Origin of the sequence: Streptomyces sp. NPDC015144, from assembly GCF_043079735.1 — a bacterium.
In the GTDB taxonomy this organism is placed as follows: Bacteria; Actinomycetota; Actinomycetes; order Streptomycetales; family Streptomycetaceae; genus Streptomyces.
On sequence record NZ_JBIBUU010000004.1, the window covers coordinates 340,907 to 398,577 of the forward strand.

The 57,671-nt window shown below is 72.6% G+C and carries 46 protein-coding genes (2 of these 46 running past the window's edge); 26 read left to right on the plus strand and 20 right to left on the minus strand.

What is annotated here, in order from left to right; genetic code table 11:
* Positions 1-161, minus strand: the 5' end (the start) of a protein-coding gene (locus ACF08W_RS10425) for a ribose-5-phosphate isomerase (RefSeq protein ID WP_352275330.1). It extends 328 nt beyond the left edge of the window; 161 of the gene's 489 nt are visible here — the first part of the coding sequence; the start codon lies at positions 159-161; the stop codon falls past the left edge of the window.
* 132 nt (positions 162-293) lie between these two features.
* Positions 294-890, minus strand: coding sequence for a biotin transporter BioY (locus tag ACF08W_RS10430; RefSeq protein ID WP_392279020.1), 597 nt, complete (start codon positions 888-890; stop codon positions 294-296).
* 482 nt (positions 891-1,372) lie between these two features.
* Between ACF08W_RS10430 and ACF08W_RS10435 the strand changes: the two genes are divergently transcribed.
* On the plus strand, positions 1,373-2,854 hold the full coding sequence (locus ACF08W_RS10435) for an amino acid permease (RefSeq protein WP_392279021.1): 1,482 nt from the start codon (positions 1,373-1,375) through the stop codon (positions 2,852-2,854).
* A gap of 9 nt (positions 2,855-2,863) precedes the next feature.
* Here the strand turns inward: ACF08W_RS10435 and ACF08W_RS10440 are convergent, their stop codons facing one another.
* Both ACF08W_RS10440 and ACF08W_RS10445 read right to left on the minus strand, forming a co-directional pair.
* Positions 2,864-3,481 carry a histidine phosphatase family protein gene (locus tag ACF08W_RS10440; protein WP_392279022.1) on the minus strand — a complete coding sequence of 206 codons (618 nt, stop codon included), beginning with the start codon at positions 3,479-3,481 and terminating at the stop codon, positions 2,864-2,866.
* 38 nt (positions 3,482-3,519) lie between these two features.
* Positions 3,520-4,941 carry an FGGY-family carbohydrate kinase gene (locus ACF08W_RS10445; protein ID WP_392279023.1) on the minus strand — a complete coding sequence of 474 codons (1,422 nt, stop codon included), beginning with the start codon at positions 4,939-4,941 and terminating at the stop codon, positions 3,520-3,522.
* A gap of 161 nt (positions 4,942-5,102) precedes the next feature.
* On the opposite strand from ACF08W_RS10445, the gene ACF08W_RS10450 reads away from it, so the two are divergent.
* The 8 genes from ACF08W_RS10450 to ACF08W_RS10485 all read left to right on the plus strand — a co-directional run bounded on the left by ACF08W_RS10450 (position 5,103) and on the right by ACF08W_RS10485 (position 14,002).
* On the plus strand, positions 5,103-6,539 hold the full coding sequence (locus ACF08W_RS10450) for an extracellular solute-binding protein (RefSeq protein WP_392279024.1): 1,437 nt from the start codon (positions 5,103-5,105) through the stop codon (positions 6,537-6,539).
* A 5-nt stretch (positions 6,540-6,544) separates the two neighbouring features.
* Entirely contained in the window at positions 6,545-7,498 is a 954-nt protein-coding gene (locus ACF08W_RS10455) for a carbohydrate ABC transporter permease (protein ID WP_392279025.1), read from the plus strand.
* A 58-nt stretch (positions 7,499-7,556) separates the two neighbouring features.
* Positions 7,557-8,387 (plus strand): carbohydrate ABC transporter permease, encoded by an 831-nt coding sequence (locus ACF08W_RS10460; RefSeq protein WP_352275343.1) that lies wholly within the window; start codon positions 7,557-7,559, stop codon positions 8,385-8,387.
* A complete protein-coding gene (locus ACF08W_RS10465; RefSeq protein ID WP_392279026.1) occupies positions 8,384-9,493 on the plus strand; it encodes an ABC transporter ATP-binding protein in 1,110 nt (369 codons plus the stop codon). Before ACF08W_RS10460 ends, ACF08W_RS10465 begins: the two co-directional genes overlap by 4 nt.
* Before the next feature lie 41 nt (positions 9,494-9,534).
* Positions 9,535-10,308 (plus strand): DeoR/GlpR family DNA-binding transcription regulator, encoded by a 774-nt coding sequence (locus ACF08W_RS10470; protein WP_392279067.1) that lies wholly within the window; start codon positions 9,535-9,537, stop codon positions 10,306-10,308.
* 144 nt (positions 10,309-10,452) lie between these two features.
* Positions 10,453-11,526 carry an ABC transporter ATP-binding protein gene (locus ACF08W_RS10475; RefSeq protein ID WP_392279027.1) on the plus strand — a complete coding sequence of 358 codons (1,074 nt, stop codon included), beginning with the start codon at positions 10,453-10,455 and terminating at the stop codon, positions 11,524-11,526.
* Positions 11,526-12,572 carry an NAD(P)-dependent oxidoreductase gene (locus tag ACF08W_RS10480; protein ID WP_352275349.1) on the plus strand — a complete coding sequence of 349 codons (1,047 nt, stop codon included), beginning with the start codon at positions 11,526-11,528 and terminating at the stop codon, positions 12,570-12,572. The genes ACF08W_RS10475 and ACF08W_RS10480 overlap by 1 nt, the downstream gene beginning before the upstream one ends.
* Before the next feature lie 14 nt (positions 12,573-12,586).
* Positions 12,587-14,002, plus strand: a complete 1,416-nt coding sequence (locus tag ACF08W_RS10485; protein WP_392279028.1) for an FGGY family carbohydrate kinase — start codon at positions 12,587-12,589, stop codon at positions 14,000-14,002.
* A 46-nt stretch (positions 14,003-14,048) separates the two neighbouring features.
* Here ACF08W_RS10485 and ACF08W_RS10490 read toward each other — a convergent pair whose 3' ends face one another.
* The 4 genes from ACF08W_RS10490 to ACF08W_RS10505 all read right to left on the minus strand — a co-directional run bounded on the left by ACF08W_RS10490 (position 14,049) and on the right by ACF08W_RS10505 (position 18,756).
* Positions 14,049-15,002, minus strand: coding sequence for an ATP-dependent DNA ligase (locus ACF08W_RS10490; protein WP_392279029.1), 954 nt, complete (start codon positions 15,000-15,002; stop codon positions 14,049-14,051).
* A gap of 26 nt (positions 15,003-15,028) precedes the next feature.
* Positions 15,029-15,985 (minus strand): Ku protein, encoded by a 957-nt coding sequence (locus tag ACF08W_RS10495; protein ID WP_352275352.1) that lies wholly within the window; start codon positions 15,983-15,985, stop codon positions 15,029-15,031.
* Positions 15,986-16,247: 262 nt separating this feature from the next.
* Positions 16,248-17,138, minus strand: a complete 891-nt coding sequence (locus ACF08W_RS10500; protein WP_392279030.1) for a hypothetical protein — start codon at positions 17,136-17,138, stop codon at positions 16,248-16,250.
* Between the two features lie 334 nt (positions 17,139-17,472).
* Positions 17,473-18,756, minus strand: coding sequence for a hypothetical protein (locus ACF08W_RS10505; protein WP_392279031.1), 1,284 nt, complete (start codon positions 18,754-18,756; stop codon positions 17,473-17,475).
* Between the two features lie 196 nt (positions 18,757-18,952).
* On the opposite strand from ACF08W_RS10505, the gene ACF08W_RS10510 reads away from it, so the two are divergent.
* Entirely contained in the window at positions 18,953-19,594 is a 642-nt protein-coding gene (locus tag ACF08W_RS10510) for a superoxide dismutase (RefSeq protein WP_352275355.1), read from the plus strand.
* A 123-nt stretch (positions 19,595-19,717) separates the two neighbouring features.
* Here ACF08W_RS10510 and ACF08W_RS10515 read toward each other — a convergent pair whose 3' ends face one another.
* From ACF08W_RS10515 to ACF08W_RS10525, 3 genes are all read right to left on the minus strand, one after another.
* The gene (locus ACF08W_RS10515; RefSeq protein WP_392279032.1) at positions 19,718-20,596 is read right to left on the minus strand and encodes an alpha/beta fold hydrolase; all 879 of its coding nucleotides are present in this window, start codon (positions 20,594-20,596) and stop codon (positions 19,718-19,720) included.
* Positions 20,597-20,677: 81 nt separating this feature from the next.
* The gene (locus ACF08W_RS10520; protein ID WP_392279033.1) at positions 20,678-21,469 is read right to left on the minus strand and encodes a hypothetical protein; all 792 of its coding nucleotides are present in this window, start codon (positions 21,467-21,469) and stop codon (positions 20,678-20,680) included.
* A gap of 101 nt (positions 21,470-21,570) precedes the next feature.
* Positions 21,571-22,239, minus strand: coding sequence for an O-methyltransferase (locus tag ACF08W_RS10525; protein ID WP_385204127.1), 669 nt, complete (start codon positions 22,237-22,239; stop codon positions 21,571-21,573).
* Positions 22,240-22,315: 76 nt separating this feature from the next.
* Between ACF08W_RS10525 and ACF08W_RS10530 the strand changes: the two genes are divergently transcribed.
* Both ACF08W_RS10530 and ACF08W_RS10535 read left to right on the plus strand, forming a co-directional pair.
* Positions 22,316-22,969, plus strand: a complete 654-nt coding sequence (locus tag ACF08W_RS10530; RefSeq protein WP_352275360.1) for a CatB-related O-acetyltransferase — start codon at positions 22,316-22,318, stop codon at positions 22,967-22,969.
* On the plus strand, positions 22,966-23,802 hold the full coding sequence (locus ACF08W_RS10535) for an MOSC domain-containing protein (protein WP_392279034.1): 837 nt from the start codon (positions 22,966-22,968) through the stop codon (positions 23,800-23,802). Before ACF08W_RS10530 ends, ACF08W_RS10535 begins: the two co-directional genes overlap by 4 nt.
* 28 nt (positions 23,803-23,830) lie before the next feature.
* Here ACF08W_RS10535 and ACF08W_RS10540 read toward each other — a convergent pair whose 3' ends face one another.
* Together ACF08W_RS10540 and ACF08W_RS10545 are read right to left on the minus strand one after the other, a co-directional pair.
* Entirely contained in the window at positions 23,831-24,790 is a 960-nt protein-coding gene (locus ACF08W_RS10540) for an aminoglycoside phosphotransferase family protein (protein ID WP_385204118.1), read from the minus strand.
* 75 nt (positions 24,791-24,865) lie between these two features.
* A complete protein-coding gene (locus ACF08W_RS10545; RefSeq protein WP_392279068.1) occupies positions 24,866-25,843 on the minus strand; it encodes an ArsR/SmtB family transcription factor in 978 nt (325 codons plus the stop codon).
* 103 nt (positions 25,844-25,946) lie between these two features.
* Here ACF08W_RS10545 and ACF08W_RS10550 point away from each other — a divergent pair, with 103 nt between their 5' ends.
* On the plus strand, positions 25,947-27,164 hold the full coding sequence (locus tag ACF08W_RS10550; RefSeq protein WP_392279035.1) for an MFS transporter: 1,218 nt from the start codon (positions 25,947-25,949) through the stop codon (positions 27,162-27,164).
* 76 nt (positions 27,165-27,240) lie between these two features.
* On the opposite strand, the gene ACF08W_RS10555 is transcribed toward ACF08W_RS10550, so the two are convergent.
* Positions 27,241-27,894, minus strand: a complete 654-nt coding sequence (locus ACF08W_RS10555) for a disulfide bond formation protein DsbA (protein ID WP_385204112.1) — start codon at positions 27,892-27,894, stop codon at positions 27,241-27,243.
* Between the two features lie 178 nt (positions 27,895-28,072).
* Here ACF08W_RS10555 and pepN (ACF08W_RS10560) point away from each other — a divergent pair, with 178 nt between their 5' ends.
* The 5 genes from pepN (ACF08W_RS10560) to pepN (ACF08W_RS10580) all read left to right on the plus strand — a co-directional run bounded on the left by pepN (ACF08W_RS10560) (position 28,073) and on the right by pepN (ACF08W_RS10580) (position 40,315).
* Entirely contained in the window at positions 28,073-30,670 is a 2,598-nt protein-coding gene (gene pepN / locus ACF08W_RS10560; RefSeq protein ID WP_385204109.1) for an aminopeptidase N, read from the plus strand.
* A 173-nt stretch (positions 30,671-30,843) separates the two neighbouring features.
* Positions 30,844-32,751 (plus strand): serine/threonine-protein kinase, encoded by a 1,908-nt coding sequence (locus ACF08W_RS10565; RefSeq protein ID WP_392279036.1) that lies wholly within the window; start codon positions 30,844-30,846, stop codon positions 32,749-32,751.
* 250 nt (positions 32,752-33,001) lie between these two features.
* The gene (locus ACF08W_RS10570) at positions 33,002-36,313 is read left to right on the plus strand and encodes a S8 family serine peptidase (RefSeq protein WP_392279037.1); all 3,312 of its coding nucleotides are present in this window, start codon (positions 33,002-33,004) and stop codon (positions 36,311-36,313) included.
* Positions 36,314-36,513: 200 nt separating this feature from the next.
* Positions 36,514-37,542, plus strand: a complete 1,029-nt coding sequence (locus tag ACF08W_RS10575; protein ID WP_352275371.1) for an aspartate-semialdehyde dehydrogenase — start codon at positions 36,514-36,516, stop codon at positions 37,540-37,542.
* Positions 37,543-37,738: 196 nt separating this feature from the next.
* Positions 37,739-40,315 (plus strand): aminopeptidase N, encoded by a 2,577-nt coding sequence (gene pepN / locus ACF08W_RS10580; protein WP_385204083.1) that lies wholly within the window; start codon positions 37,739-37,741, stop codon positions 40,313-40,315.
* 158 nt (positions 40,316-40,473) lie between these two features.
* Here pepN (ACF08W_RS10580) and alc read toward each other — a convergent pair whose 3' ends face one another.
* From alc to ACF08W_RS10605, 5 genes are all read right to left on the minus strand, one after another.
* Positions 40,474-41,613: an allantoicase gene (alc, locus tag ACF08W_RS10585; protein WP_385204080.1), complete on the minus strand. Its 1,140-nt coding sequence runs from the start codon at positions 41,611-41,613 to the stop codon at positions 40,474-40,476.
* A 55-nt stretch (positions 41,614-41,668) separates the two neighbouring features.
* Entirely contained in the window at positions 41,669-42,592 is a 924-nt protein-coding gene (locus tag ACF08W_RS10590) for a LysR family transcriptional regulator (protein WP_392279038.1), read from the minus strand.
* A gap of 145 nt (positions 42,593-42,737) precedes the next feature.
* A complete protein-coding gene (locus ACF08W_RS10595) occupies positions 42,738-42,968 on the minus strand; it encodes a hypothetical protein (protein WP_352275378.1) in 231 nt (76 codons plus the stop codon).
* A 67-nt stretch (positions 42,969-43,035) separates the two neighbouring features.
* On the minus strand, positions 43,036-45,192 hold the full coding sequence (malQ, locus tag ACF08W_RS10600; protein WP_392279039.1) for a 4-alpha-glucanotransferase: 2,157 nt from the start codon (positions 45,190-45,192) through the stop codon (positions 43,036-43,038).
* Positions 45,193-45,438, minus strand: a complete 246-nt coding sequence (locus ACF08W_RS10605; RefSeq protein ID WP_352275381.1) for a hypothetical protein — start codon at positions 45,436-45,438, stop codon at positions 45,193-45,195.
* Positions 45,439-45,969: 531 nt separating this feature from the next.
* Here ACF08W_RS10605 and ACF08W_RS10610 point away from each other — a divergent pair.
* On the plus strand, positions 45,970-48,975 hold the full coding sequence (locus tag ACF08W_RS10610) for a beta-N-acetylglucosaminidase domain-containing protein (RefSeq protein ID WP_392279040.1): 3,006 nt from the start codon (positions 45,970-45,972) through the stop codon (positions 48,973-48,975).
* A 46-nt stretch (positions 48,976-49,021) separates the two neighbouring features.
* Here the strand turns inward: ACF08W_RS10610 and ACF08W_RS10615 are convergent, their stop codons facing one another.
* Positions 49,022-49,558 (minus strand): HNH endonuclease, encoded by a 537-nt coding sequence (locus ACF08W_RS10615; RefSeq protein WP_352275384.1) that lies wholly within the window; start codon positions 49,556-49,558, stop codon positions 49,022-49,024.
* Between the two features lie 321 nt (positions 49,559-49,879).
* On the opposite strand from ACF08W_RS10615, the gene ACF08W_RS10620 reads away from it, so the two are divergent.
* The 7 genes from ACF08W_RS10620 to ACF08W_RS10650 form a co-directional block, all read left to right on the plus strand.
* On the plus strand, positions 49,880-50,950 hold the full coding sequence (locus ACF08W_RS10620; protein ID WP_385204065.1) for a mechanosensitive ion channel family protein: 1,071 nt from the start codon (positions 49,880-49,882) through the stop codon (positions 50,948-50,950).
* Positions 50,951-51,107: 157 nt separating this feature from the next.
* Positions 51,108-52,334, plus strand: coding sequence for an ROK family transcriptional regulator (locus ACF08W_RS10625; RefSeq protein ID WP_392279041.1), 1,227 nt, complete (start codon positions 51,108-51,110; stop codon positions 52,332-52,334).
* Between the two features lie 60 nt (positions 52,335-52,394).
* Positions 52,395-53,732, plus strand: coding sequence for an ABC transporter substrate-binding protein (locus ACF08W_RS10630; protein WP_352275388.1), 1,338 nt, complete (start codon positions 52,395-52,397; stop codon positions 53,730-53,732).
* 7 nt (positions 53,733-53,739) lie between these two features.
* Entirely contained in the window at positions 53,740-54,681 is a 942-nt protein-coding gene (locus ACF08W_RS10635; RefSeq protein WP_392279042.1) for a carbohydrate ABC transporter permease, read from the plus strand.
* 1 nt (position 54,682) lies between these two features.
* Positions 54,683-55,585 carry a carbohydrate ABC transporter permease gene (locus ACF08W_RS10640; RefSeq protein WP_392279043.1) on the plus strand — a complete coding sequence of 301 codons (903 nt, stop codon included), beginning with the start codon at positions 54,683-54,685 and terminating at the stop codon, positions 55,583-55,585.
* 2 nt (positions 55,586-55,587) lie between these two features.
* Positions 55,588-56,853 carry a 6-phospho-beta-glucosidase gene (locus ACF08W_RS10645; protein WP_392279044.1) on the plus strand — a complete coding sequence of 422 codons (1,266 nt, stop codon included), beginning with the start codon at positions 55,588-55,590 and terminating at the stop codon, positions 56,851-56,853.
* Positions 56,844-57,671: the 5' portion of an N-acetylglucosamine kinase gene (locus ACF08W_RS10650; protein WP_385204047.1), read on the plus strand. Its footprint extends 147 nt past the window's final position; 828 of the gene's 975 nt are visible here — the first part of the coding sequence; its start codon is at positions 56,844-56,846; its stop codon lies beyond the right edge, outside the window. Before ACF08W_RS10645 ends, ACF08W_RS10650 begins: the two co-directional genes overlap by 10 nt.

Genomic DNA, 57,671 nt, shown 5'->3' on the forward strand with positions numbered 1-57,671 from the left:
GTCCGCTCGGCGGCACGGAGGCAGAACGGCGGGTAGTCGTCCTGGGCGTCGTAGATGTGGGGTCCGCAGTCGACGGCCTCGTGGCCCTGGGCCGTGAGCCACTCGACGAGGTGGTTCTTGAGTTCATAGCCGGCATGGTCCGAGCCGAGGTACACGCGCATGCATCCGAGTGTGGCACGTGCGGCGCGCACCGGCCGCCATCGGGGTCCGGGACCGGACCCGTACGGACGGCGAGGGCCCGCCGTCCGCGTTCGTCCACGCGGTCCGGCGGGCCCTCGTACGGGCGGGGGGCGTCAGCCCCGGCGGCCGGCCAGCTTCCAGGCGGCGGGCAGCGCGCCCATGGCGAGCGCGGCCTTCAGCGCGTCACCGATGAGGAACGGCACCAGGCCGGCCGCGATCGCGGCGCTCGCCGACATGCCGGTGGCGAGGGCCAGGTAGGGGACGCCGACCGCGTAGATGATCGCGGAGCCCAGCACCATCGTGCCCGCGGTGCGCAGCACGGAGCGGTCGCCGCCCCGGCGGGCGAGGCCGCCGACCACGGCGGCGGCGAGCAGCATGCCGAGGACGTAGCCGAAGGAGGGGAAGCCCATGCCGGAGTTGCCCTCGGAGAACCACGGCATGCCCGCCATGCCGACCAGCGCGTAGACCGCGAGGGAGAGGAAGCCGCGGCGGGCGCCGAGCGCGGTGCCGACCAGGAGCGCGGCGAAGGTCTGGCCGGTGACCGGGACCGGGGAGCCGGGGACCGGGACGGCGATCTGGGCGGCTATGCCGGTGAGCGCGGCGCCGCCGAGGACCAGGGCCGTGTCGACGGCGTAGCGGTGCCGGGCGGCGGGGAGCAGGTCGGCGAGGACCGCTCCGGTGCGGGCAGGGGCGGCGGCAGCAGTGCTCATCGGGACTCCGCGGGGGTGAGGGCAGACGGGGACAGATTGAGCCCGACGTTAGCCCACCGGTTAACGCCCGATCACCATCCGTGGCCCACAAAGCGCTGTCGGAGCGGTTGGTGGGGTCTGCACAAAGAGGGTCGTTCAACCGCGCGGTGGCGTGATGATCGTCACTGGAGGTGGGGGCGGAACGACCCCGGTCCGACGCGGCGCGACGTCCGGGAAGGACTGTAGGTTTCCCACCAAAACGACCGGGAGGCCTCCCTCCGGTCGTCGGCGCGGTCGCCGCCGCGCGGTCGGCCGGACACCTGGCGTGAACAGGTTGTCCGCATAGCGGACGATGATTCCATGGGGGCGGTCGCCCCGCCCAGACTGTCCGCGCGGATCCCACACCTCCGCGTTCTCCCGTTTTTCTTCCCGTTTCCCGCAGTCCCCGGATCCCCGCGTCCCCCCACATCCCCCACGTTTCACCGAGCGAACAGAGCACGTCCATGCCACGGAAGTCCGTGCCTCCCCCCACCGGCCCCTCCTCCCCCGCCGACGACCCCGGACCCGAAACCGGGGCCGAAACCGGCACCGGGACCGAAGCCGCGACCGGGGCCGGAACCGGTGCCGATACGGCCCTCGGTCACGGCCTCAAGCAGCGCCACCTCTCGATGATCGCCCTCGGCGGTGTCATCGGGGCCGGCCTCTTCGTCGGCTCGGGCAAGGGCATCGCCGCCGCCGGTCCGTCGATCGTCGTGGCGTACGCCGTCTCCGGGCTGCTGGTCATGCTGGTGATGCGGATGCTCGGCGAGATGTCGGCGGCGTACCCGGCCTCCGGTTCCTTCTCCGTGCACGCGGAGCGGGCGATCGGCCCGTGGGCGGGGTTCACCGCGGGCTGGGCGTTCTGGGTGCTGCTCTGCGTCGCCGTCGGCCTGGAGGGGATCGGCGCGGCGAAGATCGTGACCGGCTGGCTGCCCGGCACGCCCCAGTGGGCCTGGGTCGCGCTCTTCATGGTGGTCTTCATGGGCACCAACCTGGCCGCGGTGAAGAAGTTCGGCGAGTTCGAGTTCTGGTTCGCCGCCCTCAAGGTCGCGGCGATCACGCTCTTCCTGGTGCTGGGGGTGCTGGCGGTGCTGGGCCTGCTTCCCGGTACGCCCGCCCCGGGGACCGCCAACCTCACCGGCGCGGGCGGATTCCTGCCCCATGGGGCGGAGGGCCTGGTGATCGGGCTGCTCGCCTCCCTCTTCGCGTACGGCGGGCTGGAGACCGTGACGATCGCCGCGGCGGAGTCCGACGACCCGGTGAACGGGGTCGCCAGGGCGGTCCGTACGGCGATGTGGCGGATCGCGCTCTTCTACGTCGGCTCGATGGCGGTCGTCGTGACCCTGGTCCCGTGGAGCGACCCGAAGGTCGTGGAGGTCGGCCCGTTCTACGCCGCCCTGGACCACCTCGGCATCCACGGCGCCGCGGAGATCATGAACGTGGTCATCCTGGTCGCCCTGCTCTCCGCGATGAACGCCAACATCTACGGCGCCTCCCGGATGGCCTGCTCGCTGGTGGCCCGCGGGCAGGGCCCGGCGCGGATCGGCCGGATCTCCTCGGGGGTGCCGCGCACCGCGGTGCTGGTCTCGTCCGGCTTCGGCTTCCTGTGCGTACTGCTCAGCTACTGGCGCCCCGAGGACGTCTTCCCGTGGCTGCTCAACATGGTCGGCGCGGTGATCCTCGTCGTCTGGGCCTTCATCGCCGTCTCCCAGCTGGTCCTGCGCCGACGGCTGGAGCGCGAGTCCCCGGACCGGCTGGTCGTGCGGATGTGGCTCTTCCCGGGGCTGACGGTGGTGGCGCTGCTGGCGATGGCGGGCGTCTTCGTGCTGATGCTGCGCCAGCCGGACACCCGGGACCAGCTCGTGGCCTCGGGCTCCCTGACGCTGGTGCTCGCCGCCATCGGCCTGGTGCGCCAGCGGCGGGCGTCGGCGGCCGCCCGGGGCTGACGGCTCCCCTCAGACGTCGCAGGGCACGTTGAGGGAGAGCAGCGCGGCACCCTCCGGCCCGAGCCGCACCTCGCTCACCGCCGCGTTCAGCAGCCTCGGCAGGACCCGGCGGTAGCTGCCCGCCGGGATCGCCAGCAGCTCGCAGAGGACCAGCCGCAGCAAGGTGTTGTGGGCGACGACGAGGACCCGCTGCCCCGGGTGGGCGGCCGCGATCCGGCGCAGCGCCGCCGTGCCCCGGGCGGCGGCCGCCCGGGGGTCCTCCGCCCCCGGGAAGGGGTGGGCGACCGGGTCGGCGCGGTACTCCCGGGCCCGCTCCGGCTGCTCGACCGCGAACTCCGCCAACGTACGCCCCTCCACCGCGCCGAAATCGCATTCGCGCAGGTCGTGGTCGCGGCCGGGGGTGAGGCCGAGCGCCTCGCAGGCCGGTCGCGCGGTCTCGACGGCCCGGCCGACCGGGGAGGTCCACACCGCGTCGACCTTGTTGCGGGCCGCCCAGGCGCCGAGCCGTCCGGCCTGGCGGCGGCCCTCCTCGGTCAGCGCGATGTCGCTGACCCCGGCGTAGCGGTTCTCCGCGTGCCAGACGGTCTGCCCGTGGCGGGCGAGCAGCAGGGTGGCGGGGGCGGTCATGGTGTCTCCGTTCGGGTGCGGGGGTGGTGGGGGGACGGTCACGCGTGCTCGGCGCGGGTGCGGGCGTGGGCGGCGACCCGGCCGGGCAGCCAGCCGCGCCGCTCCAGCTCGGCCACCAGGGTGAGGTACGGCTCGGTGTACCACGCGGTGCGCACCGGGTGCGGGTGCAGCACGTGGCGCAGCCGCACCATCCGGCCCGCCGCCTCCTGGAGGCTGCCCGCGCCGCCCGCCCCGTACGCGGCGAGGATCGCCATGCCGAGGGCGGGTTCGCTGTACCGCGGGATGTGCACGGGGCGGCCCAGGACGTCGGCGCGCAGCCGGCTCCAGTGGCCGCTGCGGACCGCGCCGCCGGTGAAGGTGAGCCGGTCGTACGTCTGGGCGCCGAGCAGGTCCAGGTAGTCGAGGCAGAGCCGTTCCACCAGCCCCACCCCGGTCAGCAGGGCCGCCCAGTGCTCGGCGTCCGAGGCGGGCTCGCCGATCAGGAAACCGGTGGCCTCCGGCGCCACGAACGGGAACCGCTCCCCCGTCGCCACCAGCGGGTACGCCACCACCCGGGCCGGTTCGCAGGACCGGGCCGCCTCGTCCATCCGGGCCGGGTCCACCCCCGGGAAGGCGGCCGTCAGCGCCCCGCCGCCCACCCCGGAGGCCCCGCCCGGCAGCCAGCTCCCGTCCGGCGCGCGGTGGCTGTACACCACCCCGGCCGGGTCCTCGACCGGTGACGAGGTGACCCCCTTGAGGACCAGCGTCGTCCCGAGCACCGAGTTCCAGGAGCCGACCGCGAGCGAGCCGGAGGCGAGCTGTGCCGCGCAGCCGTCCGTCATCCCGGCGACCAGCGGGGTGCCCGCCGGGATCCCGGTCTCCTCGGCGGCGGCCCGGCCCACCTCGCCGATCGGGGTGCCGGGCCGCACCACGTCCGGGAAGAGCGCGTCGGGCAGGCCGAGCTTCGCGAAGCGGCGCCGGGGCCACTCCTGCCGGACCAGGTCGTAGCCGGTCTTCAGGGCGTGGCTGGAATCGGTGGGCAGCGGCGTCCCGGCGAGTCTGGTCAGCACGGAATCGGCCTGATGGGTGATGCGTACGGTGCCGTCCGCCGCACCGCCGTGCTCCCGCAGCAGCCACATCGCCCTCGGCAGCGCCCAGCTCGGCGGGGTGCCGGCGCGGGCCGCCTCGGCCACGGCCCGGCCGTCGTCGTACATCACGCCGGGGGTGAGCGGGCGGCCCGCCCGGTCGGCCAGGAGCACGGTGCCGGAGGTGGCGCAGACGGCGAGCGCGCGCGGGGCGGGGGCGTCGGCCAGCGCCTGCCGGGTGGCCGCGCACAGCGCCGTCCACCAGTCGAGCGGCCGCTGCTCGTGCCGCGCGCCCTCGCGTCTGCCGGTGAGCGGGGCAGCGCCGCTGCCGAGGATCTCACCGCGGTCTCCCGCCACCACCGCCCGGACGCTCTGCGTGCCGAGATCGATGCCCATCCACATATCGGCCCCCTCTGTGAACTTCTCACTCTGCACCGAGAATTTCCCGTGCGCGAGGGATTGACGGCCAACTTCTGCCGTTACAAGCTCTGTTAACCAGTCGTCCCGATGTGTGAACGGTCCCCCCACTCAGCTCCGGCAGGCCGTGGAGGTCACGGATGGACATGCGTGCGTACGACCGGCGTCGGTTGCTCGCCCTCGGCGGAGCCGGGGTGGCGGCCGCGGCCGCCACCCCGTTGCTGACCGCCTGCGGCACCGGCTTCGGCGGTGGCGGCGGCTCGCAGGGCGGCGGCTCCGCGGCCGACGAGGTCACCGGCTCCTTCGACTGGAAGCGGGCCAAGGGCCGCAAGGTGCGGGCGCTGCTGAACAAGCACCCGTACACCGACGCGCTGATCGCCGATCTGAAGGCGTTCACGGAGAAGACCGGGATCGAGGTCGCGTACGACGTCTTCCCCGAGGACAACTACTTCGACAAGCTCACCGTCGACCTCTCCAGCGGACGCGCCTCCTACGACGTGTTCATGCTCGGCGCGTACATGGTGTGGCAGTACGGTCCGCCGGGCTGGCTGGAGGATCTCGGCCCGTGGATGCGCAATGAATCGGCCACCGGGGCGGAGTGGGACCGGGAGGACTTCTTCCCCAACCTCCTCGCCGCCGACCAGTGGTCCCTGAAGGCGGGCGCGCCGCTCGGCCGGGGCGGGCAGTACGCGCTGCCGTGGGGCTGGGAGACCAATGTCGTCGCGTACAACACCGAGGTGTTCTCGAAGCTGGGGCTGAAACCCGCCGAAACCTTCGACGAGCTGCGCGAGACCGCCGCGGCGATCAGCCGCCGGGCGCCGGGGGCGGGTTTCGACGGGATGTACGGGGTCGCGGTGCGCGGCTCGCGCAGCTGGGCGACGATCCACCCCGGCTTCATGACGATGTACGCCCGCAACGGCCTGAAGGACTTCACCGTGGAGGGCGGGAAGGTGCGGCCCGCGATGAACTCCCCGGAGGCGGTCGCCTTCACCCGGGACTGGGCGGAGATGGTCAGGAAGGGCGGGCCGCCGTCCTGGACCTCGTACACCTGGTACCAGTGCTCCAGCGACCTCGGGGCGAAGAAGGCGGGGATGCTCTTCGACGCGGACACCGCCGCCTACTTCCAGGCGGTGGAGGGGGCCTCCCCCGCCTCCGGGAAGATCGCCTTCCACCCGGGCCCCGAGGGGCCCGGCGGCTCCCTCGACACGAACATGTGGATCTGGTCGCTGGGGATGAACGCGCGCAGCCGCCAGAAGTCCGCCGCCTGGCTTTTCCTCCAGTGGGCGACCGGCAAGGAGCACCTGCGCAAGGGGGCGGTCGAGCACCATCACATCGACCCGGTACGGAGGTCGATCAGCCAGGACGCCGCGTACAAGGACCGGATGCGGGCGATCCCCGGCTTCCTGGAGACCTTCGAGACGGTGGTCGACCGGACGCGTGTCCAGTTCACCCCGCAGGAGCAGTTCTTCGACGCGACGACCTCCTGGGCGGCGGCGCTCCAGGAGATATACGGCGGGAAGAACGCGTCGTCGGTGCTGAACGGCCTGGCCGGCGAGCTGGCCGCGAAGGTCGGCTGACCGGGGTGCGCGGCACGGCACGGAAGGTGCGGGAGGAACCCGGGGTACGGGAGGCGCGGGTGGTGCGGGCGGTGCCGGCCCGGCGTCGGGCGCTGCGGCCGTATCTGCTGATCGTGCCCGCGCTGCTGCTGACCGGCGGCATCCTCTACCCGTTCGGGCTCGGCCTCTACTACACGGTCTTCGACTTCGCGGCGAGCAAGCCGCGCCCGGACCTGGTGGAGTTCGGCAACTACCACCGCATCCTCACCCAGCCCGCGTTCTGGGACTCGGCCCGGGTGACGGTGGCGTACGCGGTCGGCGCGGCGGCGGTCGAGACGGTGCTCGGGGTGGCGGTTGCCCTCCTGCTGCACCGGTCGAGCCGGGTCGGCCGGGTGCTGGAGAAGATCCTCATCCTGCCGCTGATGATCGCTCCGGTGATCGCCGCGATCATGTGGAAGCTGATGCTCCAGCCCTCGGTCGGGGTGGTGAACCATCTGCTGGAGCCGGTGGGCCTGGGCGGGGTGCAGTGGACGGACACGCCGACGGGTGCGCTGCTCTCCTCGATCGCGGTGGACGTGTGGGTCTACACCCCGTTCGTCGCGGTGCTGGCGCTGGCCGGGCTGCGGTCGCTGCCCGTCTCCCCGTTCGAGGCGGCGGCGGTCGACGGGGCGGGCTGGTGGTTCACCTTCCGGCGGCTGACGCTGCCGATGCTCTGGCCGTACGTCCTGGTCGCCGTGATCTTCCGGTTCATGGACTCGCTGAAGGTCTTCGACATCATCTACGCGCTGACCGAGGGCGGACCGGGCGACTCCACGATGGTGCTCCAGATCCGGGCGTACCTGGAGGCGATCCGCTTCCAGCGGTACTCCTTCGGGATCAGCTACATGATCGTGCTGTGGGCCGTGGTCTATCTGGTCACGATGGCGCTGGTGCGCTATCTGGGCCGGGTGCAGAGCCGTGCGGCGGAGGTGCCCGCATGATCCGGGGCTTTCACGCGGGGGCCCGGGTGGGCCGGGGCCGGGCGGCGGGGGTGGCCGGATGAGGCGCCGGGTGCTCGCCGTCGCCGCCGATCTGGCGCTGATCGGCTACTTCGTCTTCTCGCTCTTCCCGGTCGTCTGGATGGTGGTGCTGTCGCTGAAACCGGCGAACGAGCTGTTCAGCACGTACTTCTCGTTCACCCCGACGCTCGACTCGTACCGCACGGTGCTGGGCTCGGGGGACGACCAGGGGGTGCCGTTCCTCCGCTTCTTCGTGAACAGCCTCGTCGTGTCGCTGGGGGCGGTCGCGCTGTCGCTGGTGGTGGGGCTGCCCGCCGCGTACGCCGCCGCGCGGTGGCGGTTCCGCGGCTCGGAGAACCTGATGTTCACCCTGCTCTCGTTCCGCTTCGCGCCCGAACTGACCGTGATCATCCCGCTGTTCGTGCTCTACCAGCAGCTCGGGCTCTTCGACACCTACGTCGGCATGGTGTGGGTGCTCCAGCTGGTGACGCTGCCGCTGGTCGTCTGGATCATGCGCTCGTACTTCCAGGACCTCTCCCCGGAGCTGGAGCAGGCGGCGCTGCTGGACGGCTACACCCGCAAACAGGCGTTCTTCCGGGTGGCGCTGCCGCTGGTGCGGCCGGGGATCGCGGCCGTCTCGCTGCTGGCGTTCATCTTCGCGTGGAACAACTTCGTCTTCCCGCTGATCCTCACCTCGTCGAGCGCCCAGACGGTGACGGTCGGCGCGCTGTCCTTCCTCGGCGGCGACCGGCCCCGGTACAACCTGACGGCCGCCGCCGCCCTGGTCTCGGTGGTCCCGCCGCTGCTGCTGGCCCTCACCATCCAGCGGTACCTGGTGCGCGGGCTGTCGTTCGGGGCGGTGAAGTCATGACCGGCCCGGCCGCCCTCGCGCTGCGCGGCGTCAGCAAGCGGTACGGGCGGACCACCGCGCTCGACGGGCTCGACCTGGAGGTCGCCGAGGGCGAGTTCTTCTGCCTGCTCGGCCCGTCCGGGGCGGGCAAGACGACCACGCTGAAGACGATCGCCGGCCTCGTCGAGCCGGAGGCCGGGACGGTCGAACTGGGCGGCGCGGACATGGCGGGCGTGGAGCCGTACGACCGGGGCGTGGCCATGTGCTTCGAGTCGTACGCGCTCTACCCGCACCGCACCGTGTACGACAACCTCGCCTCCCCGCTCCGCTCACCGCGCCACCGCCTCCCCGCGCACCTGGCGCGCGAGCGGATCGGGGAGGTCGCCGAACTGCTGGGGATCGGGGCGCTGTTGGACCGATCGGTGGGGCGGCTCTCCAACGGGCAGCGGCAGCGGGTCGCGCTCGGCCGGGTGCTGGTGCGTCCGGCCCGCGCGTTCCTGCTGGACGAACCCCTCTCGCATCTCGACGCGAAGCTGCGCCAGGCGATGCGGGCGGAGCTGCGGGCGATCGGCGCGGTCCGGAACACCACCACGCTCTACGTCACGCACGACTCGGTGGAGGCGCTGGCGCTCGGCGACCGGATCGGGGTCCTCCGGGACGGCCGCACGGTCCAGACCGGCACCCGCGAGGAGGTGTGGCACCGCCCGTACGACACCTTCGTCGCCCGGTCCTTCGGCCGCCCGCAGATCAATCTGCTGCCGGGCACGGTGACGGCCGAGGGCGCTGTCCGGGCACCGGACGGGGCGTACGAGCTGCCGCTGCGCGTCCCCGTGCCGCCCGGCACCGAGGTCCAACTGGGCCTGCGGCCCCGGGACGTCGCCCTCGGGGAGCCGCCGCCGGGCACCGCGTACGGGCTGACGGGCGCCGTCCACGTCACCGAACTGCTGGGCCGGTCCACCGAGGTCACCGTCCGGCTCGGCGGGCAGCGGCTCTCGTTCGTCGTACCGCGCGCCGAGGCGGCGGGGCTGAGCCCCGACCGCCCGGTCCGGCTCTCCGTACGGCCTGAGAGTCTGCTGCTGTTCGAGGCCGACCGGCCGGCACGTCCAGGACGAAGGATCAGCACGTGAGCAACGTTCCGCAGCGGGGCCCCGCCCCCCGCCAGGCATCCATGGCCGAGTACGTCCTCGCGCAGGGCGAGGTGAGCGCCGCCGAACTGGCGGAGCGCTTCGACGTCAGCCTGATGACCATCCACCGCGATCTGGACGAGCTGGAACGCCAGGGCATCGTCCGCAAGTTCCGCGGCGGGGTCACCGCCCAGCCCTCCGGCGTCTTCGAGTCGAACGTCTCCTACCGGCTGAAGACGATGCGGGCCGAGAAGGCCGCCATCGCCGAGCGGGCCCTGAGGCTGATAGAGCCGGGCATGGCGGTGATGCTGGACGACTCGACGTCGACGCTGGAGATAGCCCGCCGGCTGCGCTCCATCACCCCGCTGACCGTCGTCACCAACTTCCTGGAGGCGATCAACCTGCTGTCGCAGGAGCGGGGCATCCATCTGATGGGCCTGGGCGGGGACTTCGACCCGCTGCACTCCTCGTTCCTCGGCGTGTCGTGCGTGGAGGCGGTGCAGTCGCTCCAGGTCGACGTCTGTTTCACCTCCACCTCCGCGGTGTCCGGCGGCTTCGCCTACCACCAGGAGCAGCACATCATCTCGGTGAAGCGGGCGATGCTCGACTCGGCGAGCCGCAATGTGCTGCTGCTCGACCACTCGAAGCTGGGCCGGGTGGCCCTGCACCGGCTGGCCCCGCTCTCCCGCTTCGATCTGCTGCTGGTCGACGACGGGGCCACGCCGCGGGCGCTGCGCGAACTGGACGAGCACAAGGTGCCCTACGAGGTCTGCCCCACCGGCCGTTCCACCGGCGCGGAGGACGGCGACGACGGATGACCCCGACGCGGCGAGGCGGCGATGACGTGTGACTGAACCGACGAGGTGCCGGCCGGACGCGGGCACCGCGGGGCTCCGGCCGGGCGTGGCGGCCGGCGCCGCCGCCTTCCGGACGGGGACGGCCGCCGGGGCGGTGGTGGCCCCGTGACCGGGCTGGCGCTGCGCGCGCTGCGCAAGACCTACACCGGTCGGGGCCGGGCCGCCGTCGAGGCCGTCCGGTGCCTCGACGCCGAGCTGGGCTCCGGCGAACTGCTGGGGCTGCTCGGCCCGTCCGGCTGCGGCAAGTCCACGACCCTGCGGATGATCGCCGGTCTGGAACCGGTGACCGGCGGCGACATCCTGATCGGCGGCACGTCGGTGGTGGGGCTCCCGGCCCGGCGGCGCAACATCGGGGTGGCGTTCGAGAACTACGCGCTGTACCCGCCGCTGACGGTGGCCGGGAACCTGGCCTTCGGGCTCGCCGCCCGCGGCGGCCTCGGCCGGACGGAGATCCGCCGCAGAGTGGCGGAGATGGCCGCCCGCATCGGGATCACCGAGCTGCTGGACGCCCGCCCGGCCGGGCTCTCCAGCGGCCAGAAACAGCGGGTCGCACTGGCCCGGGCCCTCATCCGGGAGCCCGACGTCCTCCTCCTGGACGAGCCGCTCTCCCATCTGGACGCCGCCCAGCGGGACACCACCCGGCGCGAGCTGAAACGCATCCAGCGCGACAGCGGGCACACCGCCATCCTGGTGACGCACGACCAGGAGGAGGCGCTGTCGCTCGCCGACCGGATCGCGGTGATGCGGGACGGCGCGATCCAGCAGCTCGGCACGCCCGAGGAGATCTACGACGCCCCGGCCAACCTGTTCGTCGCCGACTTCGTCGGGGAACCCTCGATCAACCTGCTGCCCGGCACCGCCGACGGCTCCGGCGGGGTCCGCCTCTCCGACACGGTCCGCCTCCCGGTGGCGCACCGGCTCGCGGCGGGACGCGCGGTGGTGCTCGGCATCCGCCCGGAGGACCTGTGCCTGGACGACACTGGTGCACGGGCGCGGGTCGCCGCCCACGAACCCCTGCTGGAATCCGGCATCACCACGCTGTCGCTCGACGGGGTGGCGAAGCCGCTGGTCGTCGTGGTCGGCCCGGAGGTACGGCCCGACCGGGACGACACCGTACGCATCACCGCCGATCCCCGGCACGTCCATGTCTTCGACGCCCAGACAGGAGACGCTCTGTGATGACCCGTTCCGAGACGGTTCGCCCGGTGACGAGGATTCTGCTCGCCGGTGACCACTTCGTCCGCAACACGCTGCTGGCCGAGGCCCTGTACCGGGCGCTGGGCCCGCTCACCGTGGAGCCCCGCCTCGACGAGCTGACCCTGCCCTGGCCGCTCGAACCCTTCGGCCCCGTCGCCGAGGTGACCGAGGCGAGCGACGCCGAGGACGCGCTGATCGCCGCCCTGGACGGGGTCGAGGTGTGCGTCACCCAGATGGCCCCGTTCACCGAGCGGGTGCTCGCCGCCGCGCCCGACCTCCGGCTGATCGTGGTCTGCCGGGGCGGCCCGGTCAATGTGAACGCCGCCGCCGCCCGCGCCCGGGGCGTGCACGTGTGCTTCGCGCCGGGGCGCAACGCGGCGGCGACCGCGGAGTTCACCGTCGGGCTGATGCTGGCCGCGCTGCGCCGGATCCCCGAGGCGCACCACGCCCTCGCCGCGGACGGCCGCTGGGACGCCACCCACTACACGTACGAGAACTGCGGCCTGGAGCTGGAGGACACCCCGGTCGGGCTGGTCGGCTACGGCGCGGTGGGCAGCCGGGTGGCCCGGGTGCTCGCCGCGTTCGGCGCGCGGGTCGAGGTGTACGACCCGTATGTGCGGGGCGATGTGCACGGCATGCGGGCCGGTTCGCTGGAGGAGCTGCTGGCCCGTTCGCGCGTGCTCACGCTGCACGCCCGGCTGACCCCGGAGTCCCGGCATCTGATCGGGGCCCGGGAGCTGGCGCTGCTGCCGCGCGGCGCGGTGCTGGTGAACGCGGCCCGGGGCGCCCTGCTGGACACGGACGCGCTGTGCGACGCGCTGGACTCGGGGCAGTTGCGGGCGGCGGCGCTGGACACGTACGAGCAGGAGCCGCCGCCGCCCGGATCGCGGCTCTTCCGTACTCCGCACCTCCTGATGACCCCGCACGTGGCCGGGGCCAGCCGGGCCGTCGCGGAGAAGGCGGCCGGGATCGCGGCGGCCGAGGTGGCGCGCTACGTGCGGGGCGAACCGCTCGCCCACGCCCTCTGAGGGGAGCTGTGACCATGACCGGAACCGGACCGCGCTACATCGGTATCGACGTCGGCACCTCCGTGGTGAAGGCCGCGGCCTTCGACGCGCGGGGCCGCACCCTGGCCGTGGAGTCCCGCCCGGTGGGGCTGTCGATCCACGACGGGTGCGTGGAGCAGGACATGGACGAGGTGTACGGGGCGGTCGGCGAGGTGCTGGCCGCGCTCTCCACCGACGGGGTGGAGTTCGCCGGGCTCACCGGCCAGGGCGACGGCGTCTGGCTGGTGGACGCGGCGGGACTGCCGGTCCGCAAGGCGATCTCCTGGATGGACGGCCGGGCCCATGAACTGGTCGACGGCTGGCTGGCGGACGGGGTCTTCGAGACCGTCTACCGGCGCACCGGCGGCGCGATGTTCCCGGGCTGTCCGGGCCCGGTGCTGGCCTGGCTCGACCGCCACGAACCGGCCGCGCTGGACGCCGCGAAGGCCGCGCTGTACTGCAAGGACATGGTGTTCCAGCGGCTCACCGGGGTGCGGGCGACCGACGTCTCCGACGCGTCGATGCCGTTCCTGTCCCCGGTGACCAGGGCGTACGACCCCGAGGTGCTGGACGCGCTCGGCCTCGCCCACCGGGCCGCCCTGCTGGCCCCGGTCAGCGACCCGGTCGCCACCGGCACGCTCCCCTCCGGGTTACGGGTCTCCAACGGCCCGTACGACCTGCCGGCCTGCGCGCTCGGCGCGGGCGTCACCCGCCCCGGCGACGGCCTCCTGATCGTCGGCACCTGCCTGGCCGCGCTGGCGGCCACCGACCGGATCGACCTGACCGGCGAACCGGCCGGGCTGCACATCTCCACCGACCAGCCCGGCCACTGGCTGCGCGCCATGCCCGCGATGGTCGGCACCGCCGCCCTGGACTGGGTCCTGACCACCACCGGCGTACGCCACGCGGAGGTGGACGCGCTGCTGGCCGCCACCCCGCCGGGCGCGAACGGGGTCCGGGTGCTCCCCTACTTCGCCCCGTCCGGCGAGCGCGCCCCGTTCGTCGAACCCCGGCTGCGCGCCGAACTGACCGGGGTGTCGCTGGAGACCACCCCGGCGGACCTGATCCGGGCCGTCTGCGAAGGCATCGGGTTCGCCGCCCGGCACTGCCTGGAGGCGGCGGGCCTCACCGGCACCCTCGCCCTGTGCGGCGGCGGCACCCGGTCGCCCGCCTGGATGCGGCTGTTCGCCGATGTGCTGGGCCGGCCGGTGCGGATCGTGGAGGGCGAGGTCGGGGCGCGGGGCGCGGTGCTGGCGGCGGCCCGGCGCTTCGGGGCGGAGCTGGACGAGGCGGTGTGGACGGCCCCGACCCAGACCGCCGCCCCGGACCCGGCCCGGTCGGCGTACTACGCGAAGGCGTACGAGGACCACCTGTCCCGCCTCACCGAGGCCCGCACCCACGCCCGCGCCTGACCCGGGCCACGCGGCGACGACCGGAGCGGCCGGAGGGACGTCCGGGTCACCCGATGTCCTGCCAGGTGAGATCGGGGCGTAGTCGGTGCCAGGAAGGGTGGCGCAGGAGTCCGGCTCGGGTCCGGGCGGCGTAGCGGATCTCGCCGACGAGGCGGGGTTCCACCCAGTGGGCTCCGGCCACGGTGGGTCGGGGGTGGAAGGGGCAGGTGCTGGTGGTGGTCCTGTGCAGGTGGTCGGCGAGGGCGGTGCGTTCGCGGTCGGTCCATCCGGTGCCGACGCTGCCCGCGTAGAGCAGGGTGCCGTCGGGTTGCGGCCGGCCGACGAGGAGGGCGCCGGGGAGTCCGGCGAGTCTGCCTCGGCCGGGGGTCCAGCCGCCGACGATGACGTCGATGGTGTGCACGTTGCGGATCTTCGTCCAGGACCTGGACCTCACCCCCGGCTCGTAGTGGGAGGTCAGGCGCTTGGCGACCAGTCCTTCGAGCCCGGCCGCGCGGGTCGTCTCCAGGGCCCGGTCCCCGTGGCCGGTGATCGCTGCCGGTGCCGACCAGTACGGTCCATCCAGGCCGAGGCCCTCCAGCACGGTGCGGCGCTCGGCGTACGGCTCCCGTATCAAGGACTCGGCCTCGAGGAAGACGACGTCGAAGACGACCAGGTGCACGGGGACCGTGGCCGCCATGCGGGCTGCCTTCGCCGCGGAGCCGGCCAGGCCCATGCGGGACTGGAGGAGTTCGAAGTCGCCGCGCCCTTCCGGGTCGGGGGCGATGACTTCGCCGTCCAGGACCGCGGGCCGGCGGAGGACGGCGCCCAGGCCGGCGAGTTCGGGGTAGGCCGGGGTGATATCGGCCCCGGACCGTGCCCGCAGGAGCACGGTGCCGTCGCCCGGCAGGTAGACCATCGCCCGTTGCCCGTCCTGCTTCACCTCGAACGACCACTGCTCGTCGTCCACGGGGAGGCGGCCGGGGGTGGCGAGCATGGGCTCGATGCGCGGCAGCACGGTCATGGTGTGAAGGACGCCGGGACCCGGGGTCAGGAGGCGTTCCGCCGCTTCTTCGCGGCGGTCTTCCTGGGAGCGGTCTTCTTCGGGGCGGCCTTCTTCGCCGGGGCCCGCTTGGTCGTCCTGGAGGCGGTGGCCTTCGTCTTCGTGGCGGGCTTCGTGGGGCGGATCTCGTGCACGGTCGCCTCCGCGCCGTCGTGCTCCCCGCGGGCCTCCTGGGCGGCCTTCACGGACGCGTTCAGGGCAGCCATCAGATCCACGACCTTCCCCGGCTGCCGCTCCCGTTCTTCCTCTCCCGGCTGCGGGGGCGTCCTGTCCTCGGCCTTCGCCTCGATGAGGTTCTCCAGGGCGTCGCGGTATTCGTCGCGGAAGCCGGAGATGTCGTCCCGGGTCATGGTCTCGGTGAGCTGGACGGCGCGGTCGATCTCGTCGTCGTCCAGGTCGACGGGCTTCGGGGCGAGGGAGTCGGGGCTGCGGATCTCGTCCGGCCAGCGCATGCTGTGCAGCACGATCGCGTCCTCGCGCACCTGGAGCATCCCGAGGCGCTCGCGGCCGTGCCAGGCGAGCTTCGCGACCGCGACCTTGTCGGAGCGCTCCAGTGCCCGGCGCAGGAGGGTGTAGGGCTTGGCGGCGACCTGGCCGTCGACGGCCAGGTAGTAGCTGTCACCGAGGCGGACGGGGTCGATGCTGTCGGCGTCGACGAATGCGACGATCTCGATGGCCTTCGCGGTCGGCAGCGGCATCCCGGCGAGCTCGTCGTCGGTGATCGGCACCATCTCGTCCCGGGCGACCTCGTACCCCTTGCCGATCTCGTCCTGCTCCAGCACCTTCCCGTCGAGCTCGCAGATCTTCCGGGTACGGACGCGGCCCATGTCCTCCAGGTGGACCTGGCGGAAGCGCACCGAGCGGTCCTCGCCGGCGGAAAGGATCTTCACCGGGATGGTCACCAGGCCGAAACTGATGGCCCCTGCCCACAAGGGTCTCGGCATATCGAACCTCCGAGGTCAGGCACTCTGCCGCATTCCGATCCTTCACCTGTCTCCGGCCCTACGCATCTGGATCAGCCCGCCACGGGGCACCTCGACGGCCGAACCCGCCGGACGGCCTCCACGGGTCCCTCCGTCCCCCGGCCGCAGGCCGCCCGATCACGGTCCGGCCACCGGACTCCGGTACGGGTCCAGGCGGGGAAGATTCGGCGGATCCGGTGCCGGGGCAGGCCCCTGCGGAGGTCCGGGGCGTCCTTGGCGGGTGTCACGGGCGCTGTTTCAGGTCGCCGTCGTGCCCTGTCGGGGACCCGAACCAGGCCACTGCCACCGCGCCCGATACGGCGAGCACGAATCCGGTGATCGCCGCCCAGGCGAAACCGGGACGGGAGGCGTCGCCGAGCCACAGCACGCCGATGATGCCCGGCAGGACGGTCTCGCCGACGACCAGCGCGGCGGTGGCGCCGTTGACCGAGCCGACCTGCAGGGCGACCGTGTGCAGGTACATGCCGCCGATGCCTCCCACCAGGATCGCGTAGAACGCCGGATCGCAGAGCAGTGCCGCCGGATCGAAGGGGTCGACGCCGTTCAGCACGCGCACCCCGACGCCGAGGGCGCCGAAGCCCAGCCCGGACAGCAGGCCGGCCAGGATCGCGGCGCGCGCCCCCAGCAGGCGTACGACCACGGTGCCGCCCACGATCAGGAGCAGCGAGATCCCCAACAGCCACCAGTGCGTGGAGATCGGGGTGTCGCCGGTGCCTTCCGGGCCCGCCGCCGTCGCGAGAAGCACCAGCGCGGAGCAGACCACCGCGATCGAGGTCCACTCGGCGCGGTTGAGGCGGAGACCGAGGAGCTTGATGCTCAGCAACGCCGTGATCACCAGGTTGGCGCTGATCACGGTCTGCGACAGGAACAGCGGCAGGAGGCGCGCCGCCAGTACGCCGAGCCCGAAGCCGACGAAGTCCAGGATGGTTCCGACGATGAACTCCCAGGTCATCGCGGCCTTCGCAGTGGACGACAGGCTCGGGCCACCATGCTGGGTCACGCTGCCCGCGACGGCCTCCCGGCGGGCTGACTTCCGTGATCCGACGGCCTGCAGGACGGAGCCCGTGCCATAGCAGATCGATGCTGCCACGGCGGCGAGCAGTCCTATGAGCACCGAAAGCTCCGTTCACGCATGGGGATACTGGGGTTCGGCCCCTTTCTCCCTGGCAGACGCGGGTTTCAGCGCGAAAGTTGCTTCCGACGAGTCAGCGTGACGGAGCGTCCGGGGTGCTGCGGGCAGATCACCAGGCGGACATGAAATCACCGCCGCCTCCCCCGAACTACGAGGCCTGGCCGCCACGCCCGAGGGCCGGTCGGCGATGTCGGACGGGGAGATCACCGCACCGGACGACAACGACCGCCCCGACTACGAACGCCTTCAGGCCCTGCCGGGAGGAAACCCGAGGCCGCAACGGCGCACCGGACGCAGATCGACCGGTGGCACCAGCTCATCCGGTCGCGGGGTACACGTTCATGTCGATGCCCACCGCGGCGTACTCGTTGATCACGTACGTGCTCGCGTTGTCGTAGAGGCCGCGGTCCTTGCCCGTGCGGGCGTCGAGGATGACGCTGTCGGCGTCGGCGGTGGCGTAGACGGCACCGTGGAAGGCGTTCGCGACCTCGGGCTTCTTCCGTGAGGGGTCCTCCTCCGAGAGGGTCCAGAGCACCTTGCGGCTCTGGGCGTCGATGCCCCGTGCGGCCTCCTTGGTGTCGCAGACGACCGTGGACCGCTGGTCGTGGATGCAGTGGATTAAGCTGCCGTTCGGTGCGCTGGGGACGGGCTCGCCAGTACGGCTGTCGCGCAGCGTTCCCGCGACGAAGAAGCCGCCTCCCACCTGCTCGATCTCCACCCCGGCACGGCCCTCCTGCTTCCAGCGCGGGGAGCCGTCCGTGAGCGCCAGGCCCGCCAGGGCGACGTCCTCCTGAGGGGAGTGCCAGCCGTCGATCGCCTGGAAGGTCGCTTCCTTGCCGAGCTGGGCGCCGATGACGGTGCCGCCGTCCAGCGCGGCGCCCGCGAAGCCGTCCTTCTGCCAGATCGCCCGGTGGCTCTTCAGGTCGACCGCGTAGGTGGTGGCGCTCTGGCCGCCGTCACCGCCGGCATCGTCCGTGCGTGTGAGGACCCTGAGGGCCGCGGTTCCGCCCTCGGCGCCGATCACCGCCGGCTCCAGGTCACTGACGGTCGCCCCCTTCGGCGCGGGCAGCCGGACCGTCCAGGACACCTTGCCGCTGTCCGCGTCGACGGAGCGCAGGTAGACGTCGGTCCGGTCGCGCTCGGTGCCCGAGCCCTTCGTGTAGTCGGCGTACGCGAAGAGGACGCCCGTGCGGCCGTCCTGCTGGGCGAGGACCGGCGGGATGGTCTGGTCGTCGCTCGGCACGCCCTCCTTGCCCGTGTACCAGTCCTTGCGGCCGAGGGGGGACGACCAGAGCTTCTCCCCGGAGTGGGTGTCGTAGGCGTCGAGCGCCTCGGAGGTCCGGTGGTACAGCCTGGGCCCGTGCAGGGCAAACCCCCAGTCCTTGACGTCCTCGTCCACGGGCAGTGCGATCTCCTTGCCGAACTTCGCGGGAGGATCGAAGGCCTTCGGCTTCGCCGCGGCCGGAGGCTCGGCGCCGGAGGCCGCACCCGGGGCCCCGGCGTCCGTATCCGTCCCGGACGCGCCATCGGAACAGCCCGCCAAACCGGTCAGCACTGCCACGAGAGCCAGATGCATGACGTGCCGGTGCTTCGCTCGCACAGTGCTCTCCCCCTGTTGGTCAACTCCGCAGCAGCCTAGTGGCGTTGTCCTCGCGAGAACGCCACCGCGCCATCGGATCCCGTCGAAGCTCCGACTAGGCCGAAGGACTGATCACGGGCGGAACCCTCCTACCCTTAGGATGCTCTTGCATATAGGTTGCAATAACCACAGGTAAGCAGCTGGAGGGTTCGATCACATGGCCACGTACACGCTCCCGGAACTCCCGTACGACTACGCGGCGCTCGAACCGGTCATCAATCCGCAGATCATCGAGCTCCACCACGACAAGCACCACGCCGCGTACGTGAAGGGTGCGAACGACACCCTGGAGCAGCTGGAGGAGGCGCGCGACAAGGGTTCCTGGGGATCGATCAACGGGCTCCAGAAGAACCTGGCGTTCCACCTCTCCGGCCACATCCTGCACTCGATCTACTGGCACAACATGACCGGCGACGGCGGCGGCGAGCCGCTCGCGGCGGACGGCGTCGGTGACCTGGCGGACGCGATCACCGAGTCCTTCGGCTCGTTCGCCGGCTTCAAGGCCCAGCTGACGAAGGCCGCGGCCACCACGCAGGGTTCCGGCTGGGGCGTCCTCGCGTACGAGCCGGTCAGCGGCAAGCTGATCGTCGAACAGGTCTACGACCACCAGGGCAACGTGGGCCAGGGCTCCACCCCGATCCTGGTCTTCGACGCCTGGGAGCACGCCTTCTACCTCCAGTACAAGAACCAGAAGGTCGACTTCATCGACGCGATGTGGGCCGTCGTCAACTGGCAGGACGTGGCCAAGCGTTACGCGGCCGCCAAGGAGCGCGCCGACGTGCTGCTGCTCGCCCCCTGACCGGGCGGCGCGTGAATCGTCCTGCCTCGTGATCGTCTTCTCAACCTTCACCCGGCAGGCGGATGGAGGGAGGGCCCCCGCCTGGACGTGACAGGCGGGGGCCCTTCTGTCGCGTTCCGCGGCTCAGGGGGCGGGGGCGGCGTGGGCCAGGAGGGTGCTCAGCACCTGCTCGGCATGGGTCCAGAGCACCGCCCCGTCGGCCTCCGGCACCAGGTGCCGGACCGCGCCCGGGATGCGGGCGGTCAGCCGGAGCCCCTGGTCGGGCGAGTGGCCGGTGTCCTCGGTGCCGTACCAGAGGTCGACGGGTACGGCGATGTCCGACAGCCCGATCCCCCAGCGCCCCATGGCCAGCACGGTGTCCCGGGCGTACCCCTCGGCGCCCCGCGCGAACGCCTCGTCGAGGGCGCGCCGGTACGCGGCGGCGAACGCGGGCTCCCGGTAGACCGCGAGGTCACACTCCGGGCTGCTGGACATGACCATGTCCAGCATCGCCTGTGCGGTGAACCCGGCGAAGACCCCTTCGGCGGCGGCCGGGTCGGTGACGGCCAGGTCCACCAGGCGCCGCAGCTCCGCCGGGAGCGCGTCGGCGAAGCCCGGGTCGGCGACCTCGTCCGCACCGGAGACCACTGCGAGCGCCCCGACCACCCCGGCCGCGGCGCACGCCAGCGCGAACGGCGCCCCCTGCGAGTTCCCGGCCATCAGCGGCCGTTGCCCGAGGCCCCGCAGGGCGGCGAACGCCCGGACGTCCTCGGCGAAGTCACCGAACGTACGGCCCGGAGCGGGCGAGGAGGCGCCCAGCCCCGGCCGGTCGACGGCCACCAGCCGCACCCCGAGCCGGTCCACGGCACCGGCGCCGAACCCGAGGTGCCGACTGGTGGCCGCCCCGGGCGAGAACAGCACGGGCACCCCGTCCTCGGGCCCCCACTCGGCCCACCCCAGCAGCCGCCCTCCCGGCAGCCTCTGCGCACCTGCACGAATCGGGTCACTCACATACGAACTCATACGTTCGATCGTGACCGCCCCCACCGCCGATGTCGAAGGGATTCCGGGCGGGCCCGCACCGGTCGCCGCTACGGACCCCGCTCAGTCGGCGAGCACATCCAGTGCGGGGAGGTCCTTCGCCTGCACGGTCTCCGAGGGCTTCGGCGGCTTGGCGACGACCGGCTTGTCGTACGCGTCCAGTTTGAGCATCACGGGGACGTCGCCGAGAGTGAAGTCGATACCGCGGGGTTCATTACCGCCCTTCTCCGCCACGTACACCGACACCTCACCGATGCCGGTCCCGTGCGCGATCTGAACGGTCCGTACATCGCCCTCGGGTCGCGGGTTTCCCCTCCGCTCCGCCTTGTCGGCCTTCGCCGGGATTCCCGCGAACGCCGTGTCGAGCGCGCAGAGCGAGAGTCCCGGGTCCTTCAGGGCGTCCTCAGCGGCGTACTCGATGTACTTCCCGCGGGATTTCGCGAGCGCCTCGTCGACGGCGGCCAGTTTGTGCGGCGCGGCCACCTTCGCGAGCTCGCGCAACTGTTTCCGGCTCTCCTCGCCGTAGCGCACCCAGGCGCGACCACCCGTGATGACGACGTCATTGGGAATGCGTGAGTCCGCGTACGTGCCGACGCAGTTGCCCCGCCGGTCGGCGCTCAGGTCCACCATCCTCGGTATCGGCTGCCGAACTTCGCCCTTCATGCGGAAGGAGCGGTACCCCTTGAACAGCTTGAGCGACTCGTTCATCCGCTGCGTGTCGCTCATGGCGGGCGCCGCGGACGGGGCACCGCCCCCGGAGCCGTCCGCCCCGTCCGATCCGCCGCAGCCCGCCAGCCCTCCGGCCAGTGCGGCGGCGCACAGCACCGCGGCCGCCGCCCTTCTTCTCGTCCCCACCCCGACGCACCCCTCTGCCCAAGAACCATGCGGTTCAGGTGAGTCATGTGCTCTTCACGTGAACCACCTGTGAAAACAGGCCTCAGCATGCCAGAGGGTGTTCAGCCGGTGACCAGTGCCATCATCAGGCCGTCGTAGCCCTTCTCGCCGACGGTCTGGAGCGCGGTCGCGCTCAGCCTCGGTTCGGCCGCGACGAGTTCGGTGAACCGGCGGACGCCCCGCACCTTCGGGTCGTCGCTGGTGGCGTCGGCCACCTCGCCGTCGCGTACGACGTTGTCCGCGATGATCAGACTCCCGGGCCGGGTCAGCTTCAGCGACCAGGCCAGGTACTCGGGGTTGCTCGGCTTGTCGGCGTCGATGAACACGACGTCGAACGGCTCCGGTTCCTCAGCGGCCAGCTCCGGCAGCGTGTCCAGGGCGCGGCCCACCCGGACCTCGACGACCTGCCCGAGACCGGCCCGCTCGACGTTGGCCCGGGCCACCTCCGCGTACGCCGGGTCGGCCTCCAGCGTGACGACCTTGCCGCCCTCCGGCAGCGCACGGGCCAGCCAGATGGTGCTGTAGCCGCCGAGGGTGCCGATCTCCAGCACCCTGCGCGCCCCCTGCAACCGGGTCAGCAGGTTCAGCAGCTTGCCCTGGTTGGCGGCGACCTGGATCGCCGGAAGCCCCGCCGCCTCGCTCGCCGCCACCGCCGCGTCCAGAACCTCGTCCGGGCCCACCAGCAGGCCGTTGAAGTAGCCGTCCACCTCGGCCCATCGCGCGTCCGTCATGACTGCCCTCTCTCGCGGATCAGTGAGTTCCCAATAGGAACTTACCTCATGCGGGGTGGATGCGATGATGGGCGCCATGAGCCCTGATCACGCCGATCCCACCGCGCTGCACCCGATGCCGGGACAGCCCAGGGTCGTCCTGCTGAAGCCCCTGGTGAAGTCGGAACTGATCGAGGTCGGGGACTTCTCGTACTACGACGACCCGGATGACGCCACCGGGTTCGAGACCCGCAACGTGCTGTACCACTACGGCCCGGAGAAGCTCGTCATCGGGAAGTTCTGCGCGCTGGGGACGGGCACGCGGTTCCTCATGAACGGCGCCAACCACCGGATGGACGGCCCGTCCACGTTCCCGTTCCCGTCCATGGGCGGCTCCTGGACCGACCACTTCGACCTGCTGACCGGGCTGCCCTCGCGGGGTGACACGGTGGTCGGCAACGACGTCTGGTTCGGCTACGGCTCGATGGTGATGCCGGGCGTGCGGATCGGGCACGGCGCGATCATCGGCGCCGGGTCCGTCGTCACCTCCGACGTGCCCGACTACGGCATCGTCGGCGGGAACCCGGCCCGTCTCATACGGACCCGCTACGACGAGGAGACCATCGCCAGGCTGCTCGCCGTCGCCTGGTGGGACTGGCCCCTCGATCACCTCACCCGGCACATCCGCACCATCATGTCCGGCAGCGTCGACGCGCTCGAAGCGGCCGCCCCGGAGGGCATCGCACCATGATCACCGTTCGCGAGCTGGTGTACTACCCGGTCAAGGGCTGCGCGGGAACCGTCGTCGACTCGGCGCCGGTCCTCGGCACCGGCCTGGAGCACGACCGGACCTTCATGGTGGTGGACGCGACGGACGGCGCCTTCCGCAGCCAGCGCACCCACCCCGCCATGGCCGCCGTCCGGGTCGAGGTCCTGGACGGCGGGACGGCGCTGGCCCTGTCGGCCGAAGGGGCCGGGGCGCTGCGCCTGGAGGTGGACCGGGACGGCCCGCGCCGCGAGGTCAGCATGTTCGACCGCCCGCTCGGTACGGCGGTGGACCAGGGGGACGCGGTCGCGGAGTGGTTCTCCGACGCGCTCGGCGTCAGCTCCCGTCTGGTACGGGTGCCCCCCGGCTTCGACCGCGACGGCTGGGGCGACACCCCCGGCAAGGTCAACTTCGCCGACGCCCACGCGGTACTGGTCGCCTCGACGGCCTCCCTGGACCACCTCAACGACCGGATCGTCGCCCGGGGCGACGCGGAACCGGTCCCGATGAACCGCTTCCGCCCCAACATCGTCCTGACCGGCGACGACACCCCGCACTTCGAGGACCGGGTGCGCCGGATGACCATCGGTGACGTCGAACTCGCCCACTCGGTGCGGGCGATGCGCTGCGCCGTGCCGATGGTCGACCAGTCGACCGGTCACCGCGCGGGCCCGGAGCCGATCCGCACCCTCTCGACGTACCGGCGTGAACCGGAGTACCGGAACAAGGTCAGCTTCGGCGCGAAGAACGCGGTGGTGTGCGAGGGCACGATCCGGGTCGGGGACGCGGTCGAGGTCGTCGCACGGTTCGACGCGTAGCCGGCCGCGGCGCGTGGGGCCCCGGCCCTCACTCCACCGCGGACCGGCCCGACGGCCGCTCCGGCGCCGTCCGGAAGTCGGCCGCCGTCGCGACGAGGCGTCGCAGCGCGGCCCGGCCGGGCGGGCCCCAGGTGGGTTTGCCGCCGGGGCGGCCGTGCGTACCGGCGTCCCCGATGTCGATGCAGACCAGCGCGCGGTGCGCCGTGATGCCCCGGGCCCGGAGCAGGGTCGCCGGGTCCACGGCCGGTCCGTAGGCGGCGAAGAAGCGGTCGGCCGCGCCGTCGGGCAGCAGGGTCCACGCGGCGGCGAGATCGTAGGCCGGGTCGCCGGTGCAGAGGTCGCCGAAGTCGATGACGCCGCAGAGGGTGCCGTGTTCGGTGAGGACGTTGGCCGCGTGCAGGTCGCCGTGGATCCACAGCGGCGGCCCGTCCCAGCCGGGTGCGGCGAGGGCGTCGTCCCAGACGGACCGGACGGCCCCGGGGTCGGGGACCAGCCCCCGCCCGGCCGCCGAGTCCAGCAGCCCGGTGAAGTGTCCGTCCCACTCGGTCAGCGGTCCGCCCCGGGCGCGGCCGGCCGGTGCCGTCGCGGGGGCGGGCCGGTGGAGGGCGGTCAGGAACGCCGCCAGCGCGTCGGCCGACGCGTCGCCGGTGGCCGGGGCGAGGTCGGCGGGGGTGCCCGGCACCCAGGTGGTGACGATCCAGGGCCGGGGGTACCGCGCGGACGGCTTCCCGAGGCGCTGCGGCACGGGAACCGGCAGGGGAAGGCCCGGGGCGAGGACGGGCATCCAGGCGTGCTCCTTGAGCAGCAGCTCGTCCGCGGACTCCGTGGCCCAGGGCAGCCGTACCGCGAGGTCGTCCCCGAGCCGCCACAGCTGGTTGTCCCAGCCCCGCGCACCGAGCCGCACCGGGCGGTCGGCCAGGTCGGGGTGCTGGTCGCGCAGCAGGTCGCGGACGAGTTCCGCCGTGATCTCGGTGTCGGTATGGGTCATACGGACCCACCGTAGCCGTACGCCCCGCCGTGGCGGGCCGCCGACCGCAGGGGGGTACCGCCGGAGGGCGGCCGGTCAGGGGGCGCGTCGGGCGGAGACCAGGGCGTCGCCGGTCTCCGTGCGGAAGTAGAGGACCGAACGGCCCACCCGGCGGCGGGCGGTCAGACCGCTGTCCAGGAGGATCCGGAGATGGCGGCCGACCGAGCCGAGGCCCTGGCCGGTCAGGGCCACGAGCTGAGTGGTGCTCTTCGGGGTGGCGAGGAGGACCAGGACCATGGCGCGGGCGGGGCCGAGGAGGCGGGCGAGGCTGTCCGGCACCCGCGCCCGGTCCGGGTCAGCCAGGGTGCCGGAGCAGGGGTAGACCACCGCGTACCGTTCGGCGTCGTCGTCCCAGGAGACCCAGCCCGCGTGCTGGGTGACCGGGACGAACAGCAGCCGTACGCCCGACAGTTGCTTCGTCGGGTAGTCGTGCGCGTTGATCCGCAGCCGGCCGTCGCCCAGCCATCGCGTCCCGGGGCGCAGCCCGCTCAGGGCGGCGGCCCAGCCGCCCTGGCTGAGCTGGCCGGTGCGGGCGACGATGTCCGCCTCGATGATCCGGCGGCGGCGCGGCCAGTCCGGCAGCACGGTGCGGTGCCAGACCCACTCCAGGACGTCGGCGGCGCGCTGCGCCAGGTCGTCACGGTCCAGGAGCGGGGGGAGGGGGCCGCCGCCCAGCGAGACCAGCAGGTCGGCGCGGGCGCGCCCGGGGGTGGTCGCCCTGACCGGGGCCAGCTCCTCCGCGAAGCCGGGGGTGCCCTCGCCCCGCGGGGTGGGGGTGAGGAAGTCCGCGTTCCAGTGGCCGCCGAGCCCGGCCGGTACGAGGCGGGCCGCGACCGGGTCGGCCGCCTGCCGGGCGCGGTAGGCGGGCAGATGGGCGCCGAGCCAGGCCCGTTCGCCGGGGTGCGAGGGCCGCCCGCGCTCCAGGGCGCGCAGGGCGGCGATGGTCTCGGCGAGCGGTGAGACGACGAACCGGCTCCCGGCCAGGGTGTCCGTATCGATCCGCCACAGGCCCATGGGCGCCCGCGCCTCCCCGCTCGTCGTCGACGCGGCCACCCGCACGTTTCGCCACCGCGCGAAACAGTAACGCCCGGCGCGTGCTCCCTCCGAGACTCCCCGTATGCGCACCTATCGGGAACTCTTCCGCACGCCGCAGTTCGGTCCGCTCTTCACGGTCGGCGCCGTGCAGGTGGCCGCGACGACGATGAGCGGGCTGGCCCTCGCCACCCTGGTCTACGCCGCGACCGCGTCACCGCTGCTGGCCGCCGTTTCCATGTTCGGCTCCTCGCTCGCCCAGGTGATCGGTGCGGCGCTGCTGATGTCGGCGGCGGACCGGCTGCCGCCCCGGGCCGCGACGACCGGCCTGTCCCTCGTCTTCGCCCTGGCCACCGCCGTGCTCGCCGTTCCCGGGCTGCCGCTCCCGGCGGCCTTCGCGATCATCCTGGGCCAGGGGGTGGTCGCCGCGGTGGGCGGTGGTGTGCGGTACGGGCTGCTGAACGAGGTGCTGCCCAAGGACGGTTATCTGCTGGGGCGTTCCGTGCTGAACATGTGCACCGGGCTCACCCAGATCGGCGGCTTCGCGCTCGGCGGGCTGCTGGTGGCGGCGGTCTCCGCGCGCGGGGCGCTGCTGGTCGCCGCCGCCCTGTACCTGGCGGGGGCGGCGGTCGCCCGGTTCGGGCTGGCGCGTCGGCCGCCGCGCGCGGCGGGACGGCCGACGCCCGCCGAGACCTGGCGGATCAACGCCGTGCTGTGGTCGTCGGGGCCGCGCCGCCGGACCTATCTCGCGCTCTGGGTGCCGAACGGGCTGGTCGTCGGCTGCGAGTCGCTGTTCGTGCCGTACGCGCCCGCCCATGCCGGGCTGCTCTTCGCCTGTGCGGCGCTGGGGATGCTCGTCGGGGACACGGTGGCGGGCCGGTTCGTCTCCGGCCGGGCCTGGCGGGGCCGGCTGGCCACTCCGTTGCAGTTGCTGCTGGCCGTCCCGTACCTGCTCTTCGTGGTGCGTCCGGCGCTGCCCGTGGCGTCCGCCCTGGCGGCTCTGGCCTCGGTGGGTTTCGCGGCGAGCCTGCTGTACCAGGAACGGCTGATGGAGCTGACCCCGGACGAGTTCACCGGGCAGGCGCTGGGCCTGCACTCCTCGGGGATGCTCACTCTTCAGGGTGTCGCGGCGGCGCTGGCGGGGAGCCTCGCCCAGTGGACCTCCCCGGCCGCGGCGATGACGGCGATGGCGGGGGCCTCGTTGGCGGTGACCCTGGCCCTGTCCGCGGCCGGGCGCCGGGCGGCCCGGACCACGGGCCCCCTGCCCCGCCCCTCGGCGCGGGGGGCGGCGGGAACGGGGTGAGCGCGGTGCGGGGCCGGGGCCCGCCCGGTCCCGCACCGCGCCGTGTCCGGGCGGCGGCCGACGCCGCCCGGCGGGATCAGTCGAAGACCGGGCCCTCGGTGCGGGTCCGCTTGATCTCGTAGAAGCCGGGGGTCGACGCCACCAGCAGCGTGCCGTCCCACAGCCGCGCCGCCGCCTCGCCCTTCGGGGCGGGGGTGACGACCGGGCCGAAGAAGGCGATCTGCTCGCCGTCCGCGCCGGGAACGGCGATGACCGGGGTGCCGACGTCCTGGCCGACCTTGTCGATGCCCTCCTTGTGGGAGGCGCGCAGTTCGGTGTCGTAGACGTCGGAGTCCGCGAACTTGGCCAGCTCGACGGGGAGGCCGACGTCCCGGAGGGCGCCCACGACCGCCTCGGGGGTGGCGCCCTCGCCCTGGTTGTGGAAGCGGGTGCCGAGCGCGGTGTAGAGCGGGCCGACGACGTCGTCGCCGTGCTTCTGCTGGGCGGCGACGACGACCCGGACCGGGCCCCAGCCCTTCTCCAGCAGCTCGCGGTACTCCTCGGGCAGTTCGTCGATCCGGTCCTCGTTGAGCACCGACAGGCTCATCACGTGCCAGCGGACCTCGACGTCCCGGACCTTCTCCACCTCCAGCATCCAGCGGGAGGTCATCCAGGCCCAGGGGCAGAGCGGGTCGAACCAGAAGTCGACGGGGGTCTTGCCGGTCGCGGTCGCCGCGGTGGTGTCGGACATCGTCTCTCCTCGTAAGCGTGTGCGCAGGCGTAGGCGTGATGCGCGGGAACGGTTCATGAAGCGTGATCACATCCGTGCGCGGAAACGCCGCGGGACGCACCGGTCATTCCCCTGGGCCGCGCCCGGTACCGGCATGGGAGGATCAAAGTATTCGAACGTGACACAAAGGAGTGTGCCCGTGCCCGGTGAGAACCTGTCCCGTGACGAGGCCCGCGAGCGGGCCGAGCTGCTGAGCGTCGACGGTTACGAGGTCGAGCTCGATCTGCGTTCCGCCGTCGGCGGTCCCGACGGGGGCGAGGACGCCGGTCCGCTCACCTTCCGCTCGGTGACGACGATCCGGTTCCGCAACGCGCGCGCGGGGGCCTCGACCTTCGCGGACCTGGTGGCGCCGTCCGTGAACGCGGTGACCCTGAACGGGCGGGAGCTCGACGCCGCGGCCGTCTTCGACGGGACCCGGGTGGCGCTGGACGGGCTGCCCGAGGGCGAGAACACCCTGGTGGTCGACGCGCAGTGCGCGTACAGCCGGACCGGTGAGGGGCTGCACCGCTTCGTCGACCCGGAGGACGGCGAGGTCTACCTCTACACGCAGTACGAACCGGCCGACGCCCGGCGCGTCTTCGCCAACTTCGAGCAGCCCGACCTCAAGGCCCCCTACCGCTTCCGGGTGACGGCGCCCGAGGGCTGGACGGTCTGGAGCAACGGGGCGGAGGAGTCCCGGGAGGGCGGCGTCTGGCGGTTCGCCGAGACGAAGCCGATCTCCACGTACATCACGGCGGTCGTGGCCGGTCCGTACCACTACGTGACGGACTCCTACAGTCGTACGTTCGAGGACGGCAGCACGCTGGAGATCCCGCTCGGCGCGCTGTGCCGCAAGGGCCTGGCCCGGCACTTCGACGCGGACGACATCTTCCTGATCACCAAGCAGGGCCTGGACTTCTTCCACGACAACTTCGACTACCCGTACCCGTTCGGCAAGTACGACCAGGCCTTCGTGCCGGAGTACAACCTGGGCGCGATGGAGAACCCGGGCTGTGTCACGTTCCGCGAGGAGTACATCTTCCGCGGCAAGGTGACGCGGGCGGCGTACGAGAGCCGGGCCAACGTCATCCTGCACGAGATGGCGCACATGTGGTTCGGCGACCTCGTCACCATGCAGTGGTGGGACGACCTGTGGCTGAAGGAGTCCTTCGCCGACTTCATGGGGGCGTTCTCCATGGTGGAGTCGACCCGGTTCAAGGACGGCTGGATCACCTTCGCCAACAACCGGAAGTCCTGGGCGTACCGCGCCGACCAGCTGCCGTCCACCCACCCGATCACGGCCGACATCCGTGACCTGGAGGACGCCAAGCTCAACTTCGACGGCATCACCTACGCCAAGGGCGCCTCGGTGCTGAAGCAGCTGGTGGCGTACGTGGGGCGGGACGCGTTCCTGGAGGGCGCCCGGCGCTACTTCAAGAAGCACGCCTACGGCAACACCCGGCTGGGCGACCTGCTGTCCGTGCTGGCCGAGACCTCCGGCCGGGACATGACCGCCTGGTCGCGGGCGTGGCTCCAGACCGCGGGCGTCAACGCGCTGACCCCGGTGGTGACGTACGACGCCGCCGACCGGATCACGGAGCTGGCGGTGATCCAGGAGGCGGCCGAGTCCCACCCGGAGCTGCGGCCGCACCGGGTCGCGGTCGGGCTGTACCGCCGCGCCGTCGACGGGAACCTGGTGCGGTACGCGCGCGCCGAGGCGGACGTGGCGGGGGCGCGCACGGTGATCGAGGAGCTGGCGGGGGCCGAGCGGCCCGAGCTGATCCTGGTCAACGACGACGACCTCACGTACTGCAAGGTCCGCTTCGACGAGGCGTCGCTGGCCACGCTGCGGGAGCACCTGGGCGACATCACGGACCCGCTCGCGCGGGCGCTGTGCTGGTCGGCGCTGTGGAACCTGACCCGGGACGGGCTGATGCCGGCCCGCGACTTCGTCGCGCTGGTGCTGGCCTTCGCGGGCCGGGAGTCCGACATCGGGGTGCTCCAGATGCTGCACACCTGGACCCGGACCGCGCTGGTGCAGTACGCGGCGCCCGCCTGGCGCGAGGAGGGCGGCCGGGCGCTGTCCGAGGGGGCGCTGCGGGAGCTGCGGATCGCCGAGCCGGGCAGTGAGCACCAGCTGGCGTGGGCGCGGTTCTTCGCGTCGGTCGCCGGGTCGGACGCCGACTTCCAGCTGCTGACCGGGCTGCTGGACGGTTCGGCGCGGATCGACGGGCTCGACGTCGACCAGGAGCTGCGGTGGGCGTTCCTGTCCCCGCTGGCCGCGCACGGGGTGGCCGACGCGTCGGCGATCGCGGCCGAACTGGCCCGCGACGACACCGCGTCCGGTGAGCGCCACCAGGTGCGGTGCCTGGCCTCCCGGCCGTCCGCCGAGGTGAAGGCGGCCGCCTGGGCGGACGTCGTGGAGTCGGCGGCGCTGTCCAACGCCCTGGTGGAGGCGACGATCGCGGGCTTCGAGCAGTCCTCGCAGCGGAAGCTGCTGGCTCCGTACGCGAGCCGGTACTTCGAGGCGATCGAGCAGGTCTGGGCCGACCGGTCGATCCAGATCGGGATGGCCGTGGTGCGGGGCCTGTTCCCGTCGCTCCAGGACGACCCGTCGACGCTGGCGGCGACGGACGCCTGGCTGGCCGACCACGCGGACGCGGCTCCGGCGCTGCGCCGGCTGGTGCTGGAGTCCCGGGACGACCTGGCGCGGGCGCTGCGGGCGCAGAGCTGCGACGCGGGGGCGGCCGGGGCCTGACCGGTGGGCGGGGCCGGGCCGGGGGCAGACCTCCGGCCCGGCCCCGCTCCCCCGTGCGGGACCCGCTCGCGGGTCGGCGGAAGCCTGGCCGTATCCCGCCCCTCGATTCGCGCTTCGCACCCGGCGAAATGGCTACTGTGACCCTGTGGTACCGGCGTACACAGGGGGGTTGGATGCACAGCCAGGGCACGACCGGTGAGGGCAGGGGCGACGGGCCGGGCACGGTGATCGCCGGCCGGTACAGACTGCTGCGCCGTCTCGGACACGGCGGGATGGGAGTGGTCTGGGAGGCTCTCGACACGAGCCTGGACCGGAAAGTGGCCGTGAAGGGGCTGCTCACTCCCGGCGCCGCGACCCCCGGCGCCCAGACGCAGTGGGTGAGCCGGGCCCGCCGTGAGGCCCAGGCGATCGCCAGGATCGGCCACCAGAACGTGGTCGCCGTCCACGACGTGATCGAGGACGGCCAGCAGGTCTGGATCGTGATGGAGCTCCTCAATTCGCGCTCCCTGGCGGACCTGCTGCGCGAGCAGCAGCAGCTCTCCGTGCCGCACGCCGCCCGGATCGGCCTCCAGGTGCTGCGCGGGCTGGCCGCCGTGCACGAGGCCGGGGTGCTGCACCGCGATGTGAAGCCGCACAACATCCTGTTCCGTTCCGACGGGCGCGCCCTCCTCATGGATTTCGGGATCTCCACCTTCGAGGGCGCCGTGCAGGTGACCCGGTCGCACGAGATCATCGGCACCGTCCAGTACCTCGCGCCCGAACTGCTCAGCCGCAGCGCCGAGCAGCCCCACCCGGCCACACCGGCCTCCGACCTGTGGGCGCTGGGGATCACCCTGTACGAAATGGTGGAGGGCAGGCGTCCCTTCGACGGTCACGGCAGCATCGAGATCCTGATCGCCGTACGCGAGTCGCCGATGCCGCCGCCGCGGTTCGCCGGTCCGCTCACCGCGCTGATCACGGCACTGCTGCAGAAGGACCCCCGGCAACGCCCGGACGCCGCCCGGGCGGAGGCGATGCTCCAGGAGGTCACCCGGGACTTCCCCTCCCTGGACACGCCTGACGGCCGGCAGCCCCCGGCCCCGGCTCCGGCCCTGCAGGAGCCCGGCACCGGTGCGAACGCGGTCCCCCTCCCCGGGGCGGCCACCGGCCGCAAGGGGTGGGACCGGTGGAAGGTACCGGTGTCCGTGCTCTGCACGGCACTGCTCCTGGGCGGAGTGTGGTTCGTCCGCGCGCAGTTGAGCGATTCCGGTGAGAAGAACGACGCCGTGTCGGAGAAGGACGGAAAGCCGGAGAGGTACCGGGACACGCACTCCGTGCTGAAGGTGGGCGTCAAGGCGGACCAGCCCGCGCTGAGCAAGAAGGAGGGCGGAGATTACAAGGGATTCGAGCCCGCCCTGGCCCGGCTCATCGGCACACTCATGGGGTACGACAGGGACGAGATCGAATTCGTACGGGTGACGTCCGACAACCGGGCCAAACTCACGCGGGACAGCGACCGCGTGGACATCACCCTCGCCACCTACAGCGGAGGTCCCGAACGGGCTGCGGCTGACGGAGTGGCGTTCGTGGGCCCCTATTTCAAGCCCCTGGGAGGGCTGCTGGTGCGTGACAAGGCGCACCGGAAGATCAAGGGCCTGCGCGATCTGCAGACCAACGACCCCGATGTCGAGGTCTGTACGGCGAACGGTTCGACGTACATGAAGTACATCGAAGAAAAAGGGCTCATCGCGGAGAAGCGCTTCCCGCCCAGCTACGAGGAGTGCGTCCAGGAACTGCTGAGCGACAGCACCAAGGTGTACGCGGTCGTCACGGACGATGCCATCGTCGCCGGCTACGCCGACGAGAACAAAGCCACCAGGAAGTTGCCCGATGAATTCGACGGTGGAGCGACGGGTTACGGAATCGCGATGAAACCCGGCGAGGACCTTCTGCAGAAGGAGGTGCGGGACGCCCTGTCGGAGATCCTCAAAAAGGACGGCGCCAAGGAATCGAAGTGGGAAGAACTGTACAAGGAGTACCTTCAGCCGGTCTTTCCCGGTTCTTCCACCCCGAATGCCCCGAAACTCGGCGAGTGGGGCTGACCCGGGCCTGCGGCACGGGTGACGAGGCGCGACGGCCGCGCCAGGCCGACGCGCCCCATGACGCGTCGGCACCACGGGCCTCCGGCACCACGTATTCACCTTTTGTCCCTGATGGCGCATCAGCACCGGTGGCGGAAGTCCGCCATGGCAACATCTGACCCCCTCCAACTCTCCACAAACCCCTGCCATCTGCGAAAGGGTGAGCGGTCATCCGGTACCGAATTCCGGACTCTCTCTTTTCGATCCAGGGATGCTGATGACCTCCGAAGCCCCCCGCTCCATACCCGGGGCGAGACGCACGGCCCGCGTCGTCGCGGCCGCCGGCCTGGTGGCCGCGCTGGCCGCCACCGGTGTCGCGCCCGTCTTCGCCGCCGGCACCGCCGACCCCGCTCCCGTCAAGTCCGCGGCCAAGGGCGCCGCGGCCGACAAGCTGGGCAGCCACGACGAGCAGCTCCTGGCCAAGGCCAAGGCCAAGGGCCAGAAGAACATCACGATGATGGTCGCCACCGCTCCCGGTGCGACCGCACAGGTCGCCAAGCAGCTGGACGCCGTCAAGGGCTCCGTGCTGGGGCGCACCTACGACAAGCTCGGCTACGTGCGGGCCACCGTGCCCACCGCGACCGCCGAGGCCACCATCAAGGCGGCTTCCAAGCTGTCGTCCGTCCACGGCATCGATCTCAAGCAGGAGATCATGCTGGACGACCCGACGCCCGCCGGGGACAGCACGGCCAAGGCCCGGGCCTCGGTCAAGGCGACCGGTTCCTACGCGGCGCCCGGCAAGAACACCCCGGCGAAGAACCCGTACAACCCGTCCTTCGAGACGGGCGCGGTCGACTTCGTCAAGCAGAACCCGAAGGCCGACGGCCGCGGGGTGACCATCGGCGTCCTCGACTCCGGTGTCGACCTGGGCCACCCGGCGCTGCAGAAGACCACCACCGGCGAGCGCAAGATCGTCGACTGGGTCACCGCGACCGACCCGGTCAGCGACGGTGACGGCACCTGGCTGCGGATGACGGACGCCGTGTCCGGCCCGGTCTTCACCTACAAGGGCCGTACGTACAAGGCGCCCGAGGGCGACTTCCGGATCAAGCTGTTCGCCGAGGCCGCCACCAAGGGCGGCGACGCGGCGGGCGACCTGAACCGGGACGGCGACACCACCGACGTGTGGGCCGTGCTCTACGACCCGGTCACCGGCACCACCCGCGTCGACCTGAACGACAACGCGGACTTCACCGACGACACCAAGCTGGTGCCGTACAAGGAGAAGCACCAGGTCGCCTACTTCGGCAAGGACGACCCGCGCACCGACGTCTCCGAGCGCGTCCCGTTCGTCGTCGAGAACCGCAAGAAGGTCGTCTACAACGCCGCCGGTGACACCGCCGACTACGTCAACATCGGTGTCATCGAGAGCGAGCACGGCACCCACGTCGCGGGCATCACCGCCGCGAACGGGCTGTTCGGCGGCAAGATGAACGGTGCCGCGCCGGGCGCGAAGATCGTGTCCTCGCGTGCCTGCACCTGGGACGGCGGCTGCACCAACATCGCGCTCACCGAGGGCATGATCGACCTCGTCGTGAACCGCGGTGTCGACGTCGTCAACATGTCGATCGGCGGTCTCCCGCCGCTGAACGACGGCAACAACGCCCGCGCCGAGCTGTACAAGCGGCTCGTCGACATCTACGGCGTCCAGCTGGTCATCTCGGCCGGCAACGACGGCCCGGGTGTCAACACCATCGGTGACCCCGGCCTCGCCGACCACGTCATCTCCGTCGGCGCGTCCATCTCCAAGGAGACCTGGGCCGCCAACTACGGCTCGAACGTCACCAAGAAGTACGACATGCTGCCCTTCTCCTCGCGCGGTCCGCGTGAGGACGGCGGCTTCGCGCCGATCCTGACCGCCCCCGGTGCGGCGATCAACACCACCCAGACCTGGCTGCCCGGCGGCCCGGTCAAGGAGGCGGGCTACTCGCTGCCGGCCGGCTACTCGATGCTCCAGGGCACCTCGATGGCCTCGCCGCAGGCCGCCGGTGCCACCGCGCTGCTGCTGTCCGCCGCGAAGCAGAAGCACATCGAGCTGCCCCCGGCCGACCTGCGCACCGCGCTGACCAGCTCCGCCACCCACATCAAGGACGTGCCCGCGCACGCCCAGGGCGCCGGTCTGATCAACATCGTCGACGCCTGGAAGCTGATCAAGAAGCAGGGCGCCCCGGCGAACGAGTTCTCCGTGAAGGCCCCGGTCGAGACGGTCCTCTCCAGCTACCTGAAGACCCCCGGCTTCGGCACCGGCCTGTACGACCGGGACGGCGGCCTGAAGGTCGGCCAGAAGAAGTCGTACGACGTCACCCTCACCCGCACCACGGGCGCGGACAAGGACGTCAAGCACAAGCTGTCGTGGAAGAACAACGACGGCACGTTCAAGCTGACCGGCCCCGCCTCGGTCGCCCTGCCGCTCGGCAAGCCCGTCACCGTGAAGGTGCAGGCGCAGCCGCGCACCGTGGGTGTGCACAGCGCGATCCTGGAGGTGGACGACAACAAGACCGTGGGCGTGGACCAGCAGGTCCTCACCACGGTGATCGTCTCCCAGGAGCTGGTGAAGCCGGCGTACGCGTTCAAGGCGTCCGGTTCGGTGCAGCGCAACAGCAGCACCTCGTACTTCCTGACCGTGCCGGAGGGCGCCAAGACCCTCGAGGTCGCTCTCGGCGCGCTGCGCTCGGGCAGCCAGACCCGCTTCATCTCCATCCACCCGTACGGGGTGCCGGTGGAGGACAGCGCGACGATCTACTGCTACCCGAACTACGAGAACCCGTCCAACACCTGCCGTCCGGACGTCCGCTCGTACAAGGACCCGCAGCCGGGCGTCTGGGAGATCGAGGTCGAGGCACGGCGTACCTCGCCGCTGCTGGACAACCCGTACAAGCTGGATGTCTCGCTGCTCGGTGCCACCTTCGACCCGGCGGTGCAGACCATCGCCGAGGCGAAGATCGGTACGCCGGCCGCGGTGAGCTGGAAGGCCACCAACGTCTCGGGCGACCTGGAGGGCAGCCTGAAGGGCGGCTCGCTGGGTTCGGCCAACGTCGAGAAGCCCTCGATCAAGACGGGTGACACCCAGGAGTTCACGGTCACCCTCGGTGAGGGCGTCGAGAAGCTGGACGTGGCCATCGGCAACACCTCGGACGCCAACGCCGACCTGGACCTGTACGTCTACCTGGGCGACAAGGCGGTCGGGAAGTCGACCACCGCCGGCTCCGAGGAGGCGGTCAGCCTGGCGAAGCCCGCCGCGGGCACGTACACCATCGTGATCGACGGTTACGACGTCCCGGCCGGGACCAGCACGTACGACTACCGCGACGTGTACTACGCCCCGTCGCTCGGCACGATCAAGGTCGACGAGTCGAAGGCCGTGAAGCTGGCCAACGGCGCCTCGACGCAGATCGCCGCCGAGGTCGTGGCCGCCGGTGCGGCCCCCGAGGGCCGGCAGTTCTTCGGCGAGGTCCACCTGGTGAACAGCCGCGGCACCGCCGCGGGCACCGGGAGCGTCGTGATCGAGAAGGTCACTCCGTAACGACCGGGGTGTGATCCGTACGACAGACAAGGCGGCGGGGCGGGCGCTCTACGGAGCTCCCGCCCCGCCGTCCTGTGCCCGGGTGGGCGTCCGCTGTCCACACCCCGGACAATGGACTGGACAAGAAAGCCGTGGCCACCCGCATCATGGGTGCGGCAGACGCGGCAACCGTGTCCGTTCGTACGCTCGGAGGAGTTCCTGTGAAGGTCGGAATCGTCGGCGCCACCGGTCAGGTCGGCACAGTCATGCTCAGGATCCTGGCCGAGCGGAAGTTCCCGGTCGACGAGCTGCGGCTGTTCGCCTCGGCGCGCTCCGCGGGCTCCACGATCGCGTGGGAGGGCCGGGAGGTCACCGTCGAGGACGCCTCGACGGCCGACTACACCGGTCTGGACATCGTGCTGTTCTCGGCCGGTGGCGCGACGTCGAAGGCGCTCGCCGAGAAGGTCGCCGGGCAGGGCGCCGTGGTGATCGACAACTCCTCCGCCTGGCGCAGGGACCCCGAGGTCCCGCTCGTGGTCTCCGAGGTCAACCCGCACGCGGTCGCGGACCGGCCCAAGGGCATCATCGCCAACCCGAACTGCACCACGATGGCGGCCATGCCCGTGCTGCGCCCGCTGCACAAGGAGGCCGGGCTGCGGACGCTGACCGTCGCCACCTACCAGGCGGTGTCCGGTTCCGGTGTGGCCGGGGTCGCCGAGCTGCACGGCCAGGCCACCGCGGTCGTGGCCGACGCCGAGCGGCTGACCCACGACGGCGGGGCCGTCGACTTCCCCGAGCCGGGCGTCTACAAGCGTCCGATCGCCTTCAACGTGCTGCCGCTGGCCGGCTCGATCGTGGACGACGGGTCCTTCGAGACCGACGAGGAGCAGAAGCTCCGCAACGAGTCCCGCAAGATCCTGGAGATCCCGGAGCTGAAGGTGTCCGGGACCTGTGTGCGGGTGCCGGTCTTCTCCGGCCACTCCCTCCAGGTCAACGCGGGCTTCGAGCGCCCGATCGGTGTGGAGCGGGCGTACGAGCTGCTGAAGGACGCACCGGGCGTCGAGCTCTCCGAGATCCCGACCCCGCTCCAGGCGGCCGGGCAGGACGCGTCCTACGTCGGCCGCATCCGGGTCGACGAGACGCTGGAGCACGGCCTCGCGCTCTTCGTCTCCAACGACAACCTGCGCAAGGGCGCGGCGCTGAACGCGGTGCAGATCGCCGAGCTGGTCGCGGACGAGCTGAAGGGCTGAGGTCCCGGGGACGGGCTGGAGCCCGAAGGGGCGGAGTCCGAAGGGCCGGAGCGAGGAGGGCGGCACCCACACCGGGTGGCCGCCCTTCTCCGTGCCCTCCGCGGACTCCTCCCACGCAGCGCCCCACGCCCTCCTCCCTCCGGGCACCTGGCATGGAAGGATGTGCCAAAACCTCACAATCCAAGGAGATGACCGCGTGCCTGGCACCAATCTCACCCGCGAAGAGGCACAGGAGCGGGCGCGCCTGCTGACCGTGGACGCGTACGAGATCGATCTCGACCTCTCCGGGGCGCAGGAGGGTGGGACCTACCGGTCCGTCACCACCGTGCGCTTCGACTCCGCCGAAGCCGGTGCCGAGACCTTCATCGACCTGATCGCCCCCGCCGTGCACGAGGTCGAGCTGAACGGTGAGGCGCTGGACGTGGCGGCCGTGTTCCGCGACTCGCGCATCGCGCTGCCGCGCCTGGTGGCGGGCTCCAACGAGCTGCGCGTCGTCGCCGACTGCGCGTACACCAACACCGGTGAGGGTCTGCACCGCTTCGTCGACCCGGTCGACCAGCAGGCGTACCTGTACACCCAGTTCGAGGTGCCGGACGCCCGCCGCGTCTTCGCCAACTTCGAGCAGCCCGACCTGAAGGCCACGTTCCGGTTCACCGTGAAGGCCCCGGCTGGCTGGTCGGTCATCTCGAACTCGCCGACCCCCGAGCCGCGCGACGACGTCTGGTCCTTCGAGCCGACCCCGCGCATCTCGTCGTACATCACGGCCCTGATCGTCGGCCCGTACCACTCGGTGCACAGCAGCTACGAGAAGGACGGCCGGACCGTCCCGCTCGGCATCTACTGCCGCCCGTCGCTGGCCGAGTTCCTCGACGCGGACGACATCTTCGACGTGACCCGGCAGGGCTTCGACTGGTTCCAGGAGAAGTTCGACTACGCCTACCCGTTCGCCAAGTACGACCAGCTCTTCGTCCCGGAGTTCAACGCCGGGGCGATGGAGAACGCGGGCGCGGTCACCATCCGCGACCAGTACGTGTTCCGGTCGAAGGTGACGGACGCGGCGTACGAGCGGCGCGCCGAGACCATCCTGCACGAGCTGGCGCACATGTGGTTCGGCGACCTGGTCACCATGGAGTGGTGGAACGACCTGTGGCTGAACGAGTCGTTCGCCACGTACACCTCGGTCGCCTGCCAGGCGTACGCGCCGGGCACGAAGTGGCCGAACTCCTGGACCACGTTCGCCAACTCCGAGAAGACCTGGGCCTACCGCCAGGACCAGCTGCCGTCCACCCACCCGATCATGGCGGACATCCGTGATCTGGACGACGTGCTGGTCAACTTCGACGGGATCACCTACGCCAAGGGCGCCTCGGTCCTGAAGCAGCTGGTGGCCTATGTCGGCATGGACGCGTTCTTCCAGGGCGTCCAGGCGTACTTCAAGGCGCACGCCTTCGGCAACACCCGGCTGTCGGACCTGCTGGGCGCGCTGGAGAAGACCTCCGGCCGCGACCTGAAGACCTGGTCGAAGGCGTGGCTGGAGACGGCGGGCATCAACGTGCTGCGCCCGGAGATCACCACGGACGAGAACGGCCACGTCACCTCGTTCACCGTGGTCCAGGAGGCCCCGGCGCTCCCGGCCGGCGCGAAGGGCGAGGCGACGCTGCGCCCGCACCGCATCGCGATCGGCTGCTACGACCTGGACGCCGACGGCAAGCTGGTCCGCGGCGAGCGGATCGAGCTGGACGTCGACGGCGAGCGCACCGAGGTCCCGTTCCCGGCCGGCACCGCCCGCCCGGCCGTGATCCTGCTCAACGACGACGACCTCTCGTACGCGAAGGTCCGGCTCGACGCGGAGTCGCTGGCCGTGGTGACCGAGCACCTCGGCGACTTCGCCGAGTCCCTCCCGCGCGCCCTGTGCTGGTCCTCCGCCTGGGACATGACCCGCGACGGTGAGCTGGCCACCCGCGACTACCTCTCCCTGGTGCTGTCCAGCATCGGCAAGGAGACGGACATCGGCGTCGTCCAGTCGCTGCACCGCCAGGTGAAGCTGGCGCTGGACCTGTACGCGGCGCCGGAGTGGCGCGAGGCCGGGCTGACCCGGTGGACCGAGGCGACGCTGGCGCACCTGCGCGCGGCCGAGCCCGGCAGCGACCACCAGCTGGCGTGGGCCCGCGCCTTCGCGGAGACCGCCCGGACCCCGCAGCAGACGGACCTCCTGCAGTCGCTGCTCGACGGCAAGGAGACCATCGAGGGCCTGGCCGTCGACACGGAGCTGCGCTGGGCGTTCGTGGAGCGGCTCGCGGCCGCCGGCCTGCTGCTGGAGGAGGAGATCGCCGCCGAGTACGAGCGCGACCGTACGGCGGCGGGCGAGCGGCACGCGGCGACCGCCCGTGCGGCCCGTCCGACCGAGGCGGCGAAGGCGGAGGCGTGGGCCTCGGTCGTCGAGTCCGACACGCTGCCGAACTCCCTCCAGGAGGCGGTCATCGCGGGCTTCGTCCAGACCGACCAGCGCGAGCTGCTGGCCCCGTACACGGAGAAGTTCTTCGCCTCGGTGAAGGACGTCTGGGAATCGCGGAGCCACGAGATGGCGCAGCAGGTCGCGATCGGCCTCTACCCGGCCCTCCAGGTCTCCGAGGCCACGCTGGAGGCCACCGACGCCTGGCTCGCCTCGGCCGAGCCGGGTGCGGCGCTGCGCCGGCTGGTGTCGGAGTCGCGGTCCGGCGTCGAGCGGGCCCTGAAGGCCCGGGCGGCGGACGCGGCTGCCGCGACGGCGTAAGGTAGCGGCCGTACGACAGTGAGGGGCGCCCCCCGGCGTGACGGGGGCGCCCCTCTTCTGTGTTCCGAAGCCGCGTTCCTATCCCGCGTTCCGGAGCCGAGGTGGAAACCGCCCGTCGGGCGGGCGCCGTGGCGCGGCCGTCCGACGGGCGGGAGTCGTTACGCGCGGGCCTGCTCGTAGCGTTCGGCCAGGTCGGCGGCGCCGGTCTCGGTCAGGCTGCCGTGCAGGCGCATCCGGGCGACGCCGCCGTCCGGGAAGGCGTCGAGGCGGACGTGGGTGACGATCGCCTGGGCGCGGAGCGGGAAGCGGTGCAGGGTGTCGGGCTGGAGCCGGGTGCGGGGGATGATCTCGAACCACTCGCCGGTCTCGCCGTTGCGGCCCTGGAGGGCGATCCAGCCGGCCGCGTTGCCCTTGAGGTAGGCAGTGTCGATCTCGACGGCGCGGACCGCGCCCTGGGCGGGGAGGCGGAAGCGGACCCAGTCGTTGGTGTCGCGGACCCGGCGGCGGCGGTTCTCCCAGCCGTCGTCCATCTTGCGGGAGGTGCCCGGCAGGATGATCTGGGTCGGCGAGGAGTAGAAGCGGTCCGAGGCGTCCTCGTAGCTGCCGCCGTTCAGGACCGAGAGCAGGTCGAAGGATCCGAGCGTGGCGAGCCAGGACGGGTCGGGCAGGACCTCGCCGTGGACACGGAGTCGGGCGATGCCGCCGTCGGGGTGCTGGCACAGGCGGATGTGCGTGTAGCGGCGGGTGCTGCTGATCTCGAAGCCGTTGGCGGCGTGGCCGCGTACGGGGGTGGGCGGGACGAGCTCCTCCCACTTCACGTCGGGGGCGAGCAGCTCCTCGGGGCCGGGCGAACCTTCGACGGCGGTGGCCTGGATCGAGACGCGCTGCGGGTAGTTGCCGCGGAAGTGGGCGGTGTCGACGACGATGCCCCGGATGATGCCGGGGGCACCGAGCCGGACGAGGGCCCAGTCGTGCTCGTCGGGGGCGGGGAACGGGTGCTCGGCGTCCGCGCCCCGGCGGCGGCGGGTCTCCCAGCCGTCCATGATCTTGCCCTTGTGGCCGAAGTGCTCGGGGTCGAAGACCGCGCGCTCCCGGATCAGGAGGTTCTCGCGCTGGGCGAAGAACTCGTCGTTGGCGGCGATCACGCCCGCGCCGAGGCGACGGTCGGCGAGGTCGACGAGCTCGGTGAAGGGGAGGTCGGTGGTGCGGTAGTCGGCGTACGGGTCACCGCCGCCGTACGGGGCCGCGTCGTTGGCGTGGGGGTCGTCGTGTCGGGGCTCGTTCTCGTCGAAGGTCATGGCTCCACTGTCGCCGCGAACGACCCATCAGGTCCATCGAATGTTTTTGCATCGTCTATTCAGTGGAAGTGAACGATGCGGCGGTGGCGGTGAGGGCGGCCAGGACCCTGGCCACCGCGGGGCCCCGCTCGGCGCCCTGCCGGACCGCCGCCACCACATGGCGGCGCGGCTGGTCGGCGTCGAGGACCCGCATCACCACCCCGTCCCGGCCGCGCCGCTCCGCCGAGGCCATGCGCGGGAGCAGTGCCACGCCCATGCCGGCCTCGACCATGGCGAGGATGGCCGTCCAGCCGGAGGCGCTGTGCGCCTGCTCGGGGACGAATCCGGCGGCCTCGCAGGCCGCGGTGGTGATCTGCGACCAGGGGCCGGAGCCGCCGTAGATCCACGGGTCGTCGGCGAGGTCCGCCAGCCGGAGGGCGGGGGCGGCGGCCAGCCGGTGGTGCGCGGGCAGCGCCACGTCCAGCGGGTCGGCGAGCAGCGGCAGCACCGCGAACCGGGGGTCGTGGGCCGTCGGGGCGTGGGCGGCGAGGGAGAGCGCGAGGTCGGCGTCACCGGCGGCCAGGAGCTCGTACGCCTGCCCGGCCTCCGCCTCCTGGATCCGTACGTCGGGGCCGGGGCGCGGCTCGGCGCGCAGCCGCTGGACCGCGGGGACGACGAGGGCGGGGACGGCCGTGGAGAACGCCGCGATCCGCACCTCGCCGGCCTCGCCGCGCAGATAGCCGGTCAGTTCGGCGTCGGCGCGTTCCAGTTGGGCGAAGACGACCTCGGCGTGACGCAGGACGAGGTGGGCGGCGTCGGTGAGCCGGACGCGGCGGCCCTGGGCCTCCAGGAGCGGGACGCCGAGCTGCCGGGAGAGGCTGGAGAGCTGCTGGGAGACGGCGGAGGGCGTCATCATCAGGGCCCGCGCGGTCGCGGTGACCGTGCCCCGGTCGCGCAGGGTGCGCAGGATGCGGAGCTTCTTGACGTCCCACTCGGTCATGGCCGCAGCCTACGGGCGGCGTCACGGCTCCGCGGTCGCGTCGTCCCCGCGGTCCCGCGTACCCGTGGCCTCAGGTCCCGCGTTTCCGTGTCCGGACACACGTGTGCGCCGCGTGGTGCACGCGGCGCACGGGAAGGGGTGGGCGTTACGCCTTCTTCCTGGACTTGTCCAGGACCATGACCAGGCCCGTGATGACCAGGAACAGGACGATGGGCGCGACGACGTAGAGGCCGACGGTCTCCATCGCGCTCAGGCCGGGCCCCGGGTCGTCACCGTCGTCGCGGGTGAGCGCGAGCGCGGGGGACGACATGAGCAGCATCATCAGCGTCGTTCCGGCCGCGACGGCGCCGGCGCGCATAGCGTTCTTCTTGTCCACGGTGCAAACGTAGCGAACGCCCGCGAGGGGCGCGCGCCCGGGGGTGCCGTACGGGGCCGGAACGGGGTCACCGCAGCGGCCCCGGACCGTCGTGGCGCGGGGCCGGGCCGCCGGGCCGCGGGGCGAAGAGCGCCATCAGCCGGTGGAGTCGGGGCGCGGTGGCCAGCTCCTCCAGGGTGACCGGCCGGCCCTCGGAGTCGGAGACGGGCAGCCGCCAGTTGGGGTACTGGTCCCAGGTGCCCGGGAGGTTCTGCGGGCGGCGGTCGCCCAGCGCGTCGGGCAGCCAGACGCCGACCATGCGGGCGGGGGTGCGCAGCAGGTAGCGGTGGACGGCGCGGACGGCGCCCTCCTCGTCGCTCTCGTCCTCGGGGAGCAGGCCGAGCGCGGTGAGCAGGCCCAGCCATTCGGCGGTGTCCGCCGCGTCGGCGGTCAGCTCCTCGGCGAGGGGGCGGGTGAGCAGGCCGAGGCTGTGGCGCAGGGCGACGTGTTCGCCGGTGAGCCGGGCGGCGGTGGGCGGCAGGTCGTGGGTGGTGGCGGTGGCGATGCAGTCCTCGCGCCACTGCTCGGGGGCGGACGGGCGGCCGGTGCCCGCCCAGTCGCGTTCGAACCAGAGGACGGAGGTGCCGAGCACCCCGCGCCGGGCCAGCGCCTCGCGGACGCCCGGCTCGACCGTGCCGAGGTCCTCGCCCAGGACGGCCGCGCCGGCCCGGTGCGCCTCCAGGACCAGGACGGCGAGCATCGCCTCACCGTCGTAGGAGACGTAGGCGCCCTCGGCGGGCGGGCGGCCCTCGGGCACCCACCAGAGCCGGAAGAGGCCCATCACATGGTCGATGCGCAGCGCCCCGGCGTGGGCGAGGAGCCCGCGCAGCAGTCCGCGGTACGGGGCGTAGCCGGAGGCGGCGAGGACGTCGGGGCGCCACGGGGGCAGCCCCCAGTCCTGGCCCCGGGCGTTGAAGGCGTCGGGCGGGGCGCCGACGGACATGCCGGGGGCGAGTGCGTCCTGCTGGGCCCAGGCGTCGGCGCCGCCGGGGTGCACGCCGACGGCGAGGTCGTGGACGATGCCGAGCGGCATGCCCGCGTCGAGGGCGGCGCGCTGGGCGTCGGCGAGCTGGGTGTCGGTCAGCCAGGCGAGCCAGGAGTGGAGGTCGATCCGGTCGAGCAGTCCGCGGCGGGCGCGGGCGGTCTCCGGGGAGCGCGGGTCGCGCAGCCCGGCGGGCCAGCGGTGCCAGTCGGGGCCGTGGATCTCGGCGAGGGCGCACCACAGGGCGTGGTCCTCCAGGGCCTGCCCCTGGCCGGCCAGGAAGTCGCAGTAGGCGGCGCGGCGGCCGGGGGTGAGGGGCACCCGGCGGAGGACGTCGAACGCCTGGTACTTGAGGTCGCGTACGGCGTCGCGGTCGATCAGGGCGCCCTTGTTGAGCACGGTGTCGCCGAGCGCGGCGGCGCTCTGCCGCAGGTCGTCGAGGATGCTCCGGTCCTCGGCGTGGCCGTACTCGGGGACGGACTCGACGCGCAGGTGCACGGGGTCGGGGAAGCGCCGCGAGGACGGGCGGTACGGGGAGGGGTCGGTGGGGCGGCCGGGTACGGCGGCGTGCAACGGGTTGACCTGGACGAAGCCGGTGCCGAGGGTCCGCCCCGACCAGGCGGCGAGGTCGGCCAGGTCGCCGAGGTCGCCCATGCCCCAGGAGCGGGCGGAGAGCAGGGAGTAGAGCTGGACGAGGAGGCCGTGGGTGCGCCGGGGCGGCCGGGGCGCGGCGGCCGGGGCGACGACGAGCACGGCGGACCCGCTCCGGCCGCCGGGGGCCCGGGCGGCCAGCCGGTGCACCCCGAGCGGCGGCGGGCTCCACCAGGCGGGTGGCGGCGCCTCCTCCCGGCCCGCCCCGGCCGAAGCCGCCCCGCCCGGCGGCGCCGCGACCCGCATCCGCAGCGGCGGGGCCTGGCCGCCGCCTTCGAGGGCGATCTCCAGCGTGGTGCCGGGCGGCAGGGCGGTCAGCGCCCCGGGCGGCGGTTCCCCGTCCCACACCACGACCGTCCTCGGCAGCAGCCGGGAGCGGGCGGCGGACTCGGCGGCGGCGAGCGCGTCCTGGACCGCCCCGGGCGTGGTGGCGTCCACCCCGAGCGCGCCGAGCACGGCGACGACGGTGGCGTCGGGGACGGGGGCGCCCGTGCCGGCGGACGGGGCGGAGGTGGCGACGCCGTGCAGGGCGGCGAGCCGGGACAGGCCCATTCAGACTCCTGGGTACTCCGGTCCCCCGGCACCGCTCGGCGCGACCGGTTCGCTGGTCAGCGGCGCGTGCACGGCGAGCGGGGGTTCGCTGGTGAGATGCGTGGCGTCGGCGAGCGGGGGCTCGCTGGTGAGGGGTATCGCGTCGGCGAGCGGCGGTTCGCTGGTCAGCGGGCCGGACGGCGCGGCGGCGGGCGCCGACGCCTGCGCGGGAAGGGAGAGGAGCGGGGGCTTCGCGGCTACGGGCATGGCGGCCTCCTGGCCGTGGGAATCAGGACACACGGGACACTGCGAGCCACTAGGGCTGTCTCGTGGCCCCGGCGGGCGGGCGGCGTCGGACGCGGTGCCTCGCCGCGCCGCCGGAACGTCCGCGTACCTCCGGCCCTTGGGACGTTCCTCCGCGCCACGGTGCACCGCGTCCGGCGCCGCACGCCGGTCCGTCGGGGACCACGGGACAGCCCTACCCACGAAACCGGTCGCGGACATGGCCGCCAGCACAACGAATTCAACGTCCTCCGGGTCACATTCCGCCCTTCCCGGGCCAGTTCTCCGTAAGTTGTCCGCCGATTTCGGCCATCCGGCGTCATCCTTGGCGTGCCCGGACCGGGCGGGCCGGTCGCCCCGCCCTCCGTGCGGCGCCGATCGCTTCCGGCCCCGTACCCCGCCCCACCTGCCGCAACGGTCATTCCCGGCACACCGCCCACGTACATTGACACCTTCGCCCCCGGGTGGTGGGCTCGAAGCCCACCGACGGGCAGAGCGGGACGAGGGAGACGGGCGATGCGGCTCAGGCGTGGAAAGCAGGCGGCGGCCATCGCGGTCGCCGTGCTCGGCGGGATCCTCTCCACGGGGACGCAGGCCGTCGCCGCTCCGGCCGATCCCGGCTCCCTCGCCCTGACCGCCCCCGACCGCGCGGACGACGGCGCGCCGCCCTCCGTGTGGCCCCGGCCGCAGTCCCTGGTGGCCGCCGGCCCGTCCGTCCCGCTGACCACCGAGGTCACGCTGGTGGCCGGTGCCGGTGCGGACCCGTACGCGGTCGACGCGGCGCGGACGGTCCTGCGGGAGGCGGGCGTGCGCACCGTCCACGAGGCCCTGCCCGGCGGCGGCCCGGTCGTCCGGCTCGGCGGCGACGGCGCCCGGGAGGCGCTGCGCGCCCTGCGCGCCCCGGCACGCGGCGAGCTGCCCTCCGGGGGCTATCTGCTCTCGGTCGGCCGGGTCGCGGGGCGGGACACCGTCGCCATCGACGGCTCCGGCGAGGACGGCCTCTTCCACGGCGTGCAGACGCTGCGTCAGCTCATCCGGGACGGCGGGGTCGCGGGGGTCGCGGTCCGCGACTGGCCGGGGACCGCCGTGCGCGGCATGACCGAGGGCTTCTACGGGCAGCCGTGGACCCTCGACGAACGGCTCGCCCAGATCGGCTTCATGGGGCGGACCAAGCAGAACAGGTATCTGTACGCGGCGGGCGACGACCCCTACCGGCAGTCCCGCTGGCGCGATCCGTACCCGGCCGAGCGGCGGGCCGACTTCCGGGCGCTGGCCCGGCGGGCGCGGGCGGAGCACGTGACGCTCGGCTGGGCGGTCTCGCCCGGCCAGGCCATGTGCATGTCGTCGGACGGCGATGTGCGGGCGCTGACGAAGAAGATCGACGCGATGTGGGCGCTGGGTGTCCGGGTCTTCCAGCTCCAGTTCCAGGACGTCAGCTACAGCGAGTGGCACTGCGGCGCGGACGCCGACGCCTTCGGCAACGGCCCCCGGGCCGCGGCGCGGGCGCAGGCGCGGGTGGCCGGGGCGGTGGCCCGCCACCTCGCGGAGCGGTACCCGGGCGCGCGGCCGCTGTCGGTGATGCCGACGGAGTTCTACCAGGACGGGGCGACCGAGTACCGCACGGCGCTCGCCCGCGAGCTGGACGCGCGGGTGCAGGTCGCCTGGACCGGGGTCGGGGTCGTGCCGAGGACCATCACCGGCGGGGAGCTGGCCGGGGCGCGCGCCGCGTTCGGGCACCCGCTGGTCACGATGGACAACTACCCGGTCAACGACTACGCCCAGGACCGGATCTTCCTCGGCCCGTACACCGGCCGGGAGCCCGCGGTGGCGACGGGGTCGGCGGCGCTGCTCGCCAACGCGATGGAGCAGCCGTCGGCGTCCCGCATCCCGCTGTTCACCGCCGCCGACTTCGCCTGGAACCCGGAGGGCTACCGGCCGCAGGAGTCCTGGCGGGCGGCGGTGGACGATCTGGCGGGCGGTGACGCGCGCGGCCGGGAAGCGCTGCGGGCGCTGGCCGGGAACAGCGCGGAGTCGGTGCTGGGCGGCGACGAGTCCGCGTATCTGCGGCCGTTGCTGGAGGCGTTCTGGACGACCCGTGCGGGGCACGACACCGGTGCGCGGGACGCGGCGGCGCGCCGGCTGCGGGAGGCGTTCACCGTGATGCGGGAGACCCCGCAGCGGCTGAAGGGCCTGGCGGGCGGGCGGCTGGGCGCGGAAGTCGCGCCGTGGGCGGAGCAGTTGTCCCGGTACGGCCGGGCCGGCGAGCTGGCCGTGGACCTGCTCCAGGCGCAGTCGCGCGGCGACGGCGACGCGGCCTGGCGGGCCTCGCTGGCCCTGGAGCCGGTGCGCGGGGCGGCGAAGGCGGACAAGGCGACGGTCGGCAAGGGGGTGCTGGCCCCCTTCCTGGACCGGGTGCGCCGGGAGGCGGACTCCTGGACGGGCGCGGACCGGGACGCCGGTTCGGTGACCCGGTCCGAGGGCGCCTACACGGTCCGGCTCGACCGGCCCCGCCCGGTGGAGACCGTGACGGCGATGGTCGCGCCCGGCGGGGGAACCGTGGCCGGGGCGGTGCTGGAGGCGCACGTGCCGGGCGAGGGGTGGCGCCGGCTGGGCGCGCTCTCGTCCTCCGGCTGGACCCAGACGACGGCGAAGGGGCTGCGGGCCGACGCCGTCCGGATCAGCTGGCCCACCAGCGGCACCGGGCTGCCCCCGGTGGTCTCCCGGACGGTGGCGCCGATGGCCCCGGGCCGCACGGTCCAGGCCCCCGTCCCGGCCCCCGAGGTGCGGGCGCTGGTGCCGTGGTTCGGCGATGAGCCCGCGGCCCGGCTCGACCTCGCGCGCGACGAGACGGACGCCGAGATCGGCGGCGGGCCGCTGCGGGTCGAGGCCCGGCTGGACGCCCGCCACCCGGTCGAGGTGCGGGGCTCGCTCGTCGCGCGGGCGCCCCGGGGCATCAAGGTGGACGTCCCGAAGCAGACGCGGGTGCCGCGTGGTTCCCGTACCCGGGTGCCCGTGGAGATCACCGTCCCGGCGGGCACCCCGGCCGGGGAGTACGAGGTGCCGTTCCGGTTCGGCGACGAGCGCAGCACGCTCACCGTCCGGGCGTTCCCGCGCACGGCGGGCCCGGACCTGCTGCGGTCCGCCACCGCGTCGTCCTCCGCCGACGAGACGCCCGACTTCCCGGCGTCGGCCGCCGCGGACGGGGACGCCGGGACCCGCTGGTCCTCCCCCACCGAGGACAACTCCTGGTGGCAGGCGGAGCTGGAGCGGCCCACCCGGGTCGGCCGGGTGGTGCTGCACTGGCAGGACGCGTACGCCGCCCGCTACCGCGTGCAGGTCTCCGCGGACGGCCGCAACTGGCGCACCGCGGCCACCGTCCAGGAGGGCCGGGGCGGGCGCGAGTCGGTCCGGATGGACGCGAAGGACGTCCGCTACCTCCGGGTCCAGGGCGACGCCCGGGCCACCGAGTACGGCTATTCGCTCTGGTCGGTGGAGGCGTACGCCGTCGCCGAGGCGGAGTGACGGAGCCGTCCTCCGTACCGCCCCGGGAACGACGGAGGCCCGGATCTCAGGCTGATATGCCGTCGATCCGGGCCATGGCGTCCTCCGCGCCGAACGGTTGCAAGTACGGCAACCAGCGCGGGTCGCGATGTCCCGTGCCGATGATCCGCCAGGCCAGGCCGGTCGGCGGGGCGGGCGGCCGGTGCAGCCGCCAGCCGAGCTCCGGCAGGTGCCGGTCGGCCTTGACGTGGTTGCAGCGGCGGCAGGCCGCCACCACGTTGTCCCAGGCGTGCTGCCCGCCGCGGCTGCGCGGAATCACGTGGTCGACGCTGGTCGCGGCGGCCCCGCAGTACATGCAGCGGCCCCCGTCCCGGGCGAACAGCGCCCGCCGGGTGAGCGGCACGGGCCCCCGGTAGGGGATGCGGACGAACCGCTTCAGTCGGACGACGCTGGGGGCCGGGACGGCTTGGGTGGCACTGTGCAGGAAGGCGCCGGACTCCTCCAGGCATATGGCCTTGTTTTCGAGGACGAGCACGAGCGCGCGGCGGAGCGGTACGACGCCGAGCGGCTCGTACGACGCGTTGAGAACCAGGACGTGCGGCACGGTGGATGCCTCCTTGTACGCCGGCGGCGCGTGGCTCGCGCCGGGACGATCCGCTCTCAGTCTCCACTCCTGCCTGGTCGGAGCGCCACCACGTGCGGGTAACGGGCCGGGAGGATTTTCACGGAGGCCCGCTCCGGCCGGGCGGACCGCCGGGTGTGCGATCGGCCACAGGAGGCCGCCGCGGGGGCCGTCGCGCCCGTGCCGACGTCCCTCGGTATCCCCCGATTGATGCGTTTCCCACCCCCTCTGTCGGGGCACCAGAGCACCTTCGGTACCCCGTTAGTGTGGTTGGAAGGCCGTCGTCCACCTGGAGGTTCCACCGTGTCCCTGTCCGCCCTGTTGGCCTCGGCCCCGTCGCCCGAGCCGGTCAGTTCGCTGGACGACGCGGCCAAGCAGGCCGGCGACGCCGCGAGCTGGGTGCAGGAGAACTGGTCCGTCTGGCTGAGCACCGGTCTGCGGATCATGCTCATCGCCGCTGTCGCGGTGGTGCTGCGGGTCGCCGTCCGGCGCGCCCTGACCAAGCTCATAGAGCGGATGAACCGCAGCGCCCAGGCGGTCGAGGGCACCACGCTGGGCGGGCTGCTGGTCAACGCGGAGCGCCGCCGCCAGCGCTCGGAGGCGATCGGTTCGGTCCTCCGTTCGGTGGCGTCCTTCCTGATCGTCGGCACGGCCGCCCTGATGATCCTGGGCGCGTTCCAGATCAATCTGGCGCCGCTGCTGGCCTCCGCCGGTGTGGCCGGTGTGGCGATCGGTTTCGGCGCCCGCAACCTGGTCACCGACTTCCTCTCCGGCGTCTTCATGATCCTGGAGGACCAGTACGGCGTCGGCGACACCATCGACGCGGGGGTCGCCTCCGGCGAGGTCATCGAGGTCGGCCTGCGGGTCACCAAGCTGCGCGGCGCCGACGGCGAGATCTGGTACGTCCGCAACGGCGAGGTGAAGCGGATCGGCAACCTCAGCCAGGGCTGGTCCACCGCCGGCGTCGAGGTGGTCCTGCACCCCTCCGAGGACCTGGAGCGGGTCCGTACGGTCATCACCGACGCCGCCACCGCGATGGCCAAGGAGGACCCGTGGAACGAGCGGCTGTGGGGCCCGGTCGAGGTGCTCGGCCTGGACGCGGTGCAGCTCGACTCGATGACGGTCAAGGTGGCCGCGAAGACGATGCCCGGCAAGGCCGTGTCCGTGGAGCGCGAGCTGCGCTGGCGGATCAAGGTGGCGCTGGACGCGGCCGGCATCCGGATGTTCGGCGAGGTCCCGCCGGAGGCGGAGGAGCCGCCGGCCGACCCGTCCGCCTCGGTGGCCGCCCCCTCGGCCTTCAACTCGGCGACCTCCCCGCAGACCCTGGCCAGCAACCCGATCACGCCGCCCGCGCCCCAGCCCCGGGGCAGGTAGGGCGTTCCCCCCGGAGTGTCGCGCACGACCGGGAGGCGGCCGCAGGGTAACGCTTTGGTTGCCGCGCCGGTGCCGCCCATTGACGGCCCGGCAAAGGCGCCTTACGGTCCTCTCACCGAATAGGAAACTTTCCTAACAGAGGGCGGGTGCAGGACGCATGGCCGGAACCACACCGGGGACCCCCCGCGTACTGCGGGCCATGAACGACCGCGCGGCCCTCGACCTGCTGCTGGAGCACGGCCCCCTCTCCCGGACCCGGATCGGGAAGCTGACCGGGCTCTCCAAGCCCACCGCGTCCCAGCTGCTGGCCCGGCTGGAGGCGGCCGGGCTGGTCGTCGCGACCGGGACGGTGGCCGGCCGCCCGGGGCCCAACGCCCAGCTGTACGGGGTCAACGCGCGCGCCGCCCATGTCGCCGGGCTGGACGTGGACGCCCGCCGGATCGTCGCCGCCGTCGCCGATGTGACCGGCGAGACGGTCGGCGAGTTCGAGCTGGCCACCCCGGGGCGGCGGACGGACGGCGTGGTGCGCCAGGTGGCCCGGGCCCTGGACGGGGCGGTCGCGGACGCCGGGCTCAGCCGCTCCGACGTGCACCGGGTCGTCATCGGCACCCCGGGCGCCTTCGACCCGGGCACCGGGCGGCTGCGGTACGCCTCGCACCTGCCGGGCTGGCACTCCCCCACGCTCCTGGAGGAGCTGGCCGCCTTCCTGCCCATGCCGGTGGAGTACGAGAACGACGTCAACCTGGTCGCGGTGGCCGAGCAGCGCCTGGGCGCGGCGCGCGGGCACGAGGACTTCGTCCTGCTGTGGAACGAGGAGGGGCTCGGCGCCGCCCTCGTCATAAACGGCCGGCTGCACCGCGGCTTCACCGGAGGCGCCGGGGAGGTCGGCTTCCTGCCCGTGCCGGGCGTCCCGCTGGTCCGCCAGGTCACCAAGGTGAACGCGGGCGGCTTCCAGGAGCTGGCGGGCGCCCAGGTGCTGGCCCGGATCGGCCGCGAGCTCGGCATCGACGACGCGCTGATCCGTACCCCCGGGACCCACCACGAGGTCGCCGCCCGGCTGCTGGCCCGCGCCGCCGAGGCCGCTGCGGCGGGCGAGAACGGCCCGTACCCCCGGCTCCTCGACCGGTTCGCCACCGGCCTGGCGACCGGTATCGCCGCGATGGCCGCCGTGCTCGACCCGGAGGTGGTCGTGCTGTCCGGCGCGGTGATCGCGGCCGGCGGCGAGGAGCTGCGCCGCCGGGTCACCGCCGAGCTCGCCGAACTCTCCGCCTCCCGCCCGCGGCTGATCGCCGGCGAGGTGATCCACCGTCCCGTCCTGCGCGGCGCGCTGGAGAGCGCCCTCGCCACCACCCGCGACGAGGTCTTCGACACGTCGTCCCGCTGACTCTTCCTGGCACGTCCGTTCCTCCGTACGTCCGCCCCCATCCTCCACCGGGAGACCGCCATGTCCGGAAACCGCCGGAAGACGGCCGTCGCACTCGCCGCGACCGCCGCCATATCCCTGCTCGCCTCCGCCTGTACGGGGCAGAGCAGCTCCGGTGCCAACGACGACCCGTCCAAGGAGACGACGATCACCTTCTGGCACGGCTGGAACAATCCGGGTGAGGTCGAGGCGATCCAGGGGGTGGTCGACGCCTTCACCAAGGCGCATCCCAACATCCATGTGAAGGTCGTCGGCAACATGACCGACGACAAGATCAACCAGGCGCTGCGGGCGGGCGGTTCGAACGCCCCGGACGTCGTCTCGTCGTTCACCACCAACAACGTCGGCAAGTTCTGCTCGTCGAAGGCGTTCCTCGATCTCAACCCCTTCCTGAAGAAGGACGGGATCGACCCGGAGACCACCTTCCCCAAGGCGATGAACGAGTACACGCAGTTCGACGGGGTGCGCTGCACGGTGCCGCTGCTCGGCGACGCGTACGGCCTGTACTACAACAAGGACGCGTTCGAGAAGGCCGGGATCAAGCGGCCGCCGCGGACCTGGTCGGAGCTGGCCGCGGACGCCAGGAAACTGACGAAGACCAAGGGCGACTCGTACGAGCGGCTGGGCTTCATGCCGAACTACCACGGCTACGAGTCCACGACCGAGCACTACCTCGGCAGCTGGGACCCGACGTACTTCGACGCCGACGGCAAGTCGAACATCGCCAAGGACCCGGCGTTCGCACAGATGCTGACGGCCCAGAAGAAGCTGGTCGACTCGCTCGGCGGCTACGAGAAGCTGGAGAAGTTCCGCACCTCCTTCGGCGACGAGTGGGGCGCCAAGCACCCCTTCCACACCGGCCAGGTCGCCATGCAGATCGACGGCGAGTGGCGGCTCGGGATGGCCGAGGCGGCCAAGCCCGGCTTCGAGATCGGGGTGGCCCCGATGCCCGTCTCCGACGACCAGGCCGACAGCTACGGCAGGGGCTATCTGACCGGCACCATCGCCGGGATCGCCGCCACCTCCAAGAAGCAGAACGCGGCCTGGGAGCTGGTCAAGTTCATGACGACCGACACCGACGCGGTGGTGGACTTCGCCAACTCCATCCACAACGTGCCCTCCACGCTGGCCGCGCTGAAGTCGCCCCGGCTGAAGCAGGACCCCCGGTTCAAGGTCTTCCTGGACATCGCCGCCAACCCGAAGAGCACCACCACCCCGCCCTCGGTGAACGGCGGCGCCTACCTGACGTCCCTCCAGAACCTCGGCTTCGACATCGAGAAGGGCAAGCAGACCGATGTGAAGGCGGGGCTGGAGAAGACCGCCCGGGAGATCGACGCGGCGATCGCGCAGGCGAAGTAGGGGCCCGATGACCACATACACGCTCCGGGCGAAGCGCCGCCGGTCGGCGCTGCGCACCGCCGCCTTCATGGCGCCGTGGCTGATCGGGTTCTGCGTCTTCTTCGCCTACCCGCTGATCTCCACGGTCTACTTCTCCTTCACCACCTACGACGGCTTCACCCCGCCCGCGTTCAGCGGGACGAAGAACTGGGCGTACGTCTTCCAGGACTACCCGCTGTTCTGGCCGGCGCTGCGCAACACGCTCTGGCTGGTCGTGGTCATGGTGAGCTGCCGGGTGGTCTTCGGTCTCGGGATCGGGCTGCTGATCACCCGGATCAAAACGGGCGTCGGCGTCTTCCGCACCCTGTTCTACCTGCCGTACCTGGCACCGCCGGTCGCGGCGACGCTCGCCTTCGTCTTCCTGCTCAACCCCGGTACCGGACCGGCCAATTCACTGCTCGACGCGGTGGGGCTGCCCACCCCCGGCTGGTTCACCGACGCCGCCTGGTCCAAGCCGGCGCTGACCGCGCTCGCGGTGTGGGGCGTCGGCGATCTGATGGTGATCTTCATGGCCGCGCTGCTCGACGTACCGAAGGAGCAGTACGAGGCGGCGGAGCTGGACGGGGCGACGGCGCTCCAGCGCTTCCGCCACATCACCCTGCCGAACATCTCGCCGATCATCCTGTTCGCGGTGGTGACCGGGATCATCCAGACGATGCAGTACTACACCCAGCCGTTCGTGGCCGGGAAGGTCGCGTCCGGGGTGATGGGCGGCTCCGGGCAGCAGTTCGAACCGGGCTATCCCGACAAGTCGACACTGACGCTTCCGCAGGTGGTCTACAACCTCGGCTTCCAGCGCTTCGACTACGGCTCCGCCTGCGTGGTCGCGCTCGTTCTCTTCGTCCTCGCCATGGCGTTCACCGCACTGCTGATGCGGCGCCGCGGCGGACTGATCCAGGCAGGTGAGTGACGTGGCGCAGGTTCTCGACACCCCCCGGAGCACCGCTCCCGAGACCGCCGGGGACACCCCGGCCGGGCGCACCGCCCGCCGCAGGGCGCTGCTCCACTGGATCGCCGTGCACGCGCTCGGCGTCGCCGCGGCGCTCTTCTTCGTCCTGCCGTTCGTCTTCCTGGTGCTCACCTCGCTCATGAGCGACCAGCAGGCACTCACCCGCGACCTGTGGCCGCACCCCTTCGAGTGGGACAACTACCGGCGGGTCTTCGAGACCGACGGCTTCCTGGTCTGGTGGCGCAACACCCTGCTGTACGCGGGCGTCGGCACCGTACTGACCGTCGTGTCCTCGCTGCCGGTGGCGTACGCGCTCGCCAAGTTCCGCTTCCGCGGGCGGCGTCTGTCGCTGATGCTGGTCATCTCGATGATGATGCTGCCGCCGCAGGTCGTCGTCATCCCGATGTACCTGTTCTGGGCGAAGCAGCTCGACCTGTCCGGCACGCTCTGGCCGCTGATCATCCCGATGGCGTTCGGTGACGCGTTCTCCATCTTCCTGCTGCGCCAGTTCCTGCTGACCATCCCCGACGAGTACCTGGACGCGGCGAAGGTCGACGGCTGCGGCGAACTGCGCACCCTGCTGAAGGTCGTCGTGCCGATGGCCAGGCCCGGCATCGCCGCGGTGGCCCTCTTCCAGTTCTTCTACGCCTGGAACGACTACTTCGGCCCACAGATCTACGCCTCGGAGAACCCGGCCGCCTGGACGCTCAGTTACGGCCTGGATTCCTTCAAGAGCGCGCACCACACCGACTGGAACCTGACCATGGCCGCGACCGTACTGGTCATGGCCCCCGTGATCCTCGTCTTCTTCTTCGCCCAGAAGGCGTTCGTCGAAGGCGTGACACTGACCGGAGTAAAGGGCTGACCATGAAGCTCGCAGTAGTGGGTGGCGGGTCCACCTACACCCCCGAACTGATCGACGGATTCGCCCGGCTGCGCGACACGCTGCCCATCGAGGAGCTGGTGCTCGTCGATCCGGCGGCCGACCGCCTGGAGCTGGTGGGCGGCCTGGCGCGGCGGATCTTCGCCAAGCAGGGCCACCCGGGTCGGATCACCACCACCTCGGACCTGGACGCGGGCGTCGCCGACGCCGACGCGGTCCTGCTCCAGTTGCGCGTCGGCGGCCAGGCCGCCCGCAACCAGGACGAGACCTGGCCGCTGGAGTGCGGCTGCGTCGGCCAGGAGACCACCGGCGCCGGGGGCCTCGCCAAGGCGCTGCGGACCGTGCCGGTCGTGCTGGACATCGCCGAGCGGGTCCGCCGCACCAACCCGAACGCCTGGATCATCGACTTCACCAACCCGGTGGGCATCGTCACCCGGGCGCTCCTCCAGGCCGGGCACAAGGCCGTCGGCCTGTGCAACGTGGCGATCGGCTTCCAGCGGAAGTTCGCCCGGCTGCTCGACGTCGCACCGGAGCAGATCCACCTCGACCACGTCGGGCTCAACCATCTGACCTGGGAACTCGGGGTGCGGCTCGGCGGCCCGGACGGCGAGAACGTCCTGCCCCGGCTGATCGCGGAGCACGGCGACGCGATCGCCGGCGACCTGCGGATGGACCGGGCGATCGTCGACCGGCTCGGCGTGGTGCCCTCGTACTACCTGCGCTACTTCTACGCGCACGACGAGGTCGTCCGCGAGCTCGGCACCAAGCCGTCCCGGGCGGCCGAGGTCGCCGCGATGGAGAAGGAGCTCCTCGCGATGTACGGCGATCCGGCGCTGGACGAGAAGCCCGCGCTGCTCGCCAAGCGCGGCGGCGCCTTCTACTCGGAGGCGGCGGTCGACCTGGCGTCCTCGCTGCTCGGCGCGGGCGGCTCGGCGGTGCAGGTGGTCAACACGTACAACCGGGGGACGATGCCGTTCCTGCCGGACGACGCGGTGATCGAGGTGCAGGCCCGGGTCGACGGCACGGGCGCGACGCCGCTCGCCGTACCGATGCTGGACCCGCTGTACTCCGGCCTGATCTCGCAGGTCACGGCGTACGAGGACCTGGCCCTGGAGGCGGCGCTGCGCGGCGGCCGGGACCGGGTGTTCAAGGCGCTGCTGGCGCACCCGTTGATCGGCCAGTTCGAGTACGCCGAGGCGCTCACCGACAAGCTGATCGCGCACAACCGGGAGCACCTGGCGTGGGCGTGAAGGTGTCGGTCCTCGCGGTCGACGCGGGGAACAGCAAGACCGATGTGGCGTTGATCGGCGAGGACGGCACGGTGCTGTCGACGGCCCGGGGCGGCGGTTTCCAGCCGCCGGTGGTCGGGGTGGCGGCGGCGCTGGACGTGGTGGCCGGGCTGGTCGACCGGGCGCTGGCCGGGGTCGGCCGGGAGGTCGACGGGGTGGAGCACGTCTCGGCGTGCCTGGCCAACGTCGACCTGCCGGTGGAGGAGGCCGAGCTGACCGAGGCCGTCGTGGGCCGGGGCTGGGGCCGTACGGCCGAGGTCCGCAACGACACCTTCGCGATCCTGCGCGCCGGGGTGGACGAGCCGCGCGGCGTCGCGGTGGTCTGCGGCGCGGGGATCAACTGCGTCGGCATGCTGCCGGACGGGCGCACCGCCCGCTTCCCCGCGATAGGGAAGATATCGGGCGACTGGGGCGGGGGCAGCGGGCTGGCCGACGAGGCCCTGTGGTTCGCCGCCCGCGCGGAGGACGGGCGCGGCGGGCCGACCGAGCTGGCCCGTGCGCTGCCCGCGCACTTCGGGCTGGACTCGATGTACGCGCTGATCGAGGCGCTGCACCTGGGCCGGATCGCGTTCGAGCGGCGCCATGAGCTGGCCCCGGTGCTCTTCGCGACCGCGCAGGGCGGCGACCCGGTGGCGGTCTCCCTGGTGGAGCGGCTGGCGGACGAGGTCGTCGCGATGGCCTCGGTCGCCCTCGGGCGGCTGGATCTGCTGGACGTGGCGGCGCCGGTGCTGCTGGGCGGCGGGGTGATGGCCGCCCGGCATCCGCAGCTGGACGCGATG

What these genes read in the sequence shown, in the direction of transcription:
- ACF08W_RS10430 (WP_392279020.1), bottom strand. Translation starts at nt 890, where the DNA reads ATGAGCACTGCTGCCGCCGCCCCTGCCCGCACCGGAGCGGTCCTCGCC.
- ACF08W_RS10435 (WP_392279021.1), top strand. Translation starts at nt 1,373, where the DNA reads ATGCCACGGAAGTCCGTGCCTCCCCCCACCGGCCCCTCCTCCCCCGCC.
- ACF08W_RS10440 (WP_392279022.1), bottom strand. Translation starts at nt 3,481, where the DNA reads ATGACCGCCCCCGCCACCCTGCTGCTCGCCCGCCACGGGCAGACCGTC.
- ACF08W_RS10445 (WP_392279023.1), bottom strand. Translation starts at nt 4,941, where the DNA reads ATGGGCATCGATCTCGGCACGCAGAGCGTCCGGGCGGTGGTGGCGGGA.
- ACF08W_RS10450 (WP_392279024.1), top strand. Translation starts at nt 5,103, where the DNA reads ATGGACATGCGTGCGTACGACCGGCGTCGGTTGCTCGCCCTCGGCGGA.
- ACF08W_RS10460 (WP_352275343.1), top strand. Translation starts at nt 7,557, where the DNA reads ATGAGGCGCCGGGTGCTCGCCGTCGCCGCCGATCTGGCGCTGATCGGC.
- ACF08W_RS10465 (WP_392279026.1), top strand. Translation starts at nt 8,384, where the DNA reads ATGACCGGCCCGGCCGCCCTCGCGCTGCGCGGCGTCAGCAAGCGGTAC.
- ACF08W_RS10470 (WP_392279067.1), top strand. Translation starts at nt 9,535, where the DNA reads ATGGCCGAGTACGTCCTCGCGCAGGGCGAGGTGAGCGCCGCCGAACTG.
- ACF08W_RS10480 (WP_352275349.1), top strand. Translation starts at nt 11,526, where the DNA reads ATGACCCGTTCCGAGACGGTTCGCCCGGTGACGAGGATTCTGCTCGCC.
- ACF08W_RS10485 (WP_392279028.1), top strand. Translation starts at nt 12,587, where the DNA reads ATGACCGGAACCGGACCGCGCTACATCGGTATCGACGTCGGCACCTCC.
- ACF08W_RS10490 (WP_392279029.1), bottom strand. Translation starts at nt 15,002, where the DNA reads ATGACCGTGCTGCCGCGCATCGAGCCCATGCTCGCCACCCCCGGCCGC.
- ACF08W_RS10495 (WP_352275352.1), bottom strand. Translation starts at nt 15,985, where the DNA reads ATGCCGAGACCCTTGTGGGCAGGGGCCATCAGTTTCGGCCTGGTGACC.
- ACF08W_RS10510 (WP_352275355.1), top strand. Translation starts at nt 18,953, where the DNA reads ATGGCCACGTACACGCTCCCGGAACTCCCGTACGACTACGCGGCGCTC.
- ACF08W_RS10515 (WP_392279032.1), bottom strand. Translation starts at nt 20,596, where the DNA reads ATGAGTTCGTATGTGAGTGACCCGATTCGTGCAGGTGCGCAGAGGCTG.
- ACF08W_RS10525 (WP_385204127.1), bottom strand. Translation starts at nt 22,239, where the DNA reads ATGACGGACGCGCGATGGGCCGAGGTGGACGGCTACTTCAACGGCCTG.
- ACF08W_RS10530 (WP_352275360.1), top strand. Translation starts at nt 22,316, where the DNA reads ATGAGCCCTGATCACGCCGATCCCACCGCGCTGCACCCGATGCCGGGA.
- ACF08W_RS10535 (WP_392279034.1), top strand. Translation starts at nt 22,966, where the DNA reads ATGATCACCGTTCGCGAGCTGGTGTACTACCCGGTCAAGGGCTGCGCG.
- ACF08W_RS10540 (WP_385204118.1), bottom strand. Translation starts at nt 24,790, where the DNA reads ATGACCCATACCGACACCGAGATCACGGCGGAACTCGTCCGCGACCTG.
- ACF08W_RS10545 (WP_392279068.1), bottom strand. Translation starts at nt 25,843, where the DNA reads ATGGGCCTGTGGCGGATCGATACGGACACCCTGGCCGGGAGCCGGTTC.
- ACF08W_RS10550 (WP_392279035.1), top strand. Translation starts at nt 25,947, where the DNA reads ATGCGCACCTATCGGGAACTCTTCCGCACGCCGCAGTTCGGTCCGCTC.
- ACF08W_RS10555 (WP_385204112.1), bottom strand. Translation starts at nt 27,894, where the DNA reads ATGTCCGACACCACCGCGGCGACCGCGACCGGCAAGACCCCCGTCGAC.
- ACF08W_RS10565 (WP_392279036.1), top strand. Translation starts at nt 30,844, where the DNA reads ATGCACAGCCAGGGCACGACCGGTGAGGGCAGGGGCGACGGGCCGGGC.
- ACF08W_RS10570 (WP_392279037.1), top strand. Translation starts at nt 33,002, where the DNA reads ATGCTGATGACCTCCGAAGCCCCCCGCTCCATACCCGGGGCGAGACGC.
- alc (WP_385204080.1), bottom strand. Translation starts at nt 41,613, where the DNA reads ATGACCTTCGACGAGAACGAGCCCCGACACGACGACCCCCACGCCAAC.
- ACF08W_RS10590 (WP_392279038.1), bottom strand. Translation starts at nt 42,592, where the DNA reads ATGACCGAGTGGGACGTCAAGAAGCTCCGCATCCTGCGCACCCTGCGC.
- malQ (WP_392279039.1), bottom strand. Translation starts at nt 45,192, where the DNA reads ATGGGCCTGTCCCGGCTCGCCGCCCTGCACGGCGTCGCCACCTCCGCC.
- ACF08W_RS10605 (WP_352275381.1), bottom strand. Translation starts at nt 45,438, where the DNA reads ATGCCCGTAGCCGCGAAGCCCCCGCTCCTCTCCCTTCCCGCGCAGGCG.
- ACF08W_RS10610 (WP_392279040.1), top strand. Translation starts at nt 45,970, where the DNA reads ATGCGGCTCAGGCGTGGAAAGCAGGCGGCGGCCATCGCGGTCGCCGTG.
- ACF08W_RS10625 (WP_392279041.1), top strand. Translation starts at nt 51,108, where the DNA reads ATGGCCGGAACCACACCGGGGACCCCCCGCGTACTGCGGGCCATGAAC.
- ACF08W_RS10630 (WP_352275388.1), top strand. Translation starts at nt 52,395, where the DNA reads ATGTCCGGAAACCGCCGGAAGACGGCCGTCGCACTCGCCGCGACCGCC.
- ACF08W_RS10635 (WP_392279042.1), top strand. Translation starts at nt 53,740, where the DNA reads ATGACCACATACACGCTCCGGGCGAAGCGCCGCCGGTCGGCGCTGCGC.
- ACF08W_RS10645 (WP_392279044.1), top strand. Translation starts at nt 55,588, where the DNA reads ATGAAGCTCGCAGTAGTGGGTGGCGGGTCCACCTACACCCCCGAACTG.